This is a genomic window from Companilactobacillus alimentarius DSM 20249 (genome assembly GCF_002849895.1).
Taxonomy (GTDB): Bacteria; Bacillota; Bacilli; order Lactobacillales; family Lactobacillaceae; genus Companilactobacillus; species Companilactobacillus alimentarius.
Window position 1 is genome coordinate 2,249,190 of sequence record NZ_CP018867.1, and the last position, 57,237, is coordinate 2,306,426.

The following is a 57,237-nucleotide window of genomic DNA, read 5'->3' on the forward strand; positions in this document are numbered from 1 at the left end:
TACATAAGGCAACTGGTAAGAAAATCAATATTCAAACTACTACAGATTACAACATCGCAATTGAAGCAATTGCTTCTGGTAAGGCTCAATTGGCATTTATGGGTGCTGATGGTTATATTCAGGCACATGCTAAAAATAAAAAAATCGAGCCATTACTTCTTCAATCAGGACCAGATGGTACTAAAAAAGGCGCAAGCTACCGTTCATATTTAATGGTTCAAAAGGATAATGCCGACAAGTATAAAAAAGATGGCAAGTACAATATTGATAATATCAAGGGTAGGAAAATCTCATTTGTTTCAGCTAGTTCTACTTCAGGATTTGCCGTACCAACTGATGAAATTCAAAAACATTTTAAATTAGAAAATAAAGATCAATTATCAGAAGGTGGAAAATTTTTTGATAAAGTTCTTTACGGTAGTACTCATCCAGGCTCAGCTATCAATTTACTAAAGGGTGATGCTGATGTTGCTGCATTTGACGACGGAGATTTAACACCATTCTTGAAAGTAACTTCAGGTAGCTACGACAAGGTAGGCTCAACTTTCACTGTTAGAAATGACGCCGATGCACCATTTGCAGAATTCAAGGGAAAAGAATTAGTTAACTTGTCAGTTCTTCCAGTTCAAAATGGACCATTTGTTGTTAACTCAAAGGCATTAAGTAAAGATGATATTGATGCAATTGCAAAGCATTTCACATCAAAAGAAATTACTAATAATAAAGATCTATTCTCAGATGGAAAAGGTAAAACACCAACTTTATGGCAAAAGAAGACCGATAAGACAACACTTCTAAGGGTTGATGATGATTGGTACAAACCTACTCATGAGTTAGTTGGTAAATAAGAGGCTGCCTATGTTAGAAGTTAAGAATTTAGATAAGAGTTATCAAAAAGATCTTCCTGCTTTAAGTGATATATCTTTTAGCGTCAAGCCAGGGACATTTGTTGCAATTATTGGTCCTTCTGGAGCGGGAAAAACGACCATTCTAAGAAGCCTAAATCAGCTGATCAAAGATGACAGTGGTGAGATTTTGATTGATGGCGATGATATTCGTTCAGCCAATAAGGCACAGCTAAGAAAACATCGTCGTCAAATTGGAATGGTTTTCCAGAATTATAACTTAGTAGAACGCTTAACAGTTATTGAAAATGTTTTACATGGTCGTCTAGGATACAAATCTACTTTAGCAGGTGTTCTTGGTCGTTATACCAAAGAAGAAAAAGAAGAAGCTATGTCTTTACTGGAAAAAGTTGGTCTAGAAGATTTTGCTTTGCAACGATGTTCAGAATTAAGTGGTGGACAGAAACAACGTGTGGGAATCGCACGTTCACTCATCCAACATCCTAAAGTGATTTTATGTGATGAGCCGATTGCCTCCCTCGATCCTGCTTCAGCTCAAACAGTTATGCAGTTACTTAAAGACCTGACTGATGAGTACAATTTAATTTGTGTGGCTAATTTACATCAAATTAATATGGCAAAAAAATATGCTGATCAAATTATCGGTATTCGTAAGGGTCATTTGGTCTTTGATGAAGCTGCCGATTTACTATCAGAGGATATTTTGAGGACACTTTATGATCAGAAAATTACAAAGGAGTTTGAATAATGCAATCTTCTGCAAAATTTTTACAACGCAAAGGTTGGCGTCAGACCGTAATAATAGGGATTATTGGCGGTATTTATTTATTAGGTAGCTGGCTTTTAAACTTTGATAGTTTAAGTGGGTTGATTGCAATTCCAAAAGCCTTTAATTGGTTAGGAGTAAACTTTCAGCCGACATCTGAGTCGATTAGTTATCTACCAAAAATCTGGCAAAAGTTATTTCAAACGGTTTTATTGGCTATTTCATCGACAGTCGTTGCTGCCATTATTTCCATCTTTATTGCTTTAGTCGGTTCTAAGGTTACGGGAATAAATGGTTCCGTTCAATTAGTTGTACGTGGGGTGGCATCGTTTTTTAGAAATATTCCATTAGTAGCTTGGTCAATGATTCTATTATTTTCATTTAAACAAAGTGACTTCACTGGCTTTTTAGCTCTTTTGTTAATGTCGATTGGTTTTCTGATCCGTGCTTTTATGGAGATTATTGAAGATGAAGCCAGTGAGACAATGTTGGCTTTAAAAGCAACTGGGGCTGGGTACTTTCCGGTAATTTTTCAAGCCGTATTACCTCAGATTTTACCAAGTGTTCTAAGTTGGATTCTTTACATGATTGAAAATAATGTTCGAGATGCGACTTTGGTAGGTATTTTGACCGGTACGGGAATTGGTTTCTTATTTGATCTATATTTCAAGAGTTTTAGGTTTGATGCCGCTGGGATGACCATTTTAGCAATTATAGTTGTAGTGATTATCTTAGAGTTGATTTCAAATCAAATCAGAAAGGTGATTTTATGATAGAGAGTGAAGAGAGAATCGTAAAAAAGCCACAGATACCAAATTCGCCAAATATTAAGTTACACACTAATAATTTGTCTAGAACGATGATTATTTTAGTTTTTACATCGCTATTACTGATTACTGGATATACATTGACTCATTTGGATACAGCCAATGTTCAAATAGGTTCAGCATTTAAAGAATTGTCAACTACCTTGCATCAAATGTTTTTGCAGCCCAATACTGGAACTGATGGCTTTATAGAATTGTTGCAAGGATTGGGAATGAGTTTACTTATCTCAGTAATGACAACTATTATTGGCGCCATATTCGGATTCTTTTTTGCAGTTTTAGCTTCAAAGAATTTGACCAATATTTATCTTGGAACTGGAATAAGAGTTTTCATGGCGATTGTTAGGGCGATACCAACGATTATCTGGGCACTGATTTTTTCAATTGTTTGTGGATTAGGTTCGACCGCAGCTATTTTAGGTTTGAGTTTTCATAGTGTGGCTTACTTAACTAAGGCATATTCTGAAAGTATAGAAGGAATTGATGATTCCACAATTGAATCTTTAAAAGTTACTGGTGCTAGATTCTGGGTTATCGTTTTTCAAGCAATTTGGCCAACGATTATGGCTTCGTTTGTATCATGGACATTTATTCGTTTAGAAATAAATTTTGCTAATGCTATTGCTGTTGGAGCAGCAGCCGGGGCAGGTGGAATTGGTTATCAATTGTTTGTTGCGAGTGGAATGAGTTTTGATTTCCATGAGGTTGGTTTTATTGTTTATCTGATTATTGCGGTTACATTTTTACTTGAGTTTATTGCGGTTAAAATTAGACATTTGTATCTAAGCCGTTAAGTTATGGAGGGTTTTATGATTGAAGCAGTTATTTTTGATTGGGCTGGTACAACTGTTGATTACGGAAGTTTGGCACCAGTGATTGCCTTTAAGAAAGCTTTTAAAGATGTAGGAATTGAGTTAACTGATTCTGAGATTCGTCAGGATATGGGGATGGCGAAGTGGGATCATATTGGTAAGATTCTTAATATGAATGATGTTAAAGATCAATGGAAACATGAGTACGGTTCACTACCCACAAATGATGATCGTAAGAGAATCTACTTAGGATTCCAAAAGTCACTGATTAAATACTTGAGAGATTATACAGAATTGAAATCAGGTGTTTTAAAAACTTTCAATTATTTAAAAGAATATGGAATAAAAGTAGCAACGACCACTGGTTATACTAATGAAATGATGAGAATAGTTGAGAAAAAAGCTTCAGAAAACGGCTATGCACCAGAACTTGTTGTTACATCAGAAGATGTTCATGATCAAGGTCGTCCATCGCCAGCAATGATTCAATACATCATGGAGAAGTTTAATATTGATGATCCTCAAAAGGTTATCAAAGTAGGCGATACTTTAGTTGATATCGAAGAAGGACATAATGCTGGTGTTAAGACAGTTGGGATAGTTGAAGGTAGTAGCTTAATGGGCTTATCGCAAGTAGAATTCGACGAGCTGGATGATGAGCAGCAACTTGTTAAACGTAATGAAGTTAAACGAAAATTTGAATTAGTTAATACTGATTTCATAATTGACAATATTTATGATTTAGTTCAAATAATTGAATATTTAAATGAAGCGATGGATAAAAAATGGTAAAAAAATATTTGCTTTTAACACCAGGACCCTTAACGACAAGTGAAGAAGTAAAGAATGCAATGGATTTTGACTATTGTACTTGGGATGATGATTATAAAAAGATTACTCAATCATTTCGTAATTCTTTGTTACGATTGGCACAAGTTACTTCTGATGACTACAGTGCTGTACCAATTCAAGGAAGTGGTACATACGGTGTTGAATCCGTTATAAGTTCAACAATTTCAAATAATGACAAATTGTTGATTGCTATTAATGGTGCGTATGGAAAACGTATTAGTGAGATGGCAGAGATTTATAATATTGAACATGTTGATCTGGTCGTTGACGAGAGAAAGCCCATCACATTAAAAGAAGTAACAGAATATTTAGATAAGTATCCTGATATTACTCATTTTGCAATGATTCATTGCGAGACAACTACTGGAATATTGAATCCTATCGAAGATATTATTCCTTATGTTCATGGAAAGGGAATTACTACGATTGTAGATGCAATGAGTAGTTTTGGTGGTATTCCTATCAATGTAGAGCAAGAAGAAATTGATTATCTGATAAGTAGTTCTAATAAATGTATTCAAGGTGTTCCAGGTTTTTCATTTGTTATTGCTAGAAAAGATAATTTAGAATCTACCAAGGGATTAGCTAGGACACTTTCATTGGATCTCTATGCTCAATATATTGAGATGGAAAAGGATAATGGTAAATGGCGTTTTACCTCTCCAACCCATGTGGTGCATGCTTTTCATGAAGCGTTGAGAGAATTGGATGAAGAAGGCGGGGTTAAGGCTCGTTATTTACGCTATAAAGCTAATCAGGAACACTTAGCCACTGGTATGGAAAAATTAGGATTTAAAGTTCTAATTGATGAGAAATGGCAGTCACCAATTATTACTTCCTTTGTTTATCCAACGGCTGATTTTGATTTTAGGAAGTTTTACCAACAATTAAAGGAAGATGGTTTTGTCATTTATCCTGGTAAGATTTCACAAGTTCCAACTTTTAGAATTGGTAACATTGGTGAAGTATATGATAATGATATTACTAAATTATTGTTAGCAATCAAGAGTATTGTGGACTAAAAAAAAGAGTGGTCAATTAATTGATCACTCTTTTTGATTCCCAAGATGAAATTTGAATAAATTGATTATTGTGGCATGATATCTCAAATATAAAAGCTCCGAGAATTCCCACCAAGTACCTGCTAAAAGAGCACTGCCAAGAACATCGCTAGGAAAGTGTCCCCGCAAATAGACTCTGGAAAATGCTACAAGGATTAACCAAAGTATTGCAATAACAGAAATACCTATTCGCCAATTTTTATTGTGCAAGTGAGGTAGAACTAAAAAGATTATGGTTAATATCAATAGAGTCGTTCCAAAGACGTGTCCACTAGGAAAGCTGTAACCCGATGCGGGTAAAATAGCATTCAGTGGACGTTGACGATGGACGGTAATTTTAATTAAGAATGAAATGATATTACCACTGATAAGAAGATAAATGATCCATAGAGCTGTTTGCTTATAATTATTTTTTAAAAATAAGAAGGCGATAAGTAGTAAATATATCAGGTCCATTAGAGGACTGCCTAAGAAAGTGACGGTTTTGAAAATTGATGTAAAACCTGAGGAAACCATCCCTTGTAAAATAGTTTGAATGGAACTGTCGAAATTAGTTATAAATGAATTATTAGTAATAACCATCAATTCTAAAATAAAAAAGATGACTAAATAAATCATTGCCAACCATTTTCTTTGGTTGTTTTGTTTAAAAATCAAATTGAACTCCTTTTTAAAAAACAATTTTTTCTTAAGCTTCGATTGTAATATTATTTTCATAAAATTTATAGGGTAAAACATATTAATTTTAAATATATTTGATTATGTAAAATGTTTCACACCATTAACAAATTAATGATATAATCAAGCTTACAAAAAGGAGGCTTTAAATGTTAACATTAATGGCTGCTAGTACAAGCAGTTCTGCACCAATTTTAATTGCGATTGGTGTAGCCATTCTAGTAATAATCTGGTTATTTATTAAGACCGGAATTGCTCTATTACATCATCCAATAATCGGAATTATTTTAGTTTTACTTGGAGTTCTAGGTTTGTGGAACTATATGATTATAGGAATTGGTGTAATTGTGGGTGGAATAGTTTTCTTAGTAGTTTCACAATTCTTTAATAATTAATAAATGAAAGCAAGACTTAATGTCTTGCTTTTTTATGTGGCGTTGAAGTGAAATTTTCTGAAAATTAAGGTCTATTTGGTAAATTTAGACTAAATGAAATTCTTAACAAGAAAGATTATTTGATTTTTTTACTAAAGTATTCGATGATAACGTTTGCAAGCAATGATAATGCGTTTGAATGTATAAAAATGCTTTATCATGGATATTTTAAGAAGGAAAGTGGAAATATGACAAAAATGATAGCTGGACAAGCTTTAGTAAAGGTTCTTGAAGATTGGGATGTTGACCACGTATATGGTGTTCCCGGAGGTTCAATTAATCATACTGTTGAAGGACTTTATTTGGAAAAAAATAAGGTCAAGTATATTCAAGTTCGTCATGAAGAAGTTGGAGCAATCGCTGCTTCAGCTGACGCTAAATTTACAGGAAAAATTGGAGTTGCGTTTGGTTCCGCTGGTCCTGGTGCCACACATCTTTTCAATGGTCTATATGATGCCAAAATGGATCATGTTCCTGTTTTAGCCTTGGTAGGTCAGGTTCCACAAGAAAACATGAATACTAACTATTTCCAAGAAATGGATGAAGGACCAATGTTTAGCGATGTGGCGGTTTACAACCGCACTGTAACAACTGCTGAACAGATTCCCTATGTTATTAATCAAGCAATTCGTGAAGCATATCGTCAAAAGGGTGTAGCTGTAGTGATCCTTCCTGAGAATTTAACCGCTGATGAAATTGATTATGTACCTGTTAAGACACCTAAGATTATTAGTAGCAATAATTCTCAAACGATTGACTCTCAAGATGTTGTTAATACCTTGAAGATGTTGAAAGAAGCCAAACATCCGCTGGTTTATGCTGGTCGTGGATTACTAGGTGCAAAAGATGTATTAACAAAATTTGCTGAACAATTTAATTTACCTGTAATGAATACGGTTCCCGCTACTGGAGTTATTAGTACTGATCATCCTAATTTCATTGGTACTTTCGGACGTTTAGGAAGCAAATCAGGTTTTGAAGCATTGCAACATACTGACCTCATTTTATTCATCGGTTCAGAATTCCCCTTTGCAAGATTTTGGCCCGAAGGTGTCAAGATTATTGATGTGAATAATAATCCTTATGATATTGGAAAAACAGTTGATGTCGATTATGCAGTCATTGCCGACGCTAAGAGTTATTTGCAAGCCTTGATTGATACCAAAGAAACATTGCCAGCTGGAACTTGGCTGAAGGCTAATCAAGAGAATAAAGCTAACTGGGACAAGTGGTTGGATAAATTGGCCCGTGATGATAGCGATGGATTAAATCCAGAGACAGTTACAGCTAAGATGGCTGAATTAGCAGGTCCCAATGATACTTACGGTGTTGATACAGGAAATGTATCTGAATTTGGAGTTCGTGGATTGCCGATGAACCACAATCAACGTTTTGCATTATCAGGTCTGTTTGCCACAATGGGCTTTGGATTACCAGCTGGCTTAGCTGGTGCCTTGAGTGTTCCTGATGCCCAAGCTTGGACATTGTCTGGTGATGGTGGTTTCTCAATGGTTGCACCAGATTTGATCACAGAAGCTAGATATCACTTACCAGTTATCAATGTAATTCTTTCTAATGAGAGATTGGGCTTCATTTATTATGAACAAGTTGCTTCAAAACAACACCTTTATGGAGTTGACTTGACGGGAGCAGATTGGGCTAAGGTGGCTCAAGGACTTGGAGGCATCGGATTTACCGTTAAATCCATTAAAGATGTCGATGAAACATTTGACCAAATTAAGAAATTACAAGCTTCTGGCAATAAGAAACCAATCGTTGTCAATGCCTTAATTAAACAAGACGATCCAGTAGCTACTGCCTTTATGCCACTCGACGCTAAATTGTATGGACAAGAAGCAGTTGACGCTTATTCCAAGAAGTATCACATCGACGTTAAAGAGCAACCTTCACTTGGCGAATTGTTGAGAGCTCAAGGAGATAATGACTAAACTAGACTTTTTAAAACTTGGATAAACAAGTAGAATGAAGAGAAAGATATTTTTATCTTGCTCTTTATTTTTTTGTGAGGAAATTGAATAGTGATTAATAATATTGAAGATTTAACGAACGCGGTGCAGCAACAAAAAGATCAATTTCAAGTAAGTGGGAAAGCTTTTGAGTTTTGTGATGCAATACATCAATCACAGATATCAGCTAGTGGTAATGACTGGTCTATTGCGGGTTCTAGTGGTTGGATGGGGATTTTCACAGCATTGAATCATTACATTCATCGCCGCTTTATGAAACAAGAAAAGCGGGATTTGGAAGATTTGCAACATAATATTTCTAAAAATTATATAATCCGTAAGACAAGTCAAAAGGGACAATATGAAATGATTTTAAGAAAATAATGATAGAAAAAAATAAGCTCAATAACGACAAAATTATCGTTATTGAGCTTATTTTGTTTTAACCAAAATTTCCAGAAACGTAGTCCTCAGTAGCTTGCATTTTAGGATTGGTAAAGACATTAACAGTCTTATTGTATTCAATAATATGTCCCAAATGGAAAAATGCCGTGTAATCGCTGATTCGCGAAGCCTGTTGTAAATTATGAGTGACAATAATAATGGAATAGTCTTTACTCAAATTTTTTAAAGTCTCTTCGATTTTAGAGGTTGAAATGGGATCTAAAGCACTAGCAGGCTCGTCTAAAAGCAAGATATCGGGACGCATAGCAATTGATCTGGCAATACAAAGTCTTTGTTGCTGACCACCAGAAAGAGCTAAAGCACTTTTATTGAGATTGTCCTTTACTTCATCCCAAAGAGCAGCACTTTTAAGACTTGTTTCTAAACGTTCATTAAGTTCATTTTTATTAGTGATACCAGAATTCTTTAATGCAAAAGTAATATTTTCTTTAATTGATTTGGCAAAAGGATTTGGTCTTTGGAAAACCATTCCAATATGTTTTCTTACTTCATAAACGTTGATCTTATTCGAATTAATATCAACATTTCGATAAAGAATTTGACCATCAACTTGAGCAATTTTATCATTCATTCGATTTAAACAGCGTAGAAAAGTAGACTTGCCGGAACCAGATGCTCCTATCAACGAAGTTATTTTGAAACGTGGAAATTCTAAATTAGCATCAAAGATTGCATGGTTAGCACCATAATGAACTTGTAAATCTTTAGTAGTTATAGCCTTCTCATCAGAAATAGCAGTGATATAGCGGTCACTTAAATTATATTGTTCCAAAGCTGATTCCTCATTTCGTCGCAGTAATTTTTTTATAGAGTTTGTTTCCCAAGAATCGAGCTCCTAGGTTAAATATAAGAATCACGATAATCAACACTGCCGACGAAGCGCTGGAAATCAGATGTGCGTCTGGCGTGACGCTTTCAGTATTAACTTTCCAAATGTGGACGGCTAAAGTTTCGGCGGGGCGCATAGGATTTAGAAAGCTGGTACTAGAAAAAACATTCCAATTACTATAGTCGACAGTTGGAGCGCTTTGACCAGCAGTATAAATTAAGGCGGCAGCTTCACCAAAGATTCTACCAGCACTTAAAATAAGTCCGGTTAAGATACCAGGTAAGGCGGCAGGAAGAATAATTTTAGTCGTTGCTTTCCAATTTGAAAGACCAAGCGAAATTCCGGCCTCTTTTTGTAGATTAGGAACGCTTCTAAGTGATTCTTCAATGTTTCTAGTTAAAAGTGGAAGATTGAAGAATGTTAAAGCAATAGCTCCAGACAAGATAGAAAATCCTAAATTCAACTTGATAACGAAAAGCAAATATCCAAATAGACCCACTACAACCGAAGGTAAAGAACTCAAAACCTCAACGCTGGTTCTGATTAAGTCAGTGAACCAATTGTCTGAAGCGTATTCGGATAAATAAATTCCAGCTCCTAAGGCGATTGGTAAGGAAACTATGATGGTTAGAACTAGTAAATATAGGGAATTAAATAGTTGATCTCTAATTCCACCGCCAGAACTAAATGATTGGGCAGCTGTAGTTAAGAAGTGCCAAGAAATATCTGGGACACCGTTAAAGAGGATGTAACTGAGAATAGCAACTAATAATAAAATTACTAGAGTGACAATCGAATAAATTATGAAGCTAGCAATTTTGTCTATTTTTTTAGCATTCATTTAAAAACGTCCTCTCTTTCCAATAAACTTAACGATTAAATTCAAAATCAACGACATCAGTAAAAGAATCAAAGCCAAGGACCACAAAGCGTTATTGGGTAAAGTTCCCATGACTGTGTTTCCAATATCGGTTGTTAATTTACTTGTTAATGTTGAAGCTGGTGAAATTAAATTTTTGGGCATCAAAGCTGCATTACCGATAACCATTTGAACGGCTAAAGCTTCACCAAAAGCTCGAGCCATACCGAAGATGATAGCAGTTAATAACCCAGGAATTGCAGCTCGAAGTACCACCTTATAGATAGTTTGCCATCTGGTAGCACCTAGAGCCAAGGAAGCCTGACGGTAATAAAGAGGAACAGATTTTAGACTGTCGACCGACAAAGAGGTTATAGTTGGTAAAATCATTACGAAGAGAACCAAAGTACCAGATAAAATTCCAAAACCGGTACCGCCAAAAATGTTACGAATGAAAGGTACTACGACAGACAAGCCGATGAAACCATAGACTACTGAGGGAATACCAACCAATAATTCGATGACCGGCTGTAGAATTTTACTGCCATTTTTACTGGAAAACTCCGACATAAATATGGCGACACCAATGGCAAAAGGAGTTGCGATTAAGGCAGCCAGAAGTGTCACGCTAAATGACGTAACGATCATAGGCAAAGCTCCAACATCGGGATGTCCCTTAGCATCTAAAGCTCCAGGGTTCCAATTAGTTGTAGTTAGGAAATCAAATACATTAACTTTGTCTTTTGTAAATGTTGCTAGACCTTTTGAAGCAATGAAATAAAGAATACATGTAACTAAGAGAATAATTAAACCGATACATAAATAACAAATTCCCTTGCCAAAGTAATCTTGAAAGGTGGCTTTGGATTTCGTTTGTAGTTGTTTTTGAATATTATCCATAGGGAATCACTCCTGTATATAAAAAAAGGAACTTCGACCAAGATTTTACTGGCTTGAAGTTCCTCTAGTTGTTTATTTAGAACTAACTGTTCCTTTAGAATCTTTTTGAACCTTCATATTATGGATACTAATGTATCCCATGTCTTTAACTAATGATTTTTGAACGTCATCTGAATTCATGTAATTTAAGAATTTAGCAGCGGCACCTTTAGCAGTACCATTTGTATACATATGTTCATATGACCAGATTTTCCATTTGTTGTTTTCAACGTTGTTGTCAGTAGGTTTAATATTGTCGATTGAAATTGGTTGAATCTTGTCATTAATGTATGAAAATGCTAAGTAACTCACTGCACCAGGTGTACTTTCAACGATTTTTTGAACAGTACCATTTGAATCTTGTTCTTGTGATTTAACAGCTTCAGCACCTTTTAGTACAGCAGCTTCAAAAGTTGCACGTGTACCACTACCCTTAGCACGATTGACAACAGTGATCTTTTCATCTTTGCCGCCAACTTCTTTCCAATTAGTGATCTTACCAGTAAAGATTTTTTTAACTTGATCCATTGTAAGGTTCTTTACATTAGTATCTTTGTTAACAACTGGTGCCATACCAACAACGGCAACCTTATGGTCCGTTAGCTTTTTAGCGTCGACACCTTGTTTTTCTTCAGCAAAGATATCAGAGTTACCAATAGTTACAGATTTATCTTGTACTTGACTTAGACCAGTACCAGAACCTCCACCTTGAACTGTGATATTAACTTTACTGTTCTTCTTTTGGAAATTAGTAGCAGCTTTTTCAACAAGTGGTTGTAAAGCAGTTGAGCCAACTGCCGTGATTTTGCCGGAAGTTTCACTGTTATTATTTCCTTTAGACGCAGCAGAAGATTCTTTACTGCTACTGTTTCCACATCCAGTTAAAACTAACATCAATGCTGCTAGTCCCATTACTAATGAGATAATAGTTTTCTTTTTCATTTCTCAAGCCCCTATTCAAAGTCGTATTGATAAAATCATTTATCGAACACTTTTAAATATAGAGGGGGTGTGTATATTTAATGTTTATTTAATGTAAAGATTTTGTAAAGTTGACAATAAAATATACATTTACTTAGTAGACTGAGTTTTGTAAAGGTGCTTAAGAGAAGGAGCCACTATTACAAAAATTGTATTTGGGTATATTGAAATACAATGGATGAAATTGTCTTTGTAAATGACCTACTTAATTTTCATTGTTATAATCAAAATGTTAAGTGGCTGTTATTAGTTTTGTTAAGAAAATTTACCTTTTCTAAACTTTTTAATATTGTAGAGTTTTCATTTCTTTACAATACTAAATGACCGGAAGGAAGTAGAGATAGGATGCAACCGCTAGTATTGTTGAGTAATAAGCTACCGCTTTTTATTGAGATCAATGGTTATTTTAATAATCAGGGATGGTTTATCAGAAATGTAACCGATCCAAATGAAGTTGAAAAACTGGTTGAAAATGAGGGCGCCTCTGGTTTACTCTGGGATTCATCAATTACCAGTATGAGTCAATCATTAAGAATACTGAAATCGTTGCGTAATAAGATTTCGGGACCAATTATCGTTTTAGCACCAGCTAAAGATAAGAAAAAACGGTCACTTTTTTATAATATTAATATAGATAGTTTCATTACTAGACCATTTGAATATCCGGAATTAGTAGCTAAGGTAAAGCAATTATTTTGGGTTTACGATCGTTTTTCTATTACAAATGATTTAAAAAAAGGTAAAAAGCAGGAATATCGAACTGAAACAGTCAAATATAACGATATTGTAATTGATTTTAAGCACTATAAGGTCACACACCGTGGCTATGATATTGGATTAACGCCAAAAGAATTCAGTCTGTTTTGGTATTTAGTTCAACATCGTGGAAAGGTTTTAAGTCGCGATCAACTATTAGAAGGAGTCTGGGGATATGATTCGACGGGCTCGAGTCGAACGGTTGATATTCACATTAGTCATTTAAGAGATAAACTAGCAGAGAAATCTGCAACAAAAGATTGCATTAAAACAGTACGTGGTTTTGGCTATGTGTTGGACAATCAATATCCATTGGTTTCAGAAAAGTAATTAATATAACGTAATTTTTTTAGTTTCAGACATAAAAAAGAGTTGTACTAACTGATTATTTTCAGATAGTACAACTCTTTTGCTTTGTTATTTTTGAAGTTTAATTCTAATTAATTTGTCAATTTCGGTAACTACCAGAACAATTGCTCCAGCTGCGATAGCGAGTCCCCATTCAGACAAGGAGATGGCTCCCGTTGAGAAGATGTCTTGCATGAAAGGTACATAAGTTAGAAATAGTTGGAGCAATAACATTAATCCAACGAAAATAAAAACTTTTGAATTGGAGAATAGTTCTTTGGATAATGCTAATTTTGGAGTTCTGATATTAAATAGGTAGAAAATCTTACCGATAATCAATGTATTGACCATAGTTGTACTTGAGATTACTTCACCAACACCTAAATTATTAAGATAAGTGTCGATGACTAAGCTGACCGCAGCAATTAAGATTGCTACATAGGTCATTTGAAAAACGTCGTGGCGGTTCATTAATCTACTACCAGTTTTTCGTGGTGGTCGATCCATGATTCCTTCTTCAGCGGGTTCAAAAATTAGAGCAAATTGAATCGTGATAGCCGAAACCATATTGATCCACAACAATTGTGTCGGTTGCAAGGGAATTTCTTGCCTAGTCAAAATAGCGTAGGCTACGATGAGACCTTCAGAAAAGGAAATCGGCAAGAGATACAGAATACTTTTCTTAATGTTATCAAAGATACGGCGTCCTTCTTTAATAGCCGAGGACATGGTTGCAAAATTATCATCTGTTAAGATCATATCGGCAGAGTCCTTAGCAACGTCAGTTCCTTTGATACCCATAGCCACACCAATATCAGCCTTCTTTAAAGCAGGGGCATCATTGACACCGTCGCCAGTCATTGCTGTAACTTTATTATCCTTTTGTAAAGCGTCGATAATTTCTAGTTTGTTACTAGGTGTTGTACGAGCGAAAACCTGATTCTTATTGGCAGCAACAATTTTTTCGTCATCTGAGAGAGAATCCCACTGCGTACCAGTAATAGCATTGATCTCGTCAGCCAAACCAAGTTTTTTACCGATTGATTTAGCGGTAATAGCATTGTCCCCAGTGATCATTTTAACCTCGACCCCGGCGCTTCTCATAACTTTCAATGATTCAATTACTTCTTCACGTGGTGGGTCAATGATAGCAACTAACCCTAAGAAATTAAGTCCATCGACAATCATTTCCTGAGTTACGGTATCGGTATTGTCAGGCTCCTTTTCATAACCTACCGCGATAACACGTTTACCTTCTTTAGAAAAAGCCTCAACTTTATTTAACCAATAATCGTAATCAAAATTTTTATCTTGAAGTCGAGCCATATCCAATAATTTATCAGGGGCACCTTTTACAAAAAGAATCCGTTCGTCTTGCTCGTTTTTAACAAGTTTAGCGATATATCGGTAATCTGAATCAAAAGGTAAAATGTCGACTTCTTCAAATGAGTCAGCTTGACCATAAGGAAAAACTTTATGATAGAGAGTTAAGAAAGCACCGTCAGTAGGTTCACCACTAATAATCCATTGATTATTTTCATGATGTAACTCGGTATCATTAGCGTAATAGCCACCCTGTAAAAGTAGTTTTAATTTAGATGTCATCTTTACAGGTTGACCATGGTCAGTAATTTCTCCACTTGGTTCATAGCCCGTTCCACTAACTTGTAATTCTAAGTCATCAACTAGAATATCGGTGACAGTCATTTCATTCTTAGTTAAAGTACCAGTTTTATCAGTTGCTACAACGTCAACGGAACCTAAAGTTTCAACGGCAGGTAAAGTTTTGACGATCGTATGTTGTTTCTTAGCCATGTCACTAACACCCTTGGCTAGAATAACTGAGGTGGTAGCAGGCATACCTTCAGGAATCGCACCAACCATCATTGCTACAACAGCTAAGGCTAGAACTGGTAGGGCATAGGTGTCAAAAATCAAACCAACGATAAAAATCAAGATTGAGGCGGCTACGATAAAATACGAGACCTTTGTTCCTAGACCATCAATAATTTGCATCAATGGAGTCTTTCTTTGTTTAACGGAACTAACTTCAGTAGAAATTTTACCAATCTCAGTATCGGAAGCTGTGGCGATAACTAGTCCACTACCACTACCATTAGTGACCGCTGTTGAGGCAAAAGCCATATTAGTCTGTTCGGCTAGTGGAATATTTTCATCAGTTAGTTTATCCGCAATTTTTTCAACCGAATTGGCTTCACCCGTCAAAGCTGATTCTTGAATACGGAGATTATCCGAATCAATGATTCTAAGGTCAGCGGGAACATTGTCACCGGCTTCTAAGAAAACTGTATCGCCAACGACTAATTCTTCGGCTGGAACATCTTTTCTTTTGCCATCTCGATAAACAGTCGCTTCGATTGATAGCATTTGTTTGATTTTTTCCAGAGCATCAGAGGCGTTAGCTTCTTGATAATATCCGATAATTGCATTGATCACGATTACTAATCCAATAATAATTGAATCGGAATAATGTCCCATCAATAAGGTGATAATGGTAGATGCAATCAACACATAGATAACCATATTGTTAAATTGACGAATAAACATCTTCCATTTAGGTGTTTTTTGAGATTCTAATTTATTAGGACCATTTTCCTGCAGACGTTTTTTAGCTTCGGTTGCAGTTAGTCCAGTTTTAAATTCATTTGTGTTATATGTTTCTTTTAATTTTTCAAAGCCTAGTTGATATGATTTAGGTTTCAATTTACATCTCCTTTAATTTTAGGGTTAAAAAAAGCGCATTGCTTAATAGTAATGTGCACACTCAGCTCAAAATTCGATGTAAGAAATATATAAGATGTGTTTTCAGTAAAGTTCACTCCCTCGTATAGTAGTAATAAAGATATCAGGAATCCTATATCATGTCAATATTAAAGAAATAGTTAAATTCTTCTAATATTTTACAAATAGTATAGTTGGAGTATACCAATTTACTAATAGTCTAGTCCATTATAATAAATGTAAGCGATTAATAAACTTTCATTTAAATATTTATAATAGTTTGTTGTTGCAGTATTGGATGTATACCAGTATCATTAGTTTTGTTATAAATGTTCTATTCGTATAAGGAGGAAAATAGGAAAATGAAAACCTATCTTCAGAGAATGGGCCGATCACTTCAATTGCCTGTGGCTGTTTTGCCAGCAGCAGCGTTACTTGAAGGTATTGGTCACTGGTTACCACAGAATTGGAGTTTATCTCAATTTCTACAAGTCGGTGGTACGGCAATACTGAGTCAATTAGCTTTATTATTTGCTATTGGACTTTCAATCGGGATGTCTAAAGTTAAGGACGGAGCTGCTGCAATGGCTGGGGTCGTTGCATATATTGTTCCCACTTATGTTTTGGCTCCCAATCAAGTTGCTTTATTAAAGGGAATTAATGTTAAAGCTGTTGATCCAGCTTTTAATGCGATTGCAGGAAATGTTTTCATTGGTATTGTTGCAGGTTTGATTGCTGCGGCATTGTTTGATCGTTTCCATGAAACTAAGTTACCAATGGCTCTTTCATTCTTTAGTGGAAAAAGATTGGTTCCAATTTTAGCCACTTTAGTAATGTTAGTTGTTTCCGTTGTTCTACTATTTATTTGGCCAGTTCTATATAACGCCTTAATTAGTTTTGGTAAATTCTTCGTCAGCTTGGGTGCTGTCGGTGCTGGTTTGTTTGGATTCTTCAATCGTCTGTTGATTCCAACTGGATTGCATCAAGCTTTGAATCAAGTCTTTGAATTTAATATTGCTGGTATTAATGATATTGGTAATTTCTGGGCCAACAAAGGAACAAAGGGTATAACAGGAATGTACTTGGCTGGCTATTTCCCAGTTATGATGTTTGGTCTTCCTGCTGGAGCATTGGCTATTTATAAAAATGCTCTACCAGAACGTAAAAAAACTACAGCTGGTTTGATGATGGCTGGAGCCTTTGCTTCATTCTTTACTGGTGTTACAGAACCTTTGGAATTCTCATTTATGTTTGTTGCTTGGCCATTGTATGTTATCCACGCTGTTTTAACAGGATTATCAATGGGATTTGCAGCATTTATGCACTGGACAGCTGGTTTCACATTCAGTGCTGGATTGGTTGATTATATTCTAAGTTTCCATATGCCGATTGCAAATAAACCATATATGCTATTAGTACAAGGTATTGTAATGGCATTTATCTATTACTTTGTTTTTGATTTTGCAATTAAGAAATTTAATCTCATGACACCAGGTCGTGAACCATTGGATGATAGTGCCAATGATCAAACGGTCGCTGTTGCTACATCTGATAGTGATGACAAATATATGATTGCTGCTAAGAAGATTTATGCTGGAATCGGTGGTCATGATAATATTAAAGTTATTGATAATTGTACGACACGTCTACGTCTGCAATTGGAAGACACAAGTAAAGCAAATAAGTCACAAATTATGAGTGCTAATGTTAACGGAATTAATGTTTTGGATAAAACTAATATCCAAATTGTTGTCGGAACAGAGGTTCAATTTGTCGCTGATGCATTGAAGAAGTTATATGCTGAAAATGCTCAGATTTCTACTACTAATAGTGATTCTGATAAAAAAGATGTACAAACAGAGCCAGTTAGCGATATTAAGTCTGGCGAAACGGATATCTTCTATAGTGTCGCTAATGGTAAATTAGAAGATATTGAAAAAGTTTCCGATCCAACGTTTGCTCAAAAAATGTTGGGTGATGGCTATGCGGTAGTTCCAAGTGATGGTAAAATTGTTGCTCCAGTCGATGGTACAATTACTACTATTTTCCCTACAAAGCATGCTTTAGGTATTAAGACTGATAATGGTTTGGAAGTACTAGTGCATATGGGGATTGATACTGTGCAACTGAAAGGCGAACCATTTGAAATCAAGGTTACTGATGGTCAAAAGATCAAACATGGCGAGCAGCTTGCCCAAGTAGATCTTAAACAAATTACTGACGCGGGTAAGAAGACTGATATGATGGTTATTATTACTAATATGCCTAGTGTTGCTTATATGAAGTACAACGTTTTGAATCAAGATGTCAATTTAGATCATGAAGTTGTGAAAGTTACAACTAAGTAATTCTATTTTATAAATAAATAATATGTAATCCAAATATCCGATGTGATGACTATTCTAGATAGTTATTACGTCGGATTTTTTTAGGTTGAAGGATTAAATTATTTTGTGATATATAGGTATAGACCTTTTCTGCAAAGTAAAATGTTTTATAAAAAAATTATTGAAGAATAAAAGGACGGTTGAGCTAAGTAACATCCCGTTACATTTATGTAACAAGTGAAAAAATATTGGATAAAAATATATTTGTTTTTTGTAGTAATGGTTGTAATTGTTGATATTAAAGGGGTTGTAGCACTTTTTTATGAAAAATAGTGAAAGTACAAATCGGCTTTCAAATATCACAAATTGATTCTAGAAGACTTAATATTTTTGAAAATAAAGTTGATTGGATAATAATTAATTATTAAGAACCTTGGTACAATAGTCTCAATTAATATGCCAAGTGTGTATAAAAATAATTAAAAATTTAGTAAATATTAATTTTATTGAGTCTGGTCTAGACTTTTTTTAAAAAAGGGCTGTTTTTTTTCTGAAAAAATGATATTATGTAAGGGTTCACATGAAGGGTGAGCTATATTAAAGCGATTTATCTAGATATTATTCATCATTTTATTTAGACCCATTTTATGTGGTCAAAGTAAGCGCTTTAATAACATAAAAATATAAGGAGGATGAAACATGGTTGGAATTATTATTGCAAGCCATGGTGACTTTGCCGACGGTATCAAGATGTCTGGTTCAATGATTTTCGGTGAACAAAAAGATGTTCAATCCGTTACATTACAACCTAGCATGGGGCCTGATGACCTTAAGGCAAAATTGGAAGAAGCTGTTTCCAAGCTTGAAGATCAAGAACAAGTTTTGTTCTTAGTCGATCTTTGGGGCGGAACTCCATTCAACCAAGTTAACGGTTTGTTCGAAGAACATAAAGATAAGTGGGCTATCGTTGCCGGACTTAACTTACCTATGTTGATTGAAGCTTATGCTTCACGTATGTCAATGAACTCAGCACATGAAATTGCTGCTCATATTATTGAAACAGCAAAAGATGGTGTTAAGGTTCGTCCAGAATCATTGCAACCTAAGGATGCTGCACCTAAAGCTGCACCAAAACAAACTTCAGGTGGTAAACCTGGTTCAATGAAATATGTTTTGGCTCGTATTGACTCACGTCTATTACATGGACAAGTTGCTACTGCTTGGTCAAAAACTGTTGCACCTACACGTATCATCGTTGTTTCAGATAATGTTGCTAAGGATGATTTGCGTAAACAATTGATTATGCAAGCAGCACCAGTTGGTGTTCATGCTCACGTTGTCCCTATCAATCAAATGATCAAGATTGCTAAGGATGATAAGCATTTTGGTGGAGAACGTGCATTGCTATTATTCGAAACACCACAAGATGTTGAAAGAGCTGTCGATGGGGGCGTTCCATTGAAGACTATCAATGTTGGTTCAATGGCTCATTCAGTTGGTAAAGTTCAACCTAATAAAGTTTTGGCTTTTGATCAAAATGATATTGATACATTCAAGAAGTTGGAATCACAAGGCGTTAAGTTTGATGTTCGTAAGGTTCCTACAGATTCTGAGGATAATCTTGATAATATCATGAAGAAAGCTCAAGCAGAGTTAGATAAGAACAAATAATTAGGATTTAAATTTATACAGAAATAAAACGGAGGATTAATAATCATGCAATTAAATGCTATTCAGATTATTCTTGTCGTTTTAGTATCATTCCTAGCTGGTATGGAAGGTATCTTGGATGAATTCCATTTTCACCAACCAGTTATCGCATGTACTTTAATCGGCTTAGTTACAGGTCAATTGTTACCTTGCCTTATCCTTGGTGGTTCATTGCAAATGATCGCCTTAGGTTGGGCTAATATCGGTGCTGCCGTAGCACCTGATGCTGCTTTGGCAGCTGTCGCTTCAGCTATTATTCTTGTTCTTGGTGGTCAAGGACAAAAGGGTGTCGGTTCAGCTATTGCTATTGCCGTTCCTTTGGCTGTTGCCGGATTACTATTAACAATTCTATGTCGTACATTGGCAACTGGTATTGTTCATATCATGGATAAAGCTGCTGAAGAAGGTAGTTTTAGAAAAATTGATTTCTGGCAATATGTTGCTATTTGTATGCAAGGTCTACGTATCGCTATCCCTGCTGGATTGATTCTTGCAATTGGTGCTGGTCCTGTTAAGGCAATGCTAGATGCTATGCCTACTTGGTTGACAGATGGTTTGTCAATCGGTGGTGGTATGGTTGTTGCCGTTGGTTATGCAATGGTTATCAACATGATGGCTAGTCGTGAAGTATGGCCATTCTTCGCAATTGGTTTCGTACTTGCTACAGTTACAGATTTAACACTTATTGGTCTTGGTACTATCGGTATTTCTATGGCGCTCATCTACTTGAAATTATCTAAATCAGGTGGCAATGGCGGTTCATCTAACGATGGTGGAGGATCTTCCTCTAACACCGGTGATCCAGTCGGCGACATAATAGATAACTATTAAGAGGGGAGAACACATAAAAATGGCAGATCAAGTTAAAATTTCTAAAAGAGATAGAATAGCTGTTTGGTGGCGTTCAACATTCCTTCAAGGTTCATGGAATTACGAACGTATGCAAAATGGTGGCTGGACTTATTCATTAATTCCAGTTTTGAAAAAATTATATAAAACAAAAGAAGATCGTGCTGCTGCTTTAAAGCGTCACATGGAATTCTTCAATTGTCACCCATACTTGGCTTCACCTATTCTTGGTGTAACAATGGCCTTGGAAGAGGAACGTGCAAAGGGTGCACCTATCGATGATGTTACTATTCAAGGTGTTAAAGTTGGTATGATGGGTCCTTTAGCTGGTATTGGTGATCCTGTTTTCTGGTTCACTGTTAAGCCAATTATCGGTGCTTTAGCTGCTTCACTTGCTATGACTGGTAATATTCTTGGACCAATTATTTACTTCATTGCATGGAATGCTATTCGTATGGCCTTCATGTGGTACACACAAGAGCTTGGTTATAAAGCCGGTTCAAAGATTACTGATGACGTTTCTGGTGGTGTTCTACAAGATATCACTAAGGGTGCTTCAATTTTAGGTATGTTTATCCTAGGTTCATTAATTAACCGTTGGGTTGTTGTTAAATTCACGCCAACAGTTTCAACTGTTAAGTTAGCTAAGGGTGCCTATATTGATTGGTCAAAGATCCCATCAGGTGCACAAGGAATCAAGGAAGCTTTGATTCAACAAAAATCTGGTCTATCATTGACTGCTCATAAAGTAACAACATTGCAAGATAACTTGGATCAATTGATCCCTGGTTTAGCTGCTTTGCTTCTAACATTGTTCTGCATGTGGTTACTAAAGAAGAAAGTTTCTCCAATTGTTATCATTCTTGGATTGTTCGTTGTTGGTGTTCTACTACACGTACTTCATGTTATGTAATAAATTGAGAAATTATATTGGGGAGCAAAACATGATGTGTTATGCTCTCAGGTTTTAAGAACAGTGGACCCAATAACTCAAATTTGAGTTATTGGGTCCATTATTCTTTTTTGATAATAGAAAAATTTCGACGTATAATATTTTTAATGAAACATAGGAGGAAGTTAAATGGTCCAATCATTAAATACCAAAGCGGATTTGGTCATTAAAGGCACTTCACATTTAGGATTAACTGATTATGGGAAAATCATGGTTGGCGATAAAGGGTTCGAATTTTATGACGAACGTGATGTTTCCAACTACATTCAAATACCTTGGAGTGAAGTTCAACAGGTTGTTGTTTCTGTCATGTTTGGTGGCAAGTGGATACCTCGATATGCACTTCAAACTAAAAAGAATGGAATGTTTGCCTTTTCCTCAAAGGACCCCAAAAGAGTTCTTAGAGCTATTAGAGTTTACATTGAACCTAATCGTATTGTTAAATCTTTGACCTTCTTCCAAGTGGTTGCGAGGGCCTTTAAAAAGAATCCTAATAAGAAGAATAAAAAGAAAAAATAAGTTTAATTTATAAGTATTAAAAATCCCAATATAACAGTCATTAAGATGATTGGTATATTGGGATTTTTTAGGTTTAAAGAATAAAATAAATTATGTGTAGCATTTTTATGCCAAACAGACATAATTTGCTTATTTTCAGAACTTTATTTTGGCTAATTTGTTCATTTAGATATATCTTAAAGATAAATAAATGGTCAAGGTGATTGGGATGGAAAACGAATTGAGTTTTGCTAGAAAAATCAGTTTTAAACCATTATTAAGTAGTATTTTCCTAGGCACAATGGTAGAAGTAATGGCTTCTGTGGTCTTTTCAAAAGTAATCTTACTAGCAATTCTATGCGGTATCCTTGCAATGCTGATTGATAGTCTAGTGATTTATCCTCGTTATTTAAAAGAACTGTATGGAGGCTGGAGAATCGATCAAACGGGCCTTTATTATGTAGATTATGATAGTTGGCTCAAACGAGTTGCTTTAATTTATTTCCCGTTGCATCAAAAGAGTATATTTGTGCCCCCGTCTGCAATCAATAGCTTTAAGATTGTAAATGGTCCGGTAATTATAAATAGTCAGACCGTCAATGGTGGAATTTTAGACGTTAGTCAATTTTGTCATGAAAAGTATTTAGTCGTTTTTATTGATAATGGAGAAGTTAATTTGGAATTAACTTGGGACTCACAAGGAAAAGTTAGTGAACGTAAAAATATTGATAGACTAATCACGCTTTTGAAACACAGGTGTGAAATGAATAATCAATTAAATTCTGAAAACTAAAAAATCCGATGTAACAATCCTTTATTGATTGTTGCATTGGACTTTTTTGAAGCATTTTTTCAACAAATAAATAGTGAAATACATGAAGGGTGGTTTTACATTAAGGAGATTGATTGCGATGTGTAGAACCGTATCTCAACAAAAATAGAATAGTTTATCGAACGCGTTTCATGTCAAGTAAATTTCTAATATAATTGAAAATAAAAGATGAAGGAGGAGTCAATGAAATTTTTGAAGAGTAATCTCACTAAAATTATTATCGCTAGTTTAATTTTTCCAATTGTAATGGTAATTCTGGCCTTACTTATAAGGAATCAGAAGGTTGACGAGCTATGGCAAATTATTAGTGATGTTTTGGTATTTGTTGTAGCATTTTTATTAAACCAAAAGTATTTGAAGCAGAAAATGTTTTGGTTCAATTCAAGAAATTTAGGAACTCAATTGTATACAGCTTTGCCAGCGATAATCATTATTTTTATGTTAAATTCGGCCGTATTGGGTGTATCGGATTTTAAAGTTAAATTACGGATTGTCGTATTATGTCTATTAGTGGGTTTAGCTGAGGAGTATATTTTTCGAGGTATTTTAGTCAGTCTATTTTTAAAATTGTTACACAACAATGCCTTTGGCGCAGTGATTGGATCTAGTATTATGTTTGGCCTGATACATTTGATGAATTTGAAATCTTTGCCGATAGGTTATGTTTCAGGACAAGTAATATTTGCAGCAGCTGTGGGTCTATTATTTGGGACCATTTATGTAAAAACTAGAAATTTGTCGATTGTTATTCTTCTGCATGCTTTCAGAGATATGTTTCCAATGTTTTCCGATAAATTGGTGGCTGAATCCGCTCAGATGAAGTTCTCAATTGATTCATTATACGTAATTGGAGTCCTTTTTCTAATTGCTCTATTTATCTCATATAGGCAATTGAAGGATTTCCAAGTGTCAAAACAAGATGAAGTTTGGTCAATTTCTGAACGTTAAAATAAAATGAATCTAGCAATCAAGTTGATTACTAGATTCATTTTTGAATAATTTTATTTTAATTTTAATGGTTGGGTGGTATCTAGCCATTCGTTAGTTTGAATATTTTTGAAGTACATCGTAATTTCTGAATCGGTGTTTTTAACCTTAACAATTAAAGCACCATCAAAATTCTTACCTGGTTGAACTTGTCCTGTATTACTGTTATTGATGATAGTAGTGTAATCACCTGTAGCACTTGTAGGGTTTAATTGTTGCCCATCTTGTTTGATCATAATGGCAGTATTTTGGACCTTTTGGGGAACTTCGTTATTCTGAGTTTTATTAGTGTAATTATATTTAACTAATAAAGCAGGATCACCATTTGCATCTTTGATCAATTTGATTTGATTAGAAATTTTAAAAGTGTACCAATCGGTATCATAAGTTAAGTCATTGTATGTTCCAGCATTTTTAATTTAGTTAGTTTGTGCTTTTTGCTGACTATCTTTTGCTGGTTCTTTTTTTTGCTCAGTATTATTGTCACTTTTTTGTTCTTTTGAAGTAGGTTCTTTTTCAACTTTTTGTGCTTTTTATTTTTTAGTTGGTTTCTTTTTAGTCGTTTTCTTGCTTTTAGTTTCTTTTTTAGGTCTTACTTTTTCTATTTTATGAGAAGGCTGCGTTGTGTGGGTGTCGTTATTTGACGTATTTGTCTTCCAAAAAATTAGTATACCAATTATCAAAATGATAACTAAAATCAAAGAAATGATAAAAAATTTCTTTTTGTAGAAAGGCTTGTGTCTGCGACGTAAGCTCTCACGTGTTAAATTTGCTTTAGAATTATTATTATGCCTATTCATGTTTTCTCCCCGATGAATAATTGGTCATTGGTAATTAAGATTATAGTATCATAATTATTAACTATGAATTAATTTACTAGAAATTGCTAACAATTTTTTAAAAAATAAAAATTAAATTAAAGTGTTGAACCGCCTTAAAAAAAGTGGTATAAATATCTGGTCGATATTAATGAGATGTTATTTTAATAGAAGGGGGTCGCAATGATGATGCTATTTAGAAGTCATGGCGATTATGAAGTTACTTGTAATTTCTTGAGCAAAGAGGGACAGGAAGTTGCTAAAAAGCGTGTCTGTCATAATGTTTCTAAAAAGGAAGCACGTGACGGTATGAGAGACTATATTACTAATAGATTCTCTGATATTATAGATGTCGCTCATCCCATTAAAGTTGTTGCTAAGTTAACAGCTAAATAAGGTTTAAAATTAAATACTACTCAAGAACGAAGCCAATTCGTATAGTGAATTGGCTTCGTTTTGTAGTTAGAGAAAAAATAAGGGTCATCCTTTTTATATTTTGATAAATGATTGTTATGATAGACGCGAGGAGGCAGATTATATGGATCATGAAAAAGTAACTGGCAAACGCTTTTTTTATGTCACTGCACTCAATGTCATAATTACAATTACAGAATTTATTGGAGGCTTCTTTTCTGGTAGTTTAGGATTGATTTCAGATGCCTTTCACAATTTGGAGGATTCTTTATCTATTGTGATTTCCTTTGTCGCAAATGTGATTGGTCAAAAGAAAAATGATGTACAAAAGACCTTTGGTTATAAGCGTGCCGAAATTTTAGCAGCTTTTGTAAACTCGATCATTTTGGTTGTAATTACCGTTATTATGGTGTTTGAATCTTTCAGAAGGCTCTCGCAACCTCAAGAGATTAATGGACGCCTAATGATGATTGTTTCAATAATTGGTTTACTAGCCAACTTTATTTCAATGTGGATTCTTTTTGCTGGATCAAAAGATAATTTAAATATTAAAGCTACTTTTTTGCATATGTTGTCAGATACACTTTCATCAGTGGGCGTTTTTGTAGCTTCTATTTTTGTCATTTTATTCAATTGGATATGGGTTGATCCTTTAATTACAATTGTGATTGCTTTGTGGCTTTTAAAAGAGGCCTTTAGCGTGGTTTTTGAAACAATCAATATTCTTATGGAGGCCAGTCCTAAAATTGATTTGGACGCTGTTCAAGAGGCAATTTTAACTGTACCGGAAATAGTCAAGGTTCATCACGTACATGTTTGGATGATTGATGAGAATCATATTATGCTAGATGCTCATATTAATGTTAAAAAAACTTGTAATGTGTCGCAATTGGATTCAATCTATGATGTCGTTGATAAGATGTTGAATGATAAATTTCATATTACGCATGTAACTTTGCAAGCTGAATGTTCTAGAGGATTGGATAACTCATTGATAGATTAATAAGAAGTGGCATTTGTGCTAAGATTAGTAGGTAATTTTATAATGAAAGTTGGAATGTCATAATATGGTAAAACTTGTTATGGTCAGACATGGTGAGAGCATAGCCAATGCATTGAATCAATACACTGGTTGGAATAATGTTGGTTTGACGCATGAGGGAAGAATCCAAGCACACGTAGCTGCAAAGAAATTGCGAGGTTTTGAATTTGAGCATGTTCATACGTCAGTTTTAAAACGAGCAATTATCACAGCTTATATTATTCAAGATGATTTGAATCTTAATTATGTACCGATAACTAAAAGCTGGCGTTTAAACGAGCGTCACTATGGTGCTTTACGTGGTCAAAATAAAGATGCAACAAGAAGAGAATTTGGCGTTGAACAAGTTCATCAATGGAGAAGGAGTTTTTATTCAGTTCCTCCTAAGCTTGCTCAACCAGATCCTAATGTAGGTCCATATAAGTACTTTGACGCCAATATTATGCCTGTAGCGGAGAGTTTGTATGAAGCCTATCAAAGAATTGTACCTTATTATGTTGATCATGTTGCACCGAGATTACTTGATAATAAAGACCAATTGATAGTTGCACATGGAAGTACGATTCGGGCTTTGATTAAATATATCGAAGGAATTAGCGATAAAGATATTGACGGAGTTGAAGTTGCTAACGGTACACCATTAATTTATGAATTTGATGAAAAATTAAATATTATATCTTCAAATCGTCAAGATCAGTAGTGTTTTCAAAGCGTAAAGGCTTTGAAAACATTTTTTTTTAGATTTATTTTTTTAAGAAAATGCTTTCTTTTTGAAGATTATGATGTAAAATATTTAAATGGTCTAGTCAGTTACATGATTTTCATGTCAATTAACGATCTAAAATAAAAGTAATAATCATTAAATATTTGAAATATGGCAAGAGTTAATATTGGTAATATTCTTTTAATGAAGAAATTTATTGCTTTTAAAATTATTATTATTTCTGTAAATTAGAGGGAGTTTTTATGAATATTTTAATTGCACTAATACCAGCACTAGGTTGGGGCTTTATGCCAATCATCACTGGTAAAATTGGTGGATCACCAGCTAACCAAATGTTCGGAATCGGTGCTGGAGCAACAATCGTCGGGTTCGTAGCTTATATAATTACGCAGCCAGCAGTAAGCACGACGGCCTTTTGGTTTTCAGTTCTTTGTGGAGCTTTGTGGACAATCGGTCAAATCGGTCAATTCATTTCTTTCAAGCGAATTGGCGTTTCAGGAACAGTTCCATTATCAACTGTTTTCCAATTGGTAGGTAATTCTATTATTGGAATGCTAATCTTTGGCGACTGGTCTGGAGTTCAATCGAAAGTAATTGGTATAATTGCTTTATTGATTGTCATTGTAGGAGCACTTTTGACCTCAGTGACTGATAGTACTGAAGGAAACAAGATGGAATTAAAAGATGCCATATTCCTATTGTGTACTACCGTGGGTTTTTGGATCTATTCATCATTTCCTAATATGCCAATTGTTAAAGATCAAAGTGGTACTGGTATTTTTCTACCTGAGATGTTAGGGATTTTAGTTGGAGCAGTGATTTATGCCTTATTTACCGATGTCAAAGCCTTTAAGCAAAAAGAACATTATTTGAATATTTTTGCAGGTATTGCTTGGGGAATTGCTGCCTTTGCTTATATCTTTTCCGCTAAGGCTAACGGTAATACATCAGCTTTCATTTGGACACAACTAAACGTAGTGATTGGAACCTTTGGTGGAATCTTTATCTTAAATGAGAAGAAGAGTAGCCGAGAATTGAAATTTACGATCCTAGGAATCGTTTTGATTGTTATTGGTAGTGTTGCAACCTCATTCGCATAAAAATCCGTAGTAATTGATTTTTTCAATTACCACGGATTTTTTTTTAATCTCTAAATATTGACTGCTTGAATAATATGATTTTTGAAATAGTTTGATTCGCCATAGCCACTATTGATAATGAAAATCTTTTTGCCTTTATAGACGAAACTAATTCTCTCATAACCATAGAAATCATCGATCAATAAATCAGTGATTTGATTTATTGCAATTTCAATATGATGGGCAGGCTCTGCCCCATGAGAAATCGTTAGTGAAAGCAACCCCTTGTGAAAACGATAATCGGCATAACCACTGAATAAATGGGAGTTGGAATCAAGGATTTGAATGTAAGTAAACATATATTATTGATCTCTTCTCTAATTTAAGTTAATCAAAATTTTTTGTCTTGATTAATTCAAATTATAATTAATAAATTTTATTAAACCAAAAATAAACTGTGATTATGACAAAATGTCTGATCTTAATCAATAAATTTGACACCAAAAAAGCGCAATTGCTTTAATGCAATTGCGCTTTTTAGTTATTCGTCCTCGTCGTCATCATCAATCTCTTCATCAATCTTAATATCTTTGAGAGCTGAGCGGTCTTTTCTGACCAAACGCAAGCGATTGAGGGAGACTTTCCCAAGTACTAATGGAACACGTTCTTCAATAACATCGCTGTATGAAAGACCGAACCAGTTAGCTGGAGAGATAAACTTTTGTAACAAGAGACGTAAGTGAATGATACTCTTCTTCACATTACTGATCTTAGTATCAGGTGAGAGAACCTCTTTAATAATAACGAATGAGAAGTCCCCAACATCACGATCAGGAATAGTGGTATATTTCTGTGGTTGAGATTTAATCTCGCCATTTGACATCATATCGTTGACGACCTGACGCAAGTAGACGTTAACCTTTTGATCTACTCTAAATCCTAGATAGAGTTGAACGCTGACCATGTAGTCAGTGTCAAAAGTCTCAACACTGTAAGCTGCGGTATATGGTTCATCGGTAACGTTAACAGTGACAAACCAATAAACTTGAGCTCGTTTAGGACGTTTATCAAGAATTGAATAGAGGATATTTTTCTTAATCCGGTATCCATCATGAACCTTAGTTAAATAAACTAGGTTAGTTGTATATAGTGGATAACTTGGATCTTTTCTTAAATCATTTAATTGGTGCTTAAAAGCCAATAGGGAAGCAAAATGACTCCGATAGGTATTATCATCCTTGAGTCTTTCGCCGTATCTCCAAACGAACATAACGGCAATTAAGACGGCCGCGATGAACATTGTAATGTAAGCACCGTGAATGAACTTGCTACTATTTGTAACGAAGAAAATACTTTCAATGATAAAGAAGAAACTAACGATAACCGTTGTAAAAATACGATTGACCCGTTTCATCAATAACCATTGGTGAAGTAAGATCGTAGTCATTAACATGGTAATAGTAATTTCTAGACCATAAGCATTTGACATGTTTTCTGAAGTCTTGAAATAGAAAACAATAAATAAACAAACAATCCAAATTATTGAATTAACTGTAGGGATATAAAGTTGTCCTTTAAAGTTAGTTGGATAATAAGTTTTTAATCTTGGGAACATTCTTAACTTAGTTGCTTCGGAAACTAGAGTGTATGAACCAGAAATCAAAGCCTGTGAAGCGATGATTGCGGCAAATGCTGAAAGTAAAATTCCAAAGAGTCTAAAGTCAGAAGGAATCGATTGATAAAATGGATTCATAGCTGAGCCCATTTTTTGTAATGAAGCATTGTCTTTAACACTAATGATCCAAGCTGCTTGACCTAAATAACTAAGTAGCAAGCAAACTTTAACAAAAGGCCAACTAGTATAAATATTAGGTCGACCAACGTGTCCCATATCGGAATATAAGGCCTCAGCACCAGTAGTAGCTAAGAAGATACTACCTAGAATAAAGATTCCGCGAATATTCATAGGACTTTGCAATAACTTAATTGCGTAGTAAGGGTTCAAAGCTCGAATAATCGTCCAGTCCGAAGAAAGATTGACGATTCCAATTAGACCCAGAAAGGCGAACCAAATCAACATTATTGGACCAAAGGCTCGACCGATCATCTGTGTACCAAATCGTTGAATAAAGAACAACGTTGATAAGATGATAATAGTTACAATGATAACTTGATTCTGCGTACTAATAAGTACTGCGTTGTGAATCTGGATACCCTTGAGCCCTTCAATTGCCGCCGTAACGGTAACTGCGGGAGTCATCATACCATCAGCTAGAAAGGTTGCCCCACCAATCATTGCTGGGATAATCAACCACTTAGCACGCTTTCTAACTAAAGTGTAGAGGGCAAATATACCACCCTCACCGTTGTTATCGGCACGTAAAGCAATCAAAACATACTTAATTGTCGTTACCAAGGTCAGTGTCCAAAAGATCAAGGAAACACTACCCAAAATAAAATCAGTAGACATTTTTTCAAGTCCACCATTCCCAACCATCAAGGAATGCATAACATATAGAGGAGAGGTACCAATATCTCCATAAACGATTCCTAATGCAATTAGAAATCCTGCAATGCTTCTCTTTGAATGGGGGTTATTTTTCAATGAATTCAGTTGTGTCTTTTCCATATAATAATCTCCAAAAATAAACAGTTCAACGGCAATTGTAACATTAAGCATGAAGGTATGAAACATTTATTTTAGTCGACTTTAATTCCCTAATTTAAAGCCTTATGTAGCGCTTATATTACTTATGCAAAGGGACAATTAATGTAGACTGATCCAGTTGAACTGTATATTTAATATTTTGATTTCCACGTACGGTCATACCAAAGTCGGTTGCATAGATTATCAATCCCAATTGGTGATTAGCTTGCAAATTATAAAATGTTGGTTGTAAGTCAACGGTTACATTGTAGAAGATGTTCGGCTTTAATTCATCAACTTTATAATTATTCTTCCGATTTTGTAAATTAATATGCCCCTTGGTAATCATTTTGGCTGTTGATTCTTTGCCGAGAGTGAATTCTCGAAGATCATCTTCACGCCAATCATAGGTTTCAGCAAGACTATTTTTAGAAAGTAGACTTGGAGAAACATTAAGACGCTTGGTTTTGCCAAAATCAATTACTTGAAAACTCAGCATACCCAAATCTTCACTAGAAGATACCTGTAAATTAAGTTTTATTTTTCCATCAAGTAAGAGGTTTTTAGTTAGAGGTGCTGTTTTAAAAGTCAAGTGTGTGTTAAGTAATTTAGCGTTATCTGCCAGTAGATCTTTTTGCCATGTAACGTTGTCATCACGATAAAATTCAAAATCGGTTTTAGGTAGATTATCGGTAAACGAAGCGGTAGCAGTCTCAGATTTTTCGGTAGTTAGTTTATCATCTGATAAGTTATACTTGAGGGTATCATCATCCTCATTAGCCCAATCTTTGTAAGCAGTCCAAGTTTCAGGTTTAACGTTATCTTGTCTGATGACGTTAGGGATAATTTCTTTTGCCTGATTATCTATACCTAAGAGCTCATTAGTTAACCAGAGATTAATAATGTCGCTGTAATCTATGGAACGAAAGGCATTGATATAGATGTGTTGTCCTTGATGTAAGATTATTTTTTGCGTAACGCCGTTATACTTAATACCATTCCAGAGACGTTCAACGTTACGAGGTTTGACGTTCCAATCATTTAAGCCATGGACCATGAAAACATCAGCTGTGATATTCTTGAAGTTCTTATGATAATTACGGGCGTCCCAAAAAGTATTGTAATCACCGCTATCACGATCTTGACCCACTTGAATATCTTTTATTTGTTGGTCCCATTGATCTTCGATTTTGTGGAAATCACCGGGTTGAAGACGACGGCTAAAAGTCTCCTCGGCTAAGACATCAGCATCTTCACCAGGGAATCCACCTGGAGCAATAACTAGACCACCGTCACGGTAGTAGTCGTACCAATTAGAAATGGCGGCTTCACTGATGATAGTTTTCAGACCCTTAACACCAGTGGTTGCAGCTGCTGTAGCAAGTGTTCCTAAATAAGAACGTCCCGTCATAGCGACCTTTTTATTTGACCACCAAGCTTTAATCTCAATATTATCAGTACGGTTAGTAAAGGCGGGAAGATCACCAGTTAGCCATTTGATAATGGAAATAGTAGAAGTAGTTTCATCTGGATCGCCAGTGGTTCTGAATCCGTCAGAATCCTTAGTACCGATCCCAGCCATGTAAATGACCGCAAATCCACGAGCTAAGAAGTAGTCATTTAAAGTGTAAGAACTTTCTCTAGCAAAAGTCTCTTCAGCTTTTTTGGTTTCACCATTGATAACGCGGGGTTCAGGTAATTCTGTTCTTTTTGCAACGTATTCAATATCTTTGTACTGTAAATTATTTGGCTCTTTGTGTGTTAAGGGAACGTTGACGTTATGAGTTAGTTTTTCACCAGTTTCGTCATTAGTTCCTTGGTTATAGGGACTGGCCGTGTAAAGGACAGGGACTTTCAGACCATGTTCAGTTTCGTAGGGACGAAGGATTTCAGCCTTAAGTAAATCTCTTTTGCCATCATGATCGCTATCTTGAGGAGACTCGACATAAACAACCTCTCGAATTAATTTATGAGGATTAAAGACAGGTAGGGTTTTACCATTGAATAGTAAAGGCTTTGATACTTTGCCATAGAATGTGGTGAAGTAACCTTTAGATGCTAATGAATCGATGAAAGTTTGCCCATCTTTATTGTGAGTAGCTAGAAGCCAATACCAAGCAGATTTTAGTTCACTCGTGGTAAAATAACCATTCTGATGATTAGCGATTAACAATTGGATTTTTTTCATTGCTGTCAGTGGAGCGTCAAATGAAAAGTCGACGTCAGGATTGAATTTTAATAACTGTAAGGCAACATTATAAAAAGCGACAACTGAAACATTGGTTGCAGAATCAAGATATTCACTTAGATTCTGTGTTTCAGTAGCCATATAAGTACGTAATTTTTCTTCAAAGTTAGAAGAAGTCTTTGCTTCTAAGAAAGCCTTACTAAGAAAGCTTTTCCATAACTTGATTGAGTCTGTTTCAGAACTGTTGTCTTTATCTAGAAATCCGATTTCTTTCAATTCTTTGATTTGGTCATCGAACTTGGTGGGACGAATAGCAAATTGATTATTTTTCATATTGACACTCCTTTTCAAATATTAATTTCATTATAAAGCACTGTAGATGAAAGTCTCGAATAAATCAATAAAAAATAGGCCTACAATTGCAGGCCCATTTTTCTGGTTTTGTTTTATGCTAAAGCACCCATTGGGTCCCAAGGAGCAAGAACCTTAGGATCTTTAGATTCAGTTTCAAAGGTATTCTTAAGATCATCACTTAAATATTTCTTATTGATAACTAATTGATAGACGAATTCATTGAACCATGAGTCGCTCATAACAAAGTATCCTTTGTTACCAACTTTTTCACCCCATGAATTTTCAACTTTCCACTTGAGTGGATTGCCATTTTCGTCTAAATCAACACCAGTGATAACCATTGCGTGTGTCATCATACTTTCAATGTAATCAAGACGTTCTGCTTTGGTCATCTTAAGGTCAGTATTGAGTAAACCTTCGAGGTCATAGATCTTTGTATCCATGATACCAATCTTACGATCGGAACTTTGACCAACATCACTACCAAACCAAACTGTTTCACCAGCTTGAAGTTGTTTAACAGCTAATTTCTTGAAGTCATTGATTTCAAGGTTCAAGTGGCGAACTTGACGACCACCGATAACATTGCCTAGCATTTCAACGGTATAAACGTGATTGTATGGTTTATCAGCTGTTGGAGCGTTGATAGTTGAAATGTAGCTATCTAAGTCCCAGCCGACATATTTCTTGAAGAATTCTTGTGGTGTAATACCGGTTTCTTTATGATAGTTCTTATCATCATCACGGTAAGCCCAGTCAAATTTAGTAGGTGGTACGCCTACTGTATAAACTAAGATCTTGTAGATTTCACTTAACAATTCGTTTTTCTTACGTTCAATATCTTCTTCAGATTTGTTGTCATTAACGAGGTCACGCAAGATGATGGCATCTTTACATAATTTCTTGTTGAGCACGTTATTTAGTTCAGAGGAGTTTGTACGACTGAATGTATCTGGCATAACGGCCTTAGGAACGACGCCATATTTTTGAACTAGTGCCATAACCATATCCCATTGACCACCATCTTGTTGAGGTGTTGCCATTAGGAAATCGACTTTGCGATCACCAGTTGGTAAAGCTGCTGTTTTAATAACATTTTCAAAGAAGTAATTTGACTTTTCCAATTTATCCCAGAAAAGCATGTAGCCTTGAGATAACTCGAAGCCCTTGATCTTGAAGTTATCTTGAAGAGGGTGTCTCATTGTATTCAAAGCTGCAAAGACCCAGCAAAGTCCTGATTGCTTTTGATCAGCAACCTTACCAGTATCCAATTCGATTGAGAAAGTTGGATCCATTGCTACCTTAGAAGCAAGGGTCTCACTTGATTTAAAGAGGCCGTTGTTAATAACAGCATTTTTAATTGCTGAAGAACCTGGTGTATTTTCAAAGGCTGTTTGAAATTTATCTAATTCTGATGATGTGATTTCTTTTGTCATACAAAAATTCTCCTTTTATCTGATATTATCAATTACTTTAGGTCCATCTTCGTAACCGACGATAATAGTATTAACTATATCAAGAAATAATCCATGTGCAACTATTCCAACTTGATGATCTAACCAGTCAGCTAGTAGATGGGGATGATTGATTGTACCAATTTTTAAATCAATAATATAATTTTTATTGTGTGTTAAAAAGCGACTGCCATCTTCATTGAGACGAAATTCTGGATTCAAACCTTCTTTTTGAAGATCGTTAAAAGTCTTTTCGCTACCAAAGGGGATTACCTCAGTTGGTAATGGAAAACTTCCCAATTTGTCAGCCATTTTTGATTTATCAACGATCCAAAGGTTACGGTTAGAGTTTGTAGCAACCATTTTTTCTAGTAGATGAGCGCCACCGCCGCCTTTGATACCTTGACCATTTTTGTCAATTTGGTCGGCACCATCAATGGTTAAGTCGATGTGATCCACTTCGTTGAGGTCTTTGGTTTGAATGCCCAATTCTTGAGCTTGTTTTTCAGAACGAGAAGATGTTGTTACGGCAACAATATTTTCAAGTTCTCCATTCTTTAATCTGCGACCCAATTCCTCAATCATATAGTAGACAGTCGAGCCAGTACCTAATCCTACTACGCTATTACTCTTGAAGTAATCGACCGATTTAGTACCGACAGCTTTCTTTAATTCATCTTGGTTCAACTAATTTTCCCCCTTTAAGAGCTTTTGGTAATTTTCAGTTAATAAAAATCTAATTTCTGGTCTATTTTGAAAGGCGACTTTAGCATATTCACAAACTGGAACGATTTTTAACCCCTTTAAATCAGAGAAATCTAAGACGGCATTCAAAAGCTTTTTTGCTAAGCCTTGATTGCGATATTGTTCATCGACATAAGTATGATCGAGTGAAATTACACCGTCCTTAACAGTCGAATAGGTAAGTTCACCGATTGTTTTACCATCATTTACAAGGTAAAAACGTCCATCCTCATGATTCATTTCCATAAAATTACCTCCTGCTTAATTTATTTAATTTAATATTACTCTATTATAAGAAGAAAGTCAGTGAATCAATAGTTTTATATGAGCTAAAATGCTATTATTTTAGTTATCTAATGCTTAAGGAGTTTTCAATTTGACAAAAAAACGTGGATTTGAGATTGTGAAAAAATATGAAGGCAAAGGAATAAATTTGCCAGTACGTCAAACTAAAAATGCTGCTGGATATGATATTGAAAGCGCCCAGGACTTTATTGTCCCTTCAATTTGGAAATTTGGCTTTTTTAATGTTTTGAAATTTATTTTGAATAAAGGAAAAATGGATGACGAAAAAATTGCTGAGGTACAAAAGTCAATCAAGCCAGTTTTAGTACCAACAGGTATTAAAGCCTATATGCAAGAAGACGAAGTATTGATTATAGCTAGTCGTTCTAGTAATCCCTTAAAACGTGGCTTAACAATTCCTAATGGGATTGGCGTGGTTGACGCTGACTACTATAATAATGATAGTAATGAGGGTGAATTGTTTGTTCAACTGATCAATTTTTTCCCAGTCGACTATAAAGTGAAAAAGGGCGAACGTTTGGCTCAAGGAATTTTTATAAAATATTTAACGTCTGATAATGATGAAGGCGGCTTGAGAAAACGCAATGGAGGATTTGGTTCCTCAGGAATATAATAAGAAAGGAACTATTTTATTGGCTAAAGCTAAAACAAAATTTGTATGTCAAAATTGTAGCTATGTTTCACCACGTTATTTGGGACGTTGTCCTAATTGTGGGGCATGGAATCAAATGGTGGAAGAAGTTGAACATCCAGAAGCCATTAAGGCCAAAGCTACGCCAAGTCGTCGTGTGAGTGATTTGGAATCTAAGCCGGTTAGTATTGATGATGTTTCATTTGAAAAGGAACCACGGATTAAAACAGAACTTTCAGAATTAAATCGTGTTTTAGGTGGCGGAATCGTTCCGGGATCATTGATCTTGATCGGTGGTGATCCAGGAATTGGTAAATCGACGCTTTTAACTCAAGTTTCAGGACAATTAGCTAGCAGCGGTAAAGTGTTGTACGTTTCTGGTGAAGAGAGCGCTTCGCAGATTAAGATGCGAGCTGATCGTTTAGGAATTTCAGGTAAGAATTTATATCTATATCCTCAGACTGACATGAGTTATATCAGAGATACTATTTCCGATATGAAGCCTGATTATTTAATTATTGACTCGGTTCAGACAATGGACGAGCCAGAGATTACTTCAGCAGTTGGGAGTATTTCTCAGATTCGAGAAGTAACGGCTGAATTGATGAATATTGCTAAACAAGATAACATTACAGTCTTTGTCGTCGGTCATGTTACTAAAGGCGGTGCGATTGCTGGTCCCAAAATACTGGAACATATGGTTGATACTGTTCTATACTTTGAAGGGGACACGCATCATAGTTATCGAATTTTACGTTCAGTTAAGAATCGTTTTGGATCGACTAATGAAATCGGTATTTTTGAAATGAGGACAAAGGGATTAGTTGAGGTCACTAATCCTTCAGAGATTTTCTTAGAAGAACGATTGGCTGACACTAATGGTTCAGCTGTGGTTGTCTCAATGGAAGGAACTAGACCAATTCTGGTTGAAATCCAATCATTAATTACCCCAACTATCTTCGGTAATGCTAAGAGAACCGCAACTGGTTTGGATCACAATCGGGTTTCAGTTATCATGGCTGTTTTAGAAAAACGTGGTAACTTGATGCTTCAAAATCAAGATGCATATTTGAAGTCAACTGGGGGAGTTAAATTGGATGAACCAGCAATTGATTTGGCTTTAGCAATGTCAATTGCATCAAGCTACAAAAATCTTGGTATTCCTGCGACTGACTGTTTTGTTGGCGAAGTAGGTTTGACAGGCGAGATCCGCCGAGTCAATCGAATTGATCAACGAGTTAATGAAGCTGAGAAATTAGGCTTTAAACGAATATTTATTCCCAAAAATAATATGGGTGATTGGTCTAAGAAAAACAAGATTCAAATTGTTGGCGTCAGCACTGTAACTGATGCGATGAACAAAATTTTTAATTAGGAGGTTTTCCATGCGAAAGATCGTAATAAATATAATTTTTGCATTGCTTGGTATTGCCGTCGGAATTACGGTTCTACCAAGTTTGTGGTTAGTTTCAGGTCTAGCGGGAGTTGCATTCATTAATAACGGCTATTTTGACGGACTTATTGGTGGTATTTTATTTTATTTCTTGTCGTTCTTATTTGTTAATTCAATTCTGAATTTAAATCAAAAGATTGAGAAATACTTAAATTCCCGTTCACCAGGTTGGATCATTTATGGAGCTGGATTCTTAATTGGTGGTTTAGTTTTAGCTAATATCATTTCAATTCCGTTCTATTTGATGAGCAATATGTTTTCAAATGTGATTCCAGTTATTTTGATGATCGTCTTTGGTTGGATTGGTTTCAGAATGGGAACAAGTCGTCGAAATGATTGGAGTAATTTTTCAATCACTAAACGAAATACCAAGACTGCTGCCAGTGATAAAGCGGAGGACTTAGCTTCTGAAGGAGAAGTGACACGTCGTTCTGCCAAAAAAGATTTTTATCCATATAAGATTTTGGATACGTCAGTAGTCATTGATGGAAGAATTCATCAGTTGGCCCACACCGGATTTTTGGAGGGTAAATTGATGATTCCTGATTTTGTTGTTCATGAATTACAATTGATTTCTGATTCTAGTGATAATCAAAAACGTGAGCGTGGTCGTCGAGGGCTTGATATCTTGAACGAAATGAAGATGGATAAAGCTATCAATTACACCACAACGACGCGTGATTATGATAATATTCCAGAAGTGGATATGAAATTGCTTAAATTAGCTAAAGAAATCGGTGGTGCTGTCATCACAAATGATTATAATTTAAGTAAGGTAAGTGAATTTCAAAACGTTCAAGTACTTAACATTAACGAACTAGCCAAAGTCTTGAAACCCATGGTTTTGCCAGGAGAGACAATGACTGTTAAAGTTATAAAAGAGGGTACTGAAAGAGAGCAAGGTGTCGCATACCTAGAAGACGGAACGATGGTTGTTGTTGAAGAAGGTAAATACTTCATTAACAAGGAAGTCGAAGTCGTCGTAACTAGTGCATTGCAAACTGATGCTGGTAAAATGATATTTGCAAAACCTAAACATTCAATGCATGGTATCCAAGAGAAGAGCGAATCCAAAGAGAATTCTAATAACCACAATAACGGTAATAACAAACGTAATAATCGCAATAATGGCAATAAGAATTCAAATCGGAACAACTCTAGAAACAGAAGGGGAGAACACAGAAATGGCAAAAAAGTCAGATAATAAAATTCGTGTAAGATATGCACCAAGTCCAACAGGTCACTTACACATTGGGAATGCTAGAACGGCTATCTTTAACTACCTATTTGCACGTAGTCACAAGGGAACATTTGTAATCCGTATCGAGGATACAGATACAAAACGTAACGTTAAAGGTGGTACAAAGAGTCAACTAGAAAACCTTAAATGGTTAGGCGTTGATTGGGATGAAGGTCCAGATGTCGGTGGTGACTATGGTCCTTATCGTCAATCAGAAAGAAAAGAAATTTATCAAAAATATATTGATGAATTGCTTGAAAAGGGCTTAGCTTACAAATCATATCTGACTGAAGAACAACTTACAAAAATGCGTGAAGACCAAGAAGCTCATGGTCAAATGCCTCATTACGAATACGAATTCGAAGGCATGAGTGAAGATCAAAAAGCTGCAAAAATCAAGGAAGCAGAGGATGCTGGTTTACAACCAGTTGTTAGATTCCATGTACCAGTTGGTAAGAATTACGAATGGGACGATATCGTAAAGGGTAAAGTTTCAATCGGTTCTGATACTATCGGTGGCGATTGGGTCATTCAAAAACGTGATGGTATGCCAACATACAACTTTGCCGTTGTTGTTGATGACCATTTGATGGAAATCAGTCATGTTCTTCGTGGTGATGACCATGTTGCTAACACTCCTAAACAATTAATGATCTATGATGCCTTAGGCTGGGAAGCACCTAAGTTCGGCCATATGACACTTATCATTAATACAGAAACTGGTAAAAAATTAAGCAAACGTGATGAATCAATTCTCCAATTCATCGAACAATATCGTGAACTAGGTTATTTACCAGAAGCTATGTTTAACTTCATCGCTCTACTAGGTTGGTCACCAGTTGGTGAAGATGAACTATTCACACGTAAACAATTTATCAAGATCTTTGATGAACATCGTTTGAGTAAATCACCAGCTAAATTCGACCAAAAGAAACTCGAATGGGTCAACAATCAATATGTTAAGCATGCTGATGTCAGTGAAATCACTGATTTAGTAATCGCCAATTTGATTGAAGCCAAACGAGTATCAGAAGATCCATCAACCGATGAGATCCAATGGGTAAGACATTTAACAGAACTTTACATGCCACAAATGAGTTATACACAACAAATCATTGACTTGGCAGATGTCTTCTTCAATCAACCAGAACATTTAACAGACGACGAACAAAAAGAATTAGCAGATGATGATGCTAAGACAGCTATTGAAGATTTGAAAGGCAAGTTAGAGAAATTACCTCGCTTCACAGCTGCACAAATCATGGCTGCTATTCAATCAGTCAGAGCTGATACTGGCGTTAAGGGTAGAAAACTTTATATGCCAGCTAGAATTGCAACTACTAGAACAATGCATGGTCCAGCAATTGCTGAAACAATCGAATTGTTCGGTAAGAAGCAAGCTCTAGAAAATATTGATAAGACTTTGTCAGAAATGAACTAAAAGCCATTTTCAAATAGACTGAATAGTATTTGGAAGTCCTATATTGATAGAATGTTAAAAAGTAGAACAACTATTCAGTTCGGAATAGTAAAGCTGATTTGGCTCAGCCGCCAGATTATTCTTAGCGCTTTAGCGCTTAGAATAAGGCCTAGTTTTGAGACTTTGCGTATTTTACAAAGGCTCAAAATAATGCCGGCAGCGTTCCAGCCAAAATCGGCTTTACTATGGAGGACGGCATTATAAAAATAAAGAAAAGAAAAAGAGGTTGAAGGAAAACTTAGTTTGCCTCCAAGCTCTTTTTTATATAGGTGAAGAATATGTTGAAAATTTTCAATACATTGACCCGTGAAAAAGAAGAATTTAAACCGATAACACCTAATCAAGTTAATATGTACGTCTGTGGACCAACTGTGTATAACTACATCCATATCGGCAATGCCCGTTCGATCGTAGCTTTTGATACAGTTCGCCGTTATTTAGAATTTCTAGGATACAAAGTAAAATTTGTTTCTAATTTCACCGATGTCGATGACAAGATGATCAAAGAAGCCAATCGTGAAGGCATTACCGTACCAGAAGTAGCGGACCGCTTCATCAAGGCTTTCTATGAAGATATAGCAGCCATCAATGTTCAAAAAGCTACTATTAATCCTAGAGCTACAGACAATATTCAAGATATTATTGATTTTGTTAAAGTTTTGATTGATAAAGGTTACGCTTATGAATCCGACGGGGATGTTTTCTATCGGGCTCGCAAGTTCAAACATTACGGCGAATTGTCTGATCAAAATATCGATCAATTGGTTCAAGGTGCTAGTGAACACATTGGTGAAGCCGAATTTGATAAGAAACAAGATCCAATCGACTTTGTTCTTTGGAAAAAGGCCAAACCAAATGAAATCGAATGGGATTCTCCATGGGGCATGGGTCGCCCAGGTTGGCACATTGAATGTTCCGTTATGTCAACAAAATATTTAGGCGATACTTTCGATATTCACGGTGGCGGACAAGACCTAGAATTTCCTCATCATGAAAATGAAATTGCCCAAAGTGAAGCTAAGACGGGTAAGAAGTTTGTTAACTATTGGATGCATAATGGCTTCGTGACAGTTGAAAATAATGAAAAAATGAGTAAATCGTTAGGCAATTTTGTGACGGTTCATGATTTAGTTAAGCAAACTAATCCTCAAGTTTTGAGATTCTTCTTGTCTTCAACACATTACCGTCGTCCTTTGGAATATTCACAAAGTAATTTGCAAAAAGCAGCTGATAATTTAGAAAAAATTAAGAACGCTTATAACAATTTGAAATTCAGATTGGCCGACGCTACAACTGAAACTGATGATATTCCAGCTCAAGTGGAAAAGATTGTTACGGATTTCAAGACGGCAATGAATGACGATTTCAATGTTCAAAATGGTTTAACAGAAATATTTAATTTAGTGAACTTGGCTAATAATTATTCGGCTCAAACTGCGGTTGCAAAAACAAGCGTGAATGTTATCCTGAAAGCTATGGTCGATTTGACTAGTATTTTAGGAATTAAGTTGGATGAACAGAAAGATCTTTCAGATGAGATTCAAAAAATGGTCGATCAACGTGATCAAGCTCGAGCAGATAAAGATTTTGCCACAAGCGATAAATTACGTGACCAATTAAAAGAGATGGGTGTAATCCTCGAAGATACACCACAAGGAACACGGTGGCATATTAATGACTGATGTGAAACAATTTAACGGCGTGACTTTAGCTTATTTAGGAGATGCGGTTTACGAAGTTTTCATTCGCGAACATTTATTAGGCAAGAATATAACTAAAGTCAACAAATTACAGAAACAAGCTAAGCATTACGTTTCAGCTAAAGCTCAGGCGTCATTGATAACTTTGATGATTGATAAAGGGATTCTTTCTGAAAAAGAAATCAGAATCTATAAAAATGGACGCAATGCGAAAAAATATACTAAAGCAAAGAATACAAGTGTCGTCACTTATCATATGTCTACTGGTTTTGAAGCACTCTTTGGTTATTTAGATATTACAGGTAACAAGAAACGTGTCATAGAATTGGCACAATGGTGCATAAATGAAGTGGAAACAGGGGAGTCAGATGACAGAAAATTCGAATAAAAGTGAAGAAAAAGAATTAATTTACGGAGTTCATTCCGTAATAGAACTTTTGAAATCAGCTACAGCTAATCAACGTGTTAACAAAGTTTTAGTACAAAAGGGACTTACGAGTGAACATATTGGCGAAGCAGTTAAGTTAGCTAAACGTGACCGCTTGATTGTTCAAGAAGTTCCTAAGAATAAGTTGGACGATATTAGTGATGGTGGCAATCACCAAGGGATGGCAGCTTACATTGCCCCTTATCAGTACGCTGAATTAGATGATATTTTTAAGAGTGCTGAAAAAAAGGGCACCGATCCGTTTATCTTAATTTTAGATAAAATTGAAGATCCCCATAATTTAGGCTCAATCATGCGGACTGCTGATGCTGTTGGAGTAGATGGAATTATCGTTCCTAAACATCGTTCAACAGGTTTAACTTCAACTGTTGCTAAGACATCAACTGGAGCAATCGAGCACGTTCCAGTTGTGCGTGTTACTAATTTAGTTAACACAATCAAAGACTTGAAGAAACGTAACGTCTGGGTCTTTGGAACAGCTATGGAGGGTGACAACTACCGTAACTGGAATGCCAAGGGTGCCATTGCACTCATTATTGGTAACGAAGGTAAAGGTATTTCACCACTTGTTTTGAAGCAGGCTGACCAAACTTTGAATATTCCGATGTTTGGACACGTGCAAAGTTTGAATGCTTCGGTTGCAACTGGAGTTTTGTTGTATCAAGCTTTTGCTTCAAGAAATGCTTAAAATATTAATTAATAGGCTAACAAAAAACATTCAATTTTTTTGTTAGTCTATTTAAATTATTGTAAACAAATGTTCTCTTAAAATGAGTTAACAAAGATGTTATTTTAAAATTACAAAATTATTATTTGCAGATTCAAGTTATGATCAACAACGAAGTTCTATGGATTGAATTAGTTAAAGAAAAAAATGATTCAACAGCTTTAAATAATTTAGTAAAAAGATATCGTCCAATGATCGATAACATGTATATTCAGTACTTTATTGATGGTTATGATCGAAAAGACTGGTATCAGGAAGCTTTCATCGTCTGTTACAATACTTGCAAGTTTATAATGGTAAAAATGGTTCTAAATTTGGGAGCTTCTTTAAGTTAAAATTTCAAAATCATATCATTGATATTATTCGGCGTGAGAATGCAATTAAAAGAAAAGCCAATCATTGTCCGGAGTCATATGACAATTTGGCAAGTAATGGAAAATTGAATGACAGAATAGTTGATGACAGTGAAGATGCTGTTGATATTTCAAACCAATTTGAAAAAATCATGGCTAAAATGAGTTGTCTGGAATTAATTGCTTTCCAGTTTTTACTGGGAAAGATTACTAAAGAAGATGCTTGTGAGTCTGCTAAATGTGATATGAAGCAGATTTTAAGGGCTGTGCGTCGTTGTAAAAATAAATTGAAAAATAATAACAAACCTTGATTGTCATGAGATTGCAATGGACAAAACACCTTCCAGAGTTTACAATTAATAAGATTAAGATATAGAATGAATTTTGGAGATAAACATGGGATTAAGAAAAGTCGCCCTTGCTTGTACTGTTTGTGGATCACGTAACTATACAATTACAGAAAACCCAAATAGAACAGAACGCTTAGAAGTTAAAAAGTTCTGTAAGCACTGTGGTAAACATACGTTGCACAAAGAAACAAGATAACTCTGGAGGAACAAATGAAACTATTTAAATTTTTTGGTAGTGTAAAAAAAGAAATGAAATTAGTCGTTTGGCCTACATTTAAGGAAAACAGACGTGATACATGGACTGTTATTGCTACTTCATTGATGTACGCAATCTTCTTTGCACTAGTTGATTGGGGTCTAGTTACATTATTACAACACTTTGTAATGGGTAAATAGATTGTAAGAACGATAGAAATTTGCTATGATAATGGCAACGAGAAAAAACTTCGACCTGTTCGGAGTTTTTTTATTTTGATTTTTGGAGGAAATTATGGCTGAAGCTGGCGAAAAACAATGGTATGTTTTGCATACCTATTCAGGATATGAAAATAAAGTTAAGGAAAATCTCGAATCACGTGCCCAATCAATGGGTATGGAAGATTATATTTTCCAAGCAGTTGTTCCTGAAGATGAAGAAACAAAAATGAAAAACGGTAAAGAAAAGAAAGAAATGGAAAAAACTTTCCCTGGATATGTTCTAGTAGAGATGGTTATGAGTGATGAATCATGGTTTATCGTTCGTAATACACCAGGTGTTACCGGATTTGTCGGCAGTCACGGTTCTGGTAGTAAACCTGCACCATTACTACCTGAAGAAATTGATAACATTCTAAAACAGTATGGTATGAGCACTAATAAGCCATCTGACTTTGAGGTCGGTGAAACTGTTAAGATCACTGATGGTGCTTTCACAGATACTACTGGTAAGATTACTGAAATTGATGATGAACACAGAAAACTTAAGGTTGACGTTGATATGTTTGGACGTATGACTAGTGCTGAAGTTGATTTCACTGCAGTTGAAAAACAGAAATAGTTATTGCTAAGACTAGTAGACCGTGCTACTATATAACGGTATGTTTTTGACACATACATGTGGGAGAGAAAATTTAGATTCTCATCATGACCACATCACGGAACAAGGAGGTATGCACCGTGGCTAAAAAAGTTGCTAACGTAGTAAAATTACAAATCCCTGCTGGACAGGCTACTCCAGCTCCTCCAGTTGGTCCTGCTTTAGGACAAGCTGGAATTAACATTGTTGCCTTTACAAAGGACTTCAATGCGCGTACACAAGATCAAAAGGGTATGATTATCCCTGTTGTTATCTCAGTATATGAAGATCGTTCATTCGATTTCGTTACTAAGACACCACCAGCTGCTGTTCTTTTAAAGAAAGCTGCTGGCGTTGAAAAGGGCTCTGGCGAACCTAACACAAATAAGGTTGCCACAGTTTCTGAAGACCAAGTTCGCGAAATTGCTGAAACCAAGATGAAAGACCTAAACGCTGCTAGTGTTGAATCTGCAATGCGTATGGTTGCTGGTACTGCAAGAAGTATGGGCTTTGAAGTAAAGTAAAAGACTAGATCAAGCAGTTTACAAAGAGTGTGAAAATACTCTTAACAAGTGGGAGGGGAAAATATACTTCTCCGTAAAGACCACAAAGCAAGGAGGAACTTAGCATGGCTAAGCATGGAAAAAAATATTTAGAAGCAATGAAACAAGTTGATAAAAACAAGAAGTACTCTGCTACAGAAGCTGTTGACTTACTTAAGAAGGTTAACTACGCTAAATTTGATGCAACTGTTGAAGTTGCCATCAACTTGGATGTAGATCCTAAACAAGCTGATCAACAAATTCGTGGCGCACTAGTACTACCTAATGGTACTGGTAAAACACAAAAGGTTATCGTCTTCGCTGAAGGCCAACAAGCAAAGGATGCAGAAGCAGCCGGTGCTGATATTGTTGGATCAGATGACCTTGTTGAAAAGATTCAAGACGGCTGGTTAGACTTTGATGTTGCCGTTGCTACACCACCTATGATGGCCAAAGTTGGTCGTTTGGGTCGTGTTCTTGGACCTAAAGGTTTGATGCCAAACCCTAAGACAGGTACAGTTACAATGGATGTTACTAAGGCCGTTAATGATATTAAGGCTGGACAAGTTACATACCGTGTTGACTCAAATGGTCTTATTCATGCACCAATTGGTAAGTTATCATTTGATACAGACAAGATCGCAGCTAACTTCGATGCATTCTTTGGTGCAATCGCTAAGGCTCGTCCTGCATCACTTAAGGGTAACTACATTACAAGTGTTAATATGACATCTACATTTGGACCTGGTCTAAAAATTAACGCTTAATGTTGACTAATAACCAAAATAATGATAGATTAATATAGTTGATTTCTACCGAAGACTCAGGTGATGAAAGTCTTAATATCCTGCCGAGGCCAGAAGATTATTTCACTTAATCTCTGTGTCCTTAGGGCACAGAGATTTTATTTTTTAAGCCGAATTTGTAGATATTAACTAAAAAATTGTGGAGGTGAAACGTAATAATGAAGCAAGAAGTATTAGCACAAAAACAAGCACAAGTTGATGAAGTTGCTAAACAACTTACAGGCGCAAAGTCAGTTATTGTTGTTGACTACTTAGGTCTAACTGTTGAACAAGCTACAGAAATGCGTGCTGAACTACGTGAACAAAATGCTACTATGCAAGTTGTTAAGAATACAATCTTGAGACGTGCAGCTGAAAAAGCTGGTGTTGAAGGTCTAGAGAAGTTTTTCGTTGGACCAACAGCCATTGCTTATTCAGAAGAAGATCCTGTTGGACCTGCTAAAGTAGCTGCTAAGTTTGCCAAAGATGTTGAATCCGTTGAAATCAAGGGTGGAATCATCGAAGGTAAAGCAGCATCTCTTGACCAAATTCAAGAACTTGCAACATTACCAGACAGAGATGGCATGCTATCAATGTTGGTATCTGTATTACAAGCTCCTGTACGTGACTTTGCTATGGTTGTTAAAGCACTCGCAGACAAAGAAGACGACGGACAAGAAGCTTAACTAAAAAAACTCATAATATTTGGAGGATACAATAATGGCTTTAGATACACAAAAGATTATCGATGATTTAAAAGATGCTTCAATTCTAGAACTAAACGACCTTGTTAAGGCTATCGAAGAAGAATTCGACGTTAAGGCTGCTGCTCCAGTTGCTGCTGGTGCTGCTGCTGGTGGCGATGCTGCTGCAGAAAAGGACTCATTCGACGTTGAGCTTACAGAAGCTGGACAAGAAAAGGTTAAGGTTATCAAGGAAGTTCGTGGTATCACAGGACTTGGCTTGAAGGACTCAAAGGACCTTGTTGATGGTGCTCCTAAGGTTATCAAGGAAGGCGTTGCTAAGGCTGACGCTGACGACATGAAGACTAAACTAGAAGCTGTTGGTGCAACAGTTACATTGAAGTAATTTCTTTATGTTAAAATTAATCCTCGTAAGAGGATTTTTTTTTACCCTCAAATGCGAAAGGAAGAGAAATTTATGGCTAATCAGTATTTTGACAATACCCCAGATTTAGAGCATGAAATTAAGAAATTCGATTTTACTTTGAGAAAGCATAATTTGAATTTTATTTCTGATAGCGGAGTTTTTTCTCGCCAAACCATTGACTATGGTTCTAGAGTTTTAATTGAAGCAATTGATTTTCAAAATATTCCAGAAGGAAATATTTTAGATGTCGGCTGTGGTTATGGACCTATCGGCTTAGCTTTAGCCAAGGAACAAAAGAATAGAAAAGTTACGATGGTCGACGTTAATTTACGTGCTTTAGATTTAGCTAAGAAGAATGCTGTAAACAATGACATTGAGAATGTTGATATTTTTGAATCTGATGTCTATAAGAATGTTGGTCAAAAATATGCTTTAGTAGTTTCGAATCCACCAGTTCGTGCTGGTAAAAGTGTTGTAACAGCAATCTTAGAAGAATCGAAGAATTATTTGGAACCTCAAGGTGAGTTATGGATTGTTTTACAAAAGAAACAAGGTGCTCCATCAGCTAAAAAGTTAATGAATCAAACATTTGGTAATGTTGAAATAGTTACCCGTGCTAAGGGTTACTATGTTTTGAAAAGTAAATTGATTTAAATTTTTTCTTAATGTGTTATATTCTTGTTGGAGGCGTTTGCATATGAAGAAGAAAATCAGTATTTTAGCAATTTTATCAATAATGTCAGCAGGTTTATTCTTAATAGTTCATTTCTTGATCAAACTGATGAAGAGTCAAGCTGTTAAAAAGGATCGTCAAAAATTAGAAGAGCTCGTTGGTAAGTATCTCCATGGCAATGAAAAATTATTGGAATTTGTTGGGACATTGTCAGATAGTCAAGTTAAAGAATTGGTTGAAATCTTGGATTCATTGGAGAAACAAAGGAATCAATTAAAGTTAAAATCACCCGCAATTCCAAAATACATCGAACAGAAAGTAACCAATTTAATCAGTTAAAATGATATTTTCAGATAGCAAAATAGAAAAATATATGGATCTAGCTTTAGATGAAGCTAAAAAAGCTGGTGACAGAGGAGAAGTTCCAATTGGTTGTATTATTGTCGATAATACAACTGGCGAAGTAATTTCTGCTGGATCTAATGAACGTGAAGAAACTCAAGATGCAATCAAGCATGCAGAGATCATAGCGATTGAAAGTGCTTGTGCCGCAGTTGGGAGCTGGCGTTTGGAGCATACAAGTTTATTTGTGACTTTGGAACCTTGTCCAATGTGTGCCGGTGCTATTATCAATAGTCGAGTGGAAGAGGTTATTTTTGGCGCTAGTGATCCTAAGGCTGGTTCGGTTGGTTCAATCAATAATCTACTAGCTGAAACTAGATATAATCACCAGCCTGAGGTTCTTAGCGGCGTAAAAGAACAAGAAGCTGGAGATCTTTTGAGAAATTTCTTTAGAGAAATTCGCCGTAAAAAGTAGAAAAATACTGCTATTTATAGTATGATAGTTATTGCCGCAAGGCCTTAGGGCAATGGTGCTCTTGTAAATCGTGTCAGATCCGGAAGGAAGCAGCACTAAGCAAGGTGTGTCATGTGCCTTTTGTTATGTATATTAGCCTCCTAACCGTTTGGTTAGGAGTTTTTTTGTGATTAATTAAATGTTAAATCGTAATTTTTTCCCAAGCAGCATTTGATAAAAGTCTTGTGGTAAAATTTAGATATTAGATTTTTAAAGGAGAAAAAATGGCATATCAAGCACTTTATCGAGTTTGGCGTCCCCAAACTTTTTCTGATGTAATCGGTCAAGATGTCATTACTCAAACTTTACGTAACGCGGTTGCTAGTCAGATGACCAGTCATGCCTATTTATTCAGCGGTCCACGTGGAACTGGTAAAACATCCTGTGCTAAAATTTTAGCCAAAGCGGTGAATTGCCTTAATCCACATGATGGTGAGCCATGTAATGAATGTGAGATTTGTAAAGCTGCCAATGAAAATCGTTTAAATGATGTAATTGAAATTGATGCGGCTTCTAACAACGGTGTTGAGGAAATTCGAGATATTCGTGATAAGGTTAAATATGCGCCTACCGAAGCCAAGTTTAAAGTTTATATTATTGACGAAGTTCATATGCTTTCTCAAGGAGCTTTCAATGCGTTGTTAAAGACCTTGGAAGAGCCACCCGAAAACGTAATGTTTATTTTGGCTACAACTGAACCACAAAAAATTCCCGCAACAATTATTTCTAGAACACAGAGTTTTAATTTTAGAAGAATTTCTCGTCAAGATATTTTGGATCGAATGGAATTCATCTTAAATGATAAAAAAATTGAATATGATACAGAAGCATTGAATATCATTGCTGCCTCAGCTGAAGGTGGAATGCGTGACGCTTTGAGTATTTTGGATCAGGCTTTATCTTATGGCGATGATAAGTTGACCTTAAAGAATGCTCAGGAAGTAACTGGTGCTTTAAGTAATGAACAAATAGTCTCATACATGACAGCTATTGCTGATAATAATCCGGCTGAAGCTTTGACCAATTTGTATCAGATTCTTGCCAGTGGTCGGTCAGCTTTACGATTCACGGAAATGATTATTCGAGTTTGTCGCAATCTGATCTTGTATAATTCCGATTCTGATTTAACTAATCAGATGGATAAGTCTATTATGACTAAAGAATTGTTAGCTATCGCTGATAAGTTTGATAATCAACAACTGTTTAATATTGTTGACCAAGTCAGTGCAACTCAAAAGAATCTTAAAAATTCCAATCAGACTGATATTTATATGGAGATTTTAACGGTAAAGATCAGTGAACCAAAGGTTAAAGAAATACCCAAGGAGACTGATGATTCTAGTAGTGGAGTTGGCAGTGAAGCAGTCGATAAATTGCGTGATGAGATTACGCAGCTTCAAAATACCGTTAAAAATTTGTCCACAGGGACTGTTACTAAAGAAAAGGCACCTAAAAAGACCCATCGCAAAACTACTAATGCTCGTTTGAATAAGACGGCTATTTATAAAGTTCTCAGCAATGCTACGAAAAAGGATCTTAATGAAGCCAAGGATATTTGGCCGGATTTAATGAGTATGCTTTCAATAACGCAACGTGCTATGATGAAAGTTGCAGAGCCTGTGGCCGCATCAGCTGATGGTATTGTAGTGGCGTTTGATTATGAGATGTGGTTTGAACAAGCTCAAGATGATTCTGAATTCTTGAAGGAACTTAGTAACAATGCTGGTCGACTCTTGAAGAAGGACTGTCAAATAGTTCTAGTTCCGAAAGCTGATTGGCCGAAAATTCGAAAAGAATATATTGATAATAATATTGATTTAAGTAATCAAGGCAATGTAGAATCAAAGCAAGAACCAAAAAAGAAAACTGATCCCACCGTTGATGAAGCAGTAAAATTATTTGGTGACGATATAGTTGATATTAAAAATGACTAGGAGGATTTTTTCATGAGTAAAGGAATGCCAAATATGGGTGGAATGGGCGGCAATATGGCCAACATTATGCGCCAAGCTCAAAAGATGCAAAAAGAGGTTCAATCAACAACTGAAGAACTTAACAAAAAAGAGTATACTGGTAAATCAGTTGATGATTTTGTAACAGTTAAGGTTACTGGCGATAAGAAGATTGCTGATTTAACAATTAGTGAAAAAGTCATTGATCCAGATGATCCTGATACATTGCAAGATATGTTGATTGACGCTTTGAATAATGCATTTGAAGAAGTAGATAAAGATAAAGAAGAAAAATTAGGTAAATACACAAACGGGTTGATGTAATGAGATATCCAGAACCAATTTCTAAATTAATTGATAGTTATATGATGTTACCTGGTATCGGTCGTAAGACGGCTACCAGAATGGCGTTTTTCACGCTTGGGATGGATAAAGACCAAGTTCAGGAATTCGCTGATAATTTAATTTCTGCAAAAACAGATTTAAAATCGTGTAGAATTTGTGGAAATATTACTACTGAGGATATATGTGATATATGTAGTGATAAGAATCGTGATCAATCGACAATTTTAGTTGTTGAACAAGCTAAAGATATTATGTCTTTGGATGATATGAACGGCTATAATGGTCTGTACCACGTTCTAGGAGGGGTCTTGTCGCCAGTTGATGGAGTTGGCCCAGAAGATTTGAATATTAAGCTCTTGTTGAATCGTTTGAAGACTAATCAAAGTGTTAAAGAATTGATTATTGCGACGAACGCAACCCCAGAAGGTGAAGCAACTGCTCAATATTTAGCCAAATTAGTTAAGCCAGCAGGAATAAAAGTAACTAGATTAGCACACGGATTAGCTGTTGGTTCTGACATTGAATATGCAGATGAAATGACTTTGAAGAGTGCCGTTCTAGGTCGCAGGGAGATTTAACATGTTTGGTAGAAAAAAAATATCTGTCCAAAAGATGGAAGATGATCGCCTCTTAGACAATATTCGCCAGATTCAGCAAAGAATCGGGAATACGCAAAGAATGATCAATAATTCGGTTGATGTTGATGAAACAACTAGAATTAAATTAAAGCTCGACCAATTGAAGTATCAATTTTTATATTTAGAAGCAAGAAGAAGAAAGGCTACGGCTAAGGCAACTACTAATATTATTTTCGGAGATGAAGATACATTTTTGAAACAACCTAGTCGTGCCGAGAAACATTGGTAAAATAGAAATCATAAAAAAGATTCCATTGATGAGAAAAACTCTGATTGGAATCTTTTTTGCTACGCTGAGAAGTTTCATTTATTGCTGATTTCAAGTAAAATAGGAGTAATCATTTAGGAGAGATTATATGTCAGGAATATTTATTTCGTTTGAAGGACCAGATGGGGCCGGTAAGACGACGGCCATTAAAAGAATTATGCCACAATTACAAAAGATGACGGATAAAGAAGTTGTCTTATCAAGGGAACCTGGTGGAAGCCCCATTTCTGAAAAGATTCGTAAGATTATTTTAGATATTCACGATGAGGAAATGGACCCTAGAACTGAAGCTTTGTTGTATGCCGCATCAAGACGCCAACATTTAGTTGATGTAATTTTACCAACTTTAAATGAAGGAAAAGTCATGCTCAGCGATCGTTTTGTCGATAGTTCCATTGCCTATCAAGGTGGTGGACGTGAGATTGGTACTAAAGAGGTAGCTAATATCAATAATTTTGCCATTGAAGGTCATTTACCTGACCTGACAATTTATTTTGACGTAACCCCTGGTGTCGGTCTAGCTAGAATAAAAAAGGACCATGAAGGGGAAATGGACCGTTTAGAGAAAGCTGCTATTAGTTTCCATAATCGAGTTTATGATTCATATGCAGAAATAGTTAAACAAAATCCGAATAGAATCAAAACTGTTAATGCTGAGCAAAGTCCTGATAAAGTGGCGGCAGATGCTTTAAACTTAATAACAACGAGATTTCCCAAAATCTTTAAGGTGCAAGGAGAATAACGATGAAATTAATTTTAGCTATAATCCAAGATAAAGATAGTCAACAATTACAAGAAGAATTGGTTAAGGGTAACTTTAGAGCAACCAAATTGCCTTCAACAGGTGGTTTTTTAAAAGCAGGTAACTGTACTTTTATCATTGGGGTTGAAGAAGAAAAGGTTGATGATGTTTTAACCATTATCAAGAAAAATTGTCACACGCGTTCACAATTTGTGACACCAACTTTCTTAATGCCAGAGGCTGCATCCAGTTTGACAGAGCCGGTTGAAGTTCAAGTCGGTGGGGCAACTTGCTTTATTTTGCCAGTGGATAAATTCGTGAGATTCTAAAATGGAAAGTCTAGAAGAAGAGCAGCCCAAAGTTATCCAGGAATTTAAAAAAATTATTTCATCAAATATGTTGTCGCATGCTTATTTGATTGATAATGCATCTACAAAAGTTAGGCAGCAGATGGCTATTTGGCTAGCGCAAAGTCAATTTTGTGAACATTTACAAGATGGCGCTCCTGATCAAACTTGTCAAAAGTGTCAAACGATTGCCTTGGGCGATAATCCGGATGTCTTAGAAATTGAGACTGAAAAACAAAGCATTGGGGTCGACGATATTAAATTCTTTAAAAAAGAAGCTAATATGACAGCAACTCAAGGTAAAAGAAGAATCCTGATTATTGATGAAGCAGAAAAGATGACTAACGCTGCCAGTAATAATTTATTGAAGACAATTGAAGAGCCTGAGGGAAATTTGATGATTATTTTATTGGCAGATTCAGCTAAACAATTGTTGCCAACGATTCAATCACGAGTGCAGACGTTTCATTTGTCGAACAAAAGTAACGATGACGAGATAGCTAGCTTAGTTAGTGATGGTTTCAAAAATGATCAGGCGAAAAAAGCTTTAAAGTTTACTGATATTAAGTATTTAGAAAATATTACTGGTGATAAATATCAAAGTTTATTGACAGCAATAACGAATTGGCTAAAAGAAATTAATAAACAAAAAATAAATAGTTTTATCGACATACAGACTGATATCATGCCTTTGGTGGAGAACAAAAATCAGCAGCATTTGGTTTTTGACATGTTGAATCAAATTTTTAGTGATATATTATCAATTAGGTACAATTTAGAAAAATCAACATTAACGACTGAGGATTTGCTTTCTAACAAGGGTATAAAAAAAGTTATTGGGATGTCTGATGACTTATTCACAGCCGAACAGATGTGGAAAAGTAATGTATCTTTTCAAGCTATTTTAGAAGATTTGTCATTAAAATTTGTGGATTAGTAGGTGAAATCATGGCAGAGAAAGATTTATATGATGAATTTGAAACAATCACAAATCAACTAAATGATATAAGTAAAAAAGTTTCTTTGCTCAAAGAGGAACTATCCGATACTTTGGAAAAAAATGAAGAGATTAAGTTGGAAAACCAAAATCTTCGGAAACATTTAGAAAAAGTTGGCTATGAGGAAAAGGACTTCAACGGCAATGCATTGTCGGATTCAAGGTTGAATTTGGAAAAGCTTTATCGCAAAGGATTTCATGTTTGTCAGCAATATTATGGCTCGCATCGCGATAATGATGAAGAATGCCTGTTTTGTATGAACGTTTTATATGGTACAAATTGGAAAAAGAACAAAAAAGTTAAAAAGATTTAGATAAGGGGAGCTATTTGGATGAAGGAACAAAGAAGTTTTGTTGACAATTCGAAGGGCTGCCTTTTTTTAGTGCCAACACCAATTGGTAATTTAGAAGACATGACTTTTCGGGCTGTTAACACTTTAAAAGACGTTGATTTAGTGGCAGCAGAGGATACACGTAATACTAAAAATTTATTGAATCATTTTGAAATACCAACAGAATTAATAAGTTTTCATGAACATAATACTGCCCAAAGGATTCCAGAATTAATAGAAAAAATGAATGCAGGGATAAAAATTGCTCAAGTAAGCGATGCTGGTGCTCCTTCGATTAGTGATCCGGGAAAAGAATTAGTCAAAGCTGCTATCAAAGAAAATATACCTGTAGTGCCATTACCTGGAGCAACGGCATCAATAACAGCTTTGATTGCCTCAGGAATTGAACCACAGCCATTTTATTTCTACGGCTTTTTACCACGGAAGGGTAAAGAAAGAACCCAAGCGTTAGTCGAGTTATCTAATCGTGCTGAAACAACGATTGTCTATGAATCACCTTATCGAGTTAAGAAAACGATTCGTGATTTAATTGATAAATTTGGTGGCGATAGACAGATTGCACTAGCTCGTGAATTAACTAAAATACATGAGGCCTTTTTACGTGGCAGTTTAAACGATGTAGCTAAGTATTATGAAGAAAATGATCCTAAAGGCGAATACGTTTTGATCATAGCTGGAAAACCAGAACAAGAAATCCAAACCAGTTCTGATACTGACTTAGTAGCATCAGTTAATAACTTGATTGCTGCTGGTCAAAAGCCCAATAAAGCAATCAAAGAGGTAGCGTCGGAAAACGGATTAAAGAAACAGGCTGTGTATAATCTCTATCATGGAATTGGAGAAGAAGAATAGTGAATCAAAGAGAAACATATTCAATAGAAACAGAAGTACCATACTATTTTGTTAATTTTACGGGTGATATCCGTTTATCAGCTTTAGTTGATATCATGCTTTTGACATCAGAGAAACAACTCCATCAAGCCGATGCTGACAGTACTGAGATGGTTCAAAACAATGGCTTAGGTTGGGTTGTAGTCCAATATCATATGGATATTAATCAGATGCCTAGTTTGGGACAGAAGTTAAAAGTCATGACGCAAGCTACTAGCTATAATAAGTATTTCCTCTATCGTGATTTCTGGGTTGAGGACATGGATGGAAATGTGATGGTCAGCGCTAAGAGTGCCTTTGTTTTGATCGATATTAAGGAACGAAAGATTGTTAGTGCAACTGATCGGTTGGATAATAAATTTGGCGCTGATGAAATCAATCGAATTCAACGATTCAATCGAATCAAGCTTCCGGATGATTATGACTACAGTCAAAAGCAACATATTGGATATTACAATATTGATGTTAATAAACATGTTAATAATTCATATTATTTTGACTGGATGGTCGACACACTCGATACTGATTTTATCGCTTCTCATCAATTGAAGAGTCTTGATATTAAGTATGAAAAAGAACTCAATTTAGATAGCAAACCAGTAGCTTTTGCCAAAGTTGATAATACGAATAATAAATCTATTCATTGGATAAAGAACGGTGACGTCCTGAACGTTTCAGCACAATTCGAGTGGAAAGATAAATAAATTACAAACTAATTACTTGAATCCTACTTTTTTGTGCTATTATATTTGAGTACTTAAAAATATTTGGGGTAGGATTCAAGGCGTTAAGTGCTGATGGAACGGAATGTGAACATCGGACAAAGAGTTATCTCGCGATCTTGTTTCCGCATTCGCCACTTTATATATGCCTCTTTTTTATATTCGGTGGCAGCTCCGTTTGGGAGATGTCGATTATGGACAGTAGAACTAAAGTAGTTAGTGTTCAAGAGATTACATGGATGGCACTGCTAATAGCATTGCAAATGGTTTTGGGAAAATTATCAATTGGTAGCAATACCTTAAAAGTTGGTTTTAGTTTCATTGCCATTGGATTATTAGGTTATTATTTCGGACCGTTTAAAGCCGCGGTAGCTAATGTTTTAGCAGATATTATCAGTCATACGGTAATGGCAACAGGAGGTAGTTTTTTTCTAGGATTTACTTTTTCAGCTTTAGTAGCTGGAGTGATTTAT

Annotated in this window: 64 protein-coding genes, 1 other RNA gene, 1 riboswitch and 1 other annotated feature (2 of these 67 running past the window's edge); of the genes, 52 read left to right on the plus strand and 13 right to left on the minus strand. The window is 35.6% G+C overall.

Going from position 1 to position 57,237, the window contains the following annotated elements; genetic code table 11:
• The 6 genes in view from LA20249_RS10810 to phnW are tightly spaced (at most 15 nt apart) and all read left to right on the plus strand, a layout consistent with a single transcriptional unit that may run on beyond the window.
• Window positions 1–848 carry the 3' portion of a phosphate/phosphite/phosphonate ABC transporter substrate-binding protein gene (locus LA20249_RS10810; protein ID WP_101836905.1) on the plus strand. 196 nt of this gene lie to the left of the window's left edge, so 848 of the gene's 1,044 nt are visible here — the last part of the coding sequence; the start codon falls outside the window, past its left edge; it ends in the stop codon at window positions 846–848.
• A 10-nt stretch (window positions 849–858) separates the two neighbouring features.
• Window positions 859–1,614, plus strand: coding sequence for a phosphonate ABC transporter ATP-binding protein (gene phnC, locus LA20249_RS10815; RefSeq protein ID WP_057739139.1), 756 nt, complete (start codon window positions 859–861; stop codon window positions 1,612–1,614).
• On the plus strand, window positions 1,614–2,405 hold the full coding sequence (locus LA20249_RS10820; RefSeq protein WP_057739138.1) for an ABC transporter permease subunit: 792 nt from the start codon (window positions 1,614–1,616) through the stop codon (window positions 2,403–2,405). The genes phnC and LA20249_RS10820 overlap by 1 nt, the downstream gene beginning before the upstream one ends.
• The gene (locus tag LA20249_RS10825) at window positions 2,402–3,253 is read left to right on the plus strand and encodes a PhnE/PtxC family ABC transporter permease (protein ID WP_057739137.1); all 852 of its coding nucleotides are present in this window, start codon (window positions 2,402–2,404) and stop codon (window positions 3,251–3,253) included. The genes LA20249_RS10820 and LA20249_RS10825 overlap by 4 nt, the downstream gene beginning before the upstream one ends.
• 15 nt (window positions 3,254–3,268) lie before the next feature.
• Window positions 3,269–4,063 (plus strand): phosphonoacetaldehyde hydrolase, encoded by a 795-nt coding sequence (phnX, locus tag LA20249_RS10830; protein ID WP_057739136.1) that lies wholly within the window; start codon window positions 3,269–3,271, stop codon window positions 4,061–4,063.
• Entirely contained in the window at window positions 4,057–5,145 is a 1,089-nt protein-coding gene (gene phnW, locus LA20249_RS10835; protein ID WP_057739135.1) for a 2-aminoethylphosphonate--pyruvate transaminase, read from the plus strand. The genes phnX and phnW overlap by 7 nt, the downstream gene beginning before the upstream one ends.
• A 24-nt stretch (window positions 5,146–5,169) precedes the next feature.
• Here the strand turns inward: phnW and LA20249_RS10840 are convergent, their stop codons facing one another.
• Window positions 5,170–5,841, minus strand: coding sequence for a phosphatase PAP2 family protein (locus tag LA20249_RS10840; protein WP_057739134.1), 672 nt, complete (start codon window positions 5,839–5,841; stop codon window positions 5,170–5,172).
• A 170-nt stretch (window positions 5,842–6,011) separates the two neighbouring features.
• Between LA20249_RS10840 and LA20249_RS10845 the strand changes: the two genes are divergently transcribed.
• From LA20249_RS10845 to LA20249_RS10855, 3 genes are all read left to right on the plus strand, one after another.
• Window positions 6,012–6,257 (plus strand): hypothetical protein, encoded by a 246-nt coding sequence (locus tag LA20249_RS10845; RefSeq protein WP_057739133.1) that lies wholly within the window; start codon window positions 6,012–6,014, stop codon window positions 6,255–6,257.
• A gap of 227 nt (window positions 6,258–6,484) precedes the next feature.
• Window positions 6,485–8,245, plus strand: coding sequence for a thiamine pyrophosphate-binding protein (locus LA20249_RS10850; RefSeq protein WP_057739132.1), 1,761 nt, complete (start codon window positions 6,485–6,487; stop codon window positions 8,243–8,245).
• A gap of 90 nt (window positions 8,246–8,335) precedes the next feature.
• Complete coding sequence (locus tag LA20249_RS10855; protein ID WP_057739131.1) at window positions 8,336–8,647, plus strand: hypothetical protein; 312 nt, start codon at window positions 8,336–8,338, stop codon at window positions 8,645–8,647.
• Between the two features lie 58 nt (window positions 8,648–8,705).
• Here LA20249_RS10855 and pstB read toward each other — a convergent pair whose 3' ends face one another.
• The 4 genes from pstB to LA20249_RS10875 all read right to left on the minus strand — a co-directional run bounded on the left by pstB (window position 8,706) and on the right by LA20249_RS10875 (window position 12,297).
• Complete coding sequence (gene pstB, locus LA20249_RS10860; RefSeq protein WP_057739130.1) at window positions 8,706–9,500, minus strand: phosphate ABC transporter ATP-binding protein PstB; 795 nt, start codon at window positions 9,498–9,500, stop codon at window positions 8,706–8,708.
• Window positions 9,501–9,510: 10 nt separating this feature from the next.
• Complete coding sequence (gene pstA, locus LA20249_RS10865) at window positions 9,511–10,398, minus strand: phosphate ABC transporter permease PstA (RefSeq protein ID WP_057739129.1); 888 nt, start codon at window positions 10,396–10,398, stop codon at window positions 9,511–9,513.
• Window positions 10,399–11,316 carry a phosphate ABC transporter permease subunit PstC gene (gene pstC / locus LA20249_RS10870; protein WP_057739128.1) on the minus strand — a complete coding sequence of 306 codons (918 nt, stop codon included), beginning with the start codon at window positions 11,314–11,316 and terminating at the stop codon, window positions 10,399–10,401. It abuts the gene before it with no gap.
• Between the two features lie 72 nt (window positions 11,317–11,388).
• On the minus strand, window positions 11,389–12,297 hold the full coding sequence (locus LA20249_RS10875) for a phosphate ABC transporter substrate-binding protein PstS family protein (protein ID WP_057739127.1): 909 nt from the start codon (window positions 12,295–12,297) through the stop codon (window positions 11,389–11,391).
• A 384-nt stretch (window positions 12,298–12,681) separates the two neighbouring features.
• On the opposite strand from LA20249_RS10875, the gene LA20249_RS10880 reads away from it, so the two are divergent.
• Window positions 12,682–13,422, plus strand: a complete 741-nt coding sequence (locus LA20249_RS10880; RefSeq protein WP_057739126.1) for a winged helix-turn-helix transcriptional regulator — start codon at window positions 12,682–12,684, stop codon at window positions 13,420–13,422.
• A gap of 87 nt (window positions 13,423–13,509) precedes the next feature.
• On the opposite strand, the gene LA20249_RS10885 is transcribed toward LA20249_RS10880, so the two are convergent.
• A complete protein-coding gene (locus tag LA20249_RS10885; protein WP_057739125.1) occupies window positions 13,510–16,164 on the minus strand; it encodes an HAD-IC family P-type ATPase in 2,655 nt (884 codons plus the stop codon).
• 380 nt (window positions 16,165–16,544) lie between these two features.
• Between LA20249_RS10885 and nagE the strand changes: the two genes are divergently transcribed.
• The 7 genes from nagE to LA20249_RS10920 all read left to right on the plus strand — a co-directional run bounded on the left by nagE (window position 16,545) and on the right by LA20249_RS10920 (window position 24,298).
• Window positions 16,545–18,530: an N-acetylglucosamine-specific PTS transporter subunit IIBC gene (gene nagE / locus LA20249_RS10890; protein WP_057739124.1), complete on the plus strand. Its 1,986-nt coding sequence runs from the start codon at window positions 16,545–16,547 to the stop codon at window positions 18,528–18,530.
• 678 nt (window positions 18,531–19,208) lie between these two features.
• The gene (locus LA20249_RS10895; RefSeq protein WP_057739123.1) at window positions 19,209–20,180 is read left to right on the plus strand and encodes a PTS sugar transporter subunit IIB; all 972 of its coding nucleotides are present in this window, start codon (window positions 19,209–19,211) and stop codon (window positions 20,178–20,180) included.
• 45 nt (window positions 20,181–20,225) lie between these two features.
• Window positions 20,226–21,050 (plus strand): PTS mannose/fructose/sorbose transporter subunit IIC, encoded by an 825-nt coding sequence (locus LA20249_RS10900; RefSeq protein ID WP_057739122.1) that lies wholly within the window; start codon window positions 20,226–20,228, stop codon window positions 21,048–21,050.
• Window positions 21,051–21,069: 19 nt separating this feature from the next.
• Window positions 21,070–21,981 (plus strand): PTS system mannose/fructose/sorbose family transporter subunit IID, encoded by a 912-nt coding sequence (locus tag LA20249_RS10905; RefSeq protein ID WP_057739121.1) that lies wholly within the window; start codon window positions 21,070–21,072, stop codon window positions 21,979–21,981.
• A 168-nt stretch (window positions 21,982–22,149) separates the two neighbouring features.
• Entirely contained in the window at window positions 22,150–22,539 is a 390-nt protein-coding gene (locus LA20249_RS10910) for a DUF956 family protein (protein WP_057739120.1), read from the plus strand.
• A gap of 208 nt (window positions 22,540–22,747) precedes the next feature.
• Complete coding sequence (locus LA20249_RS10915; protein WP_057739119.1) at window positions 22,748–23,311, plus strand: hypothetical protein; 564 nt, start codon at window positions 22,748–22,750, stop codon at window positions 23,309–23,311.
• A gap of 222 nt (window positions 23,312–23,533) precedes the next feature.
• Window positions 23,534–24,298: a CPBP family intramembrane glutamic endopeptidase gene (locus LA20249_RS10920; protein WP_057739118.1), complete on the plus strand. Its 765-nt coding sequence runs from the start codon at window positions 23,534–23,536 to the stop codon at window positions 24,296–24,298.
• A 53-nt stretch (window positions 24,299–24,351) separates the two neighbouring features.
• Here LA20249_RS10920 and LA20249_RS10925 read toward each other — a convergent pair whose 3' ends face one another.
• Window positions 24,352–24,756, minus strand: coding sequence for a DUF5067 domain-containing protein (locus LA20249_RS10925; RefSeq protein ID WP_083477935.1), 405 nt, complete (start codon window positions 24,754–24,756; stop codon window positions 24,352–24,354).
• 582 nt (window positions 24,757–25,338) lie between these two features.
• Between LA20249_RS10925 and LA20249_RS10930 the strand changes: the two genes are divergently transcribed.
• From LA20249_RS10930 to LA20249_RS10945, 4 genes are all read left to right on the plus strand, one after another.
• Window positions 25,339–25,551 (plus strand): hypothetical protein, encoded by a 213-nt coding sequence (locus LA20249_RS10930; RefSeq protein ID WP_235806769.1) that lies wholly within the window; start codon window positions 25,339–25,341, stop codon window positions 25,549–25,551.
• A 142-nt stretch (window positions 25,552–25,693) separates the two neighbouring features.
• A complete protein-coding gene (locus tag LA20249_RS10935; protein ID WP_057739114.1) occupies window positions 25,694–26,572 on the plus strand; it encodes a cation diffusion facilitator family transporter in 879 nt (292 codons plus the stop codon).
• A 64-nt stretch (window positions 26,573–26,636) separates the two neighbouring features.
• Window positions 26,637–27,311 (plus strand): 2,3-bisphosphoglycerate-dependent phosphoglycerate mutase, encoded by a 675-nt coding sequence (locus LA20249_RS10940; RefSeq protein WP_057739113.1) that lies wholly within the window; start codon window positions 26,637–26,639, stop codon window positions 27,309–27,311.
• Window positions 27,312–27,577: 266 nt separating this feature from the next.
• Entirely contained in the window at window positions 27,578–28,435 is an 858-nt protein-coding gene (locus LA20249_RS10945) for a GRP family sugar transporter (protein ID WP_057739112.1), read from the plus strand.
• Window positions 28,436–28,485: 50 nt separating this feature from the next.
• Here the strand turns inward: LA20249_RS10945 and LA20249_RS10950 are convergent, their stop codons facing one another.
• The 6 genes from LA20249_RS10950 to LA20249_RS10975 form a co-directional block, all read right to left on the minus strand.
• Window positions 28,486–28,773: a hypothetical protein gene (locus tag LA20249_RS10950; protein ID WP_057739111.1), complete on the minus strand. Its 288-nt coding sequence runs from the start codon at window positions 28,771–28,773 to the stop codon at window positions 28,486–28,488.
• Window positions 28,774–28,955: 182 nt separating this feature from the next.
• Window positions 28,956–31,043 carry a KUP/HAK/KT family potassium transporter gene (locus LA20249_RS10955; protein ID WP_057739110.1) on the minus strand — a complete coding sequence of 696 codons (2,088 nt, stop codon included), beginning with the start codon at window positions 31,041–31,043 and terminating at the stop codon, window positions 28,956–28,958.
• 118 nt (window positions 31,044–31,161) lie between these two features.
• Entirely contained in the window at window positions 31,162–33,582 is a 2,421-nt protein-coding gene (locus LA20249_RS10960; protein ID WP_057739109.1) for a Xaa-Pro dipeptidyl-peptidase, read from the minus strand.
• Window positions 33,583–33,695: 113 nt separating this feature from the next.
• Window positions 33,696–35,039, minus strand: a complete 1,344-nt coding sequence (locus tag LA20249_RS10965) for a C1 family peptidase (RefSeq protein WP_057739108.1) — start codon at window positions 35,037–35,039, stop codon at window positions 33,696–33,698.
• A gap of 15 nt (window positions 35,040–35,054) precedes the next feature.
• On the minus strand, window positions 35,055–35,744 hold the full coding sequence (gene rpiA, locus LA20249_RS10970) for a ribose-5-phosphate isomerase RpiA (protein WP_057739107.1): 690 nt from the start codon (window positions 35,742–35,744) through the stop codon (window positions 35,055–35,057).
• A complete protein-coding gene (locus tag LA20249_RS10975; protein ID WP_057739106.1) occupies window positions 35,745–36,047 on the minus strand; it encodes a GNAT family N-acetyltransferase in 303 nt (100 codons plus the stop codon).
• 130 nt (window positions 36,048–36,177) lie between these two features.
• On the opposite strand from LA20249_RS10975, the gene LA20249_RS10980 reads away from it, so the two are divergent.
• The 31 genes from LA20249_RS10980 to LA20249_RS11125 form a co-directional block, all read left to right on the plus strand.
• A complete protein-coding gene (locus LA20249_RS10980; RefSeq protein WP_057739105.1) occupies window positions 36,178–36,720 on the plus strand; it encodes a dCTP deaminase/dUTPase family protein in 543 nt (180 codons plus the stop codon).
• 19 nt (window positions 36,721–36,739) lie between these two features.
• On the plus strand, window positions 36,740–38,113 hold the full coding sequence (gene radA / locus LA20249_RS10985; RefSeq protein WP_057739147.1) for a DNA repair protein RadA: 1,374 nt from the start codon (window positions 36,740–36,742) through the stop codon (window positions 38,111–38,113).
• A 10-nt stretch (window positions 38,114–38,123) separates the two neighbouring features.
• Window positions 38,124–39,395 (plus strand): PIN/TRAM domain-containing protein, encoded by a 1,272-nt coding sequence (locus LA20249_RS10990; protein WP_057739104.1) that lies wholly within the window; start codon window positions 38,124–38,126, stop codon window positions 39,393–39,395.
• Complete coding sequence (gltX, locus tag LA20249_RS10995) at window positions 39,376–40,872, plus strand: glutamate--tRNA ligase (RefSeq protein ID WP_057739103.1); 1,497 nt, start codon at window positions 39,376–39,378, stop codon at window positions 40,870–40,872. The genes LA20249_RS10990 and gltX overlap by 20 nt, the downstream gene beginning before the upstream one ends.
• Window positions 40,873–41,189: 317 nt before the next feature.
• The gene (gene cysS, locus LA20249_RS11000; RefSeq protein ID WP_057739102.1) at window positions 41,190–42,593 is read left to right on the plus strand and encodes a cysteine--tRNA ligase; all 1,404 of its coding nucleotides are present in this window, start codon (window positions 41,190–41,192) and stop codon (window positions 42,591–42,593) included.
• Window positions 42,586–42,999 (plus strand): Mini-ribonuclease 3, encoded by a 414-nt coding sequence (locus LA20249_RS11005; RefSeq protein ID WP_057739101.1) that lies wholly within the window; start codon window positions 42,586–42,588, stop codon window positions 42,997–42,999. Before cysS ends, LA20249_RS11005 begins: the two co-directional genes overlap by 8 nt.
• Complete coding sequence (gene rlmB / locus LA20249_RS11010; RefSeq protein WP_057739100.1) at window positions 42,980–43,747, plus strand: 23S rRNA (guanosine(2251)-2'-O)-methyltransferase RlmB; 768 nt, start codon at window positions 42,980–42,982, stop codon at window positions 43,745–43,747. Before LA20249_RS11005 ends, rlmB begins: the two co-directional genes overlap by 20 nt.
• A gap of 140 nt (window positions 43,748–43,887) precedes the next feature.
• Window positions 43,888–44,121, plus strand: a complete 234-nt coding sequence (locus LA20249_RS11710; protein WP_157054437.1) for a hypothetical protein — start codon at window positions 43,888–43,890, stop codon at window positions 44,119–44,121.
• 86 nt (window positions 44,122–44,207) lie between these two features.
• The gene (locus LA20249_RS11715) at window positions 44,208–44,450 is read left to right on the plus strand and encodes a hypothetical protein (RefSeq protein ID WP_146983827.1); all 243 of its coding nucleotides are present in this window, start codon (window positions 44,208–44,210) and stop codon (window positions 44,448–44,450) included.
• Between the two features lie 85 nt (window positions 44,451–44,535).
• Window positions 44,536–44,685, plus strand: coding sequence for a 50S ribosomal protein L33 (gene rpmG / locus LA20249_RS11020; RefSeq protein WP_075887434.1), 150 nt, complete (start codon window positions 44,536–44,538; stop codon window positions 44,683–44,685).
• Window positions 44,686–44,699: 14 nt separating this feature from the next.
• Window positions 44,700–44,885 carry a preprotein translocase subunit SecE gene (gene secE, locus LA20249_RS11025; protein WP_057739098.1) on the plus strand — a complete coding sequence of 62 codons (186 nt, stop codon included), beginning with the start codon at window positions 44,700–44,702 and terminating at the stop codon, window positions 44,883–44,885.
• A gap of 94 nt (window positions 44,886–44,979) precedes the next feature.
• Window positions 44,980–45,525: a transcription termination/antitermination protein NusG gene (nusG, locus tag LA20249_RS11030; protein WP_057739097.1), complete on the plus strand. Its 546-nt coding sequence runs from the start codon at window positions 44,980–44,982 to the stop codon at window positions 45,523–45,525.
• A 119-nt stretch (window positions 45,526–45,644) separates the two neighbouring features.
• Complete coding sequence (rplK, locus tag LA20249_RS11035) at window positions 45,645–46,067, plus strand: 50S ribosomal protein L11 (protein ID WP_057739096.1); 423 nt, start codon at window positions 45,645–45,647, stop codon at window positions 46,065–46,067.
• 104 nt (window positions 46,068–46,171) lie between these two features.
• Window positions 46,172–46,852, plus strand: a complete 681-nt coding sequence (gene rplA / locus LA20249_RS11040; protein ID WP_057739095.1) for a 50S ribosomal protein L1 — start codon at window positions 46,172–46,174, stop codon at window positions 46,850–46,852.
• Window positions 46,853–46,882: 30 nt separating this feature from the next.
• Window positions 46,883–47,002 (plus strand) — a sequence feature (ribosomal protein L10 leader region).
• A 47-nt stretch (window positions 47,003–47,049) separates the two neighbouring features.
• Window positions 47,050–47,556, plus strand: coding sequence for a 50S ribosomal protein L10 (rplJ, locus tag LA20249_RS11045; RefSeq protein WP_057739094.1), 507 nt, complete (start codon window positions 47,050–47,052; stop codon window positions 47,554–47,556).
• Between the two features lie 34 nt (window positions 47,557–47,590).
• A complete protein-coding gene (gene rplL, locus LA20249_RS11050) occupies window positions 47,591–47,959 on the plus strand; it encodes a 50S ribosomal protein L7/L12 (protein ID WP_057739093.1) in 369 nt (122 codons plus the stop codon).
• A gap of 72 nt (window positions 47,960–48,031) precedes the next feature.
• Window positions 48,032–48,634, plus strand: a complete 603-nt coding sequence (locus LA20249_RS11055) for a class I SAM-dependent methyltransferase (protein ID WP_057739092.1) — start codon at window positions 48,032–48,034, stop codon at window positions 48,632–48,634.
• 43 nt (window positions 48,635–48,677) lie between these two features.
• Window positions 48,678–48,992 carry a hypothetical protein gene (locus LA20249_RS11060; protein ID WP_057739091.1) on the plus strand — a complete coding sequence of 105 codons (315 nt, stop codon included), beginning with the start codon at window positions 48,678–48,680 and terminating at the stop codon, window positions 48,990–48,992.
• 1 nt (window position 48,993) lies between these two features.
• Complete coding sequence (locus tag LA20249_RS11065) at window positions 48,994–49,470, plus strand: nucleoside deaminase (RefSeq protein WP_057739090.1); 477 nt, start codon at window positions 48,994–48,996, stop codon at window positions 49,468–49,470.
• A 43-nt stretch (window positions 49,471–49,513) separates the two neighbouring features.
• Window positions 49,514–49,596: signal recognition particle sRNA small type (gene ffs, locus LA20249_RS11070), an RNA gene on the plus strand.
• A 137-nt stretch (window positions 49,597–49,733) separates the two neighbouring features.
• Entirely contained in the window at window positions 49,734–51,443 is a 1,710-nt protein-coding gene (gene dnaX, locus LA20249_RS11075) for a DNA polymerase III subunit gamma/tau (RefSeq protein WP_057739089.1), read from the plus strand.
• 12 nt (window positions 51,444–51,455) lie between these two features.
• Window positions 51,456–51,785: a YbaB/EbfC family nucleoid-associated protein gene (locus LA20249_RS11080; RefSeq protein ID WP_057739088.1), complete on the plus strand. Its 330-nt coding sequence runs from the start codon at window positions 51,456–51,458 to the stop codon at window positions 51,783–51,785.
• The gene (recR, locus tag LA20249_RS11085) at window positions 51,785–52,384 is read left to right on the plus strand and encodes a recombination mediator RecR (RefSeq protein WP_057739087.1); all 600 of its coding nucleotides are present in this window, start codon (window positions 51,785–51,787) and stop codon (window positions 52,382–52,384) included. Before LA20249_RS11080 ends, recR begins: the two co-directional genes overlap by 1 nt.
• A gap of 1 nt (window position 52,385) precedes the next feature.
• Window positions 52,386–52,673 carry a YaaL family protein gene (locus LA20249_RS11090; protein WP_057739086.1) on the plus strand — a complete coding sequence of 96 codons (288 nt, stop codon included), beginning with the start codon at window positions 52,386–52,388 and terminating at the stop codon, window positions 52,671–52,673.
• Between the two features lie 127 nt (window positions 52,674–52,800).
• Window positions 52,801–53,454, plus strand: coding sequence for a dTMP kinase (gene tmk, locus LA20249_RS11095; protein WP_057739085.1), 654 nt, complete (start codon window positions 52,801–52,803; stop codon window positions 53,452–53,454).
• Between the two features lie 2 nt (window positions 53,455–53,456).
• A complete protein-coding gene (locus tag LA20249_RS11100; RefSeq protein WP_057739084.1) occupies window positions 53,457–53,783 on the plus strand; it encodes a cyclic-di-AMP receptor in 327 nt (108 codons plus the stop codon).
• 1 nt (window position 53,784) lies between these two features.
• Window positions 53,785–54,738, plus strand: coding sequence for a DNA polymerase III subunit delta' (locus LA20249_RS11105; protein ID WP_057739083.1), 954 nt, complete (start codon window positions 53,785–53,787; stop codon window positions 54,736–54,738).
• Between the two features lie 11 nt (window positions 54,739–54,749).
• Entirely contained in the window at window positions 54,750–55,112 is a 363-nt protein-coding gene (locus LA20249_RS11110; RefSeq protein WP_057739082.1) for a DNA replication initiation control protein YabA, read from the plus strand.
• Window positions 55,113–55,130: 18 nt separating this feature from the next.
• Window positions 55,131–56,003, plus strand: coding sequence for a 16S rRNA (cytidine(1402)-2'-O)-methyltransferase (gene rsmI / locus LA20249_RS11115; protein WP_057739081.1), 873 nt, complete (start codon window positions 55,131–55,133; stop codon window positions 56,001–56,003).
• Complete coding sequence (locus LA20249_RS11120) at window positions 56,003–56,746, plus strand: acyl-[acyl-carrier-protein] thioesterase (protein WP_057739080.1); 744 nt, start codon at window positions 56,003–56,005, stop codon at window positions 56,744–56,746. The genes rsmI and LA20249_RS11120 overlap by 1 nt, the downstream gene beginning before the upstream one ends.
• 62 nt (window positions 56,747–56,808) lie before the next feature.
• Window positions 56,809–56,903, plus strand: a riboswitch (THF riboswitch).
• Between the two features lie 55 nt (window positions 56,904–56,958).
• Window positions 56,959–57,237: the 5' portion of a folate family ECF transporter S component gene (locus LA20249_RS11125; protein ID WP_057739079.1), read on the plus strand. Its footprint extends 246 nt past the window's final position; the window shows 279 of its 525 coding nt (coding positions 1–279); it begins with the start codon at window positions 56,959–56,961; its stop codon lies beyond the right edge, outside the window.

Coding starts and splice junctions, on each gene's coding strand:
- phnC (WP_057739139.1), top strand. CDS start 859: ATGTTAGAAGTTAAGAATTTAGATAAGAGTTATCAAAAAGATCTTCCT.
- LA20249_RS10820 (WP_057739138.1), top strand. CDS start 1,614: ATGCAATCTTCTGCAAAATTTTTACAACGCAAAGGTTGGCGTCAGACC.
- LA20249_RS10825 (WP_057739137.1), top strand. CDS start 2,402: ATGATAGAGAGTGAAGAGAGAATCGTAAAAAAGCCACAGATACCAAAT.
- phnX (WP_057739136.1), top strand. CDS start 3,269: ATGATTGAAGCAGTTATTTTTGATTGGGCTGGTACAACTGTTGATTAC.
- phnW (WP_057739135.1), top strand. CDS start 4,057: ATGGTAAAAAAATATTTGCTTTTAACACCAGGACCCTTAACGACAAGT.
- LA20249_RS10845 (WP_057739133.1), top strand. CDS start 6,012: ATGTTAACATTAATGGCTGCTAGTACAAGCAGTTCTGCACCAATTTTA.
- LA20249_RS10850 (WP_057739132.1), top strand. CDS start 6,485: ATGACAAAAATGATAGCTGGACAAGCTTTAGTAAAGGTTCTTGAAGAT.
- pstA (WP_057739129.1), bottom strand. CDS start 10,398: ATGAATGCTAAAAAAATAGACAAAATTGCTAGCTTCATAATTTATTCG.
- pstC (WP_057739128.1), bottom strand. CDS start 11,316: ATGGATAATATTCAAAAACAACTACAAACGAAATCCAAAGCCACCTTT.
- LA20249_RS10875 (WP_057739127.1), bottom strand. CDS start 12,297: ATGAAAAAGAAAACTATTATCTCATTAGTAATGGGACTAGCAGCATTG.
- LA20249_RS10880 (WP_057739126.1), top strand. CDS start 12,682: ATGCAACCGCTAGTATTGTTGAGTAATAAGCTACCGCTTTTTATTGAG.
- nagE (WP_057739124.1), top strand. CDS start 16,545: ATGAAAACCTATCTTCAGAGAATGGGCCGATCACTTCAATTGCCTGTG.
- LA20249_RS10895 (WP_057739123.1), top strand. CDS start 19,209: ATGGTTGGAATTATTATTGCAAGCCATGGTGACTTTGCCGACGGTATC.
- LA20249_RS10900 (WP_057739122.1), top strand. CDS start 20,226: ATGCAATTAAATGCTATTCAGATTATTCTTGTCGTTTTAGTATCATTC.
- LA20249_RS10905 (WP_057739121.1), top strand. CDS start 21,070: ATGGCAGATCAAGTTAAAATTTCTAAAAGAGATAGAATAGCTGTTTGG.
- LA20249_RS10910 (WP_057739120.1), top strand. CDS start 22,150: ATGGTCCAATCATTAAATACCAAAGCGGATTTGGTCATTAAAGGCACT.
- LA20249_RS10915 (WP_057739119.1), top strand. CDS start 22,748: ATGGAAAACGAATTGAGTTTTGCTAGAAAAATCAGTTTTAAACCATTA.
- LA20249_RS10920 (WP_057739118.1), top strand. CDS start 23,534: ATGAAATTTTTGAAGAGTAATCTCACTAAAATTATTATCGCTAGTTTA.
- LA20249_RS10930 (WP_235806769.1), top strand. CDS start 25,339: ATGATGATGCTATTTAGAAGTCATGGCGATTATGAAGTTACTTGTAAT.
- LA20249_RS10935 (WP_057739114.1), top strand. CDS start 25,694: ATGGATCATGAAAAAGTAACTGGCAAACGCTTTTTTTATGTCACTGCA.
- LA20249_RS10940 (WP_057739113.1), top strand. CDS start 26,637: ATGGTAAAACTTGTTATGGTCAGACATGGTGAGAGCATAGCCAATGCA.
- LA20249_RS10945 (WP_057739112.1), top strand. CDS start 27,578: ATGAATATTTTAATTGCACTAATACCAGCACTAGGTTGGGGCTTTATG.
- LA20249_RS10950 (WP_057739111.1), bottom strand. CDS start 28,773: ATGTTTACTTACATTCAAATCCTTGATTCCAACTCCCATTTATTCAGT.
- LA20249_RS10955 (WP_057739110.1), bottom strand. CDS start 31,043: ATGGAAAAGACACAACTGAATTCATTGAAAAATAACCCCCATTCAAAG.
- LA20249_RS10960 (WP_057739109.1), bottom strand. CDS start 33,582: ATGAAAAATAATCAATTTGCTATTCGTCCCACCAAGTTCGATGACCAA.
- LA20249_RS10965 (WP_057739108.1), bottom strand. CDS start 35,039: ATGACAAAAGAAATCACATCATCAGAATTAGATAAATTTCAAACAGCC.
- LA20249_RS10975 (WP_057739106.1), bottom strand. CDS start 36,047: ATGGAAATGAATCATGAGGATGGACGTTTTTACCTTGTAAATGATGGT.
- LA20249_RS10990 (WP_057739104.1), top strand. CDS start 38,124: ATGCGAAAGATCGTAATAAATATAATTTTTGCATTGCTTGGTATTGCC.
- gltX (WP_057739103.1), top strand. CDS start 39,376: ATGGCAAAAAAGTCAGATAATAAAATTCGTGTAAGATATGCACCAAGT.
- cysS (WP_057739102.1), top strand. CDS start 41,190: ATGTTGAAAATTTTCAATACATTGACCCGTGAAAAAGAAGAATTTAAA.
- LA20249_RS11005 (WP_057739101.1), top strand. CDS start 42,586: ATGACTGATGTGAAACAATTTAACGGCGTGACTTTAGCTTATTTAGGA.
- rlmB (WP_057739100.1), top strand. CDS start 42,980: ATGACAGAAAATTCGAATAAAAGTGAAGAAAAAGAATTAATTTACGGA.
- LA20249_RS11710 (WP_157054437.1), top strand. CDS start 43,888: ATGATCAACAACGAAGTTCTATGGATTGAATTAGTTAAAGAAAAAAAT.
- rpmG (WP_075887434.1), top strand. CDS start 44,536: ATGGGATTAAGAAAAGTCGCCCTTGCTTGTACTGTTTGTGGATCACGT.
- secE (WP_057739098.1), top strand. CDS start 44,700: ATGAAACTATTTAAATTTTTTGGTAGTGTAAAAAAAGAAATGAAATTA.
- nusG (WP_057739097.1), top strand. CDS start 44,980: ATGGCTGAAGCTGGCGAAAAACAATGGTATGTTTTGCATACCTATTCA.
- rplA (WP_057739095.1), top strand. CDS start 46,172: ATGGCTAAGCATGGAAAAAAATATTTAGAAGCAATGAAACAAGTTGAT.
- rplJ (WP_057739094.1), top strand. CDS start 47,050: ATGAAGCAAGAAGTATTAGCACAAAAACAAGCACAAGTTGATGAAGTT.
- rplL (WP_057739093.1), top strand. CDS start 47,591: ATGGCTTTAGATACACAAAAGATTATCGATGATTTAAAAGATGCTTCA.
- LA20249_RS11055 (WP_057739092.1), top strand. CDS start 48,032: ATGGCTAATCAGTATTTTGACAATACCCCAGATTTAGAGCATGAAATT.
- LA20249_RS11060 (WP_057739091.1), top strand. CDS start 48,678: ATGAAGAAGAAAATCAGTATTTTAGCAATTTTATCAATAATGTCAGCA.
- LA20249_RS11065 (WP_057739090.1), top strand. CDS start 48,994: ATGATATTTTCAGATAGCAAAATAGAAAAATATATGGATCTAGCTTTA.
- dnaX (WP_057739089.1), top strand. CDS start 49,734: ATGGCATATCAAGCACTTTATCGAGTTTGGCGTCCCCAAACTTTTTCT.
- LA20249_RS11080 (WP_057739088.1), top strand. CDS start 51,456: ATGAGTAAAGGAATGCCAAATATGGGTGGAATGGGCGGCAATATGGCC.
- recR (WP_057739087.1), top strand. CDS start 51,785: ATGAGATATCCAGAACCAATTTCTAAATTAATTGATAGTTATATGATG.
- LA20249_RS11090 (WP_057739086.1), top strand. CDS start 52,386: ATGTTTGGTAGAAAAAAAATATCTGTCCAAAAGATGGAAGATGATCGC.
- tmk (WP_057739085.1), top strand. CDS start 52,801: ATGTCAGGAATATTTATTTCGTTTGAAGGACCAGATGGGGCCGGTAAG.
- LA20249_RS11100 (WP_057739084.1), top strand. CDS start 53,457: ATGAAATTAATTTTAGCTATAATCCAAGATAAAGATAGTCAACAATTA.
- LA20249_RS11105 (WP_057739083.1), top strand. CDS start 53,785: ATGGAAAGTCTAGAAGAAGAGCAGCCCAAAGTTATCCAGGAATTTAAA.
- LA20249_RS11110 (WP_057739082.1), top strand. CDS start 54,750: ATGGCAGAGAAAGATTTATATGATGAATTTGAAACAATCACAAATCAA.
- rsmI (WP_057739081.1), top strand. CDS start 55,131: ATGAAGGAACAAAGAAGTTTTGTTGACAATTCGAAGGGCTGCCTTTTT.